At 68.2% G+C, this 57,544-nt stretch carries 52 protein-coding genes and 1 tRNA gene (2 of these 53 only partly in view); 18 read left to right on the top strand and 35 right to left on the bottom strand.

What is annotated here, in order from left to right:
• The 5 genes from hisG to ACFW3F_RS03455 all read right to left on the bottom strand — a co-directional run.
• Nucleotides 1-824 carry the 5' portion of an ATP phosphoribosyltransferase gene (hisG, locus tag ACFW3F_RS03475; protein ID WP_388054344.1) on the bottom strand. 22 nt of this gene lie to the left of the window's left edge, so only the first 824 of its 846 coding nucleotides appear in the window; its start codon is at nt 822-824; its stop codon lies beyond the left edge, outside the window.
• Between the two features lie 92 nt (nt 825-916).
• Nucleotides 917-1,180 (bottom strand): phosphoribosyl-ATP diphosphatase, encoded by a 264-nt coding sequence (locus ACFW3F_RS03470; RefSeq protein ID WP_388054342.1) that lies wholly within the window; start codon nt 1,178-1,180, stop codon nt 917-919.
• A complete protein-coding gene (locus ACFW3F_RS03465; RefSeq protein ID WP_388054554.1) occupies nt 1,177-1,848 on the bottom strand; it encodes an HAD family hydrolase in 672 nt (223 codons plus the stop codon). The genes ACFW3F_RS03470 and ACFW3F_RS03465 overlap by 4 nt, the downstream gene beginning before the upstream one ends.
• Before the next feature lie 107 nt (nt 1,849-1,955).
• A complete protein-coding gene (locus ACFW3F_RS03460) occupies nt 1,956-2,756 on the bottom strand; it encodes a helix-turn-helix domain-containing protein (protein WP_388054340.1) in 801 nt (266 codons plus the stop codon).
• Nucleotides 2,757-2,820: 64 nt separating this feature from the next.
• Nucleotides 2,821-3,291, bottom strand: coding sequence for a CinA family protein (locus tag ACFW3F_RS03455; RefSeq protein ID WP_388054338.1), 471 nt, complete (start codon nt 3,289-3,291; stop codon nt 2,821-2,823).
• 118 nt (nt 3,292-3,409) lie between these two features.
• Between ACFW3F_RS03455 and ACFW3F_RS03450 the strand changes: the two genes are divergently transcribed.
• Nucleotides 3,410-4,264: an alpha/beta fold hydrolase gene (locus ACFW3F_RS03450; protein ID WP_388054336.1), complete on the top strand. Its 855-nt coding sequence runs from the start codon at nt 3,410-3,412 to the stop codon at nt 4,262-4,264.
• Here ACFW3F_RS03450 and ACFW3F_RS03445 read toward each other — a convergent pair.
• Nucleotides 4,177-5,607 carry an MFS transporter gene (locus tag ACFW3F_RS03445; RefSeq protein ID WP_388054334.1) on the bottom strand — a complete coding sequence of 477 codons (1,431 nt, stop codon included), beginning with the start codon at nt 5,605-5,607 and terminating at the stop codon, nt 4,177-4,179. The two genes, ACFW3F_RS03450 and ACFW3F_RS03445, sit on opposite strands and share 88 nt — an antisense overlap.
• Nucleotides 5,608-5,750: 143 nt before the next feature.
• On the opposite strand from ACFW3F_RS03445, the gene ACFW3F_RS03440 reads away from it, so the two are divergent.
• Nucleotides 5,751-6,674, top strand: a complete 924-nt coding sequence (locus tag ACFW3F_RS03440; protein WP_388054332.1) for a manganese-dependent inorganic pyrophosphatase — start codon at nt 5,751-5,753, stop codon at nt 6,672-6,674.
• A gap of 39 nt (nt 6,675-6,713) precedes the next feature.
• On the opposite strand, the gene ACFW3F_RS03435 is transcribed toward ACFW3F_RS03440, so the two are convergent.
• Nucleotides 6,714-7,481, bottom strand: a complete 768-nt coding sequence (locus ACFW3F_RS03435; protein WP_388054330.1) for a crotonase/enoyl-CoA hydratase family protein — start codon at nt 7,479-7,481, stop codon at nt 6,714-6,716.
• A gap of 53 nt (nt 7,482-7,534) precedes the next feature.
• The gene (gene metH / locus ACFW3F_RS03430; RefSeq protein ID WP_388054328.1) at nt 7,535-11,125 is read right to left on the bottom strand and encodes a methionine synthase; all 3,591 of its coding nucleotides are present in this window, start codon (nt 11,123-11,125) and stop codon (nt 7,535-7,537) included.
• A gap of 51 nt (nt 11,126-11,176) precedes the next feature.
• Here metH and ACFW3F_RS03425 point away from each other — a divergent pair, with 51 nt between their 5' ends.
• Nucleotides 11,177-12,055, top strand: a complete 879-nt coding sequence (locus ACFW3F_RS03425; RefSeq protein WP_388054326.1) for a PAC2 family protein — start codon at nt 11,177-11,179, stop codon at nt 12,053-12,055.
• Nucleotides 12,056-12,067: 12 nt separating this feature from the next.
• On the opposite strand, the gene ACFW3F_RS03420 is transcribed toward ACFW3F_RS03425, so the two are convergent.
• From ACFW3F_RS03420 to ACFW3F_RS03395, 6 genes are all read right to left on the bottom strand, one after another.
• Nucleotides 12,068-12,376 (bottom strand): hypothetical protein, encoded by a 309-nt coding sequence (locus ACFW3F_RS03420; RefSeq protein ID WP_388054324.1) that lies wholly within the window; start codon nt 12,374-12,376, stop codon nt 12,068-12,070.
• 57 nt (nt 12,377-12,433) lie between these two features.
• Complete coding sequence (gene mshC / locus ACFW3F_RS03415) at nt 12,434-13,684, bottom strand: cysteine--1-D-myo-inosityl 2-amino-2-deoxy-alpha-D-glucopyranoside ligase (protein WP_388054322.1); 1,251 nt, start codon at nt 13,682-13,684, stop codon at nt 12,434-12,436.
• A gap of 83 nt (nt 13,685-13,767) precedes the next feature.
• Nucleotides 13,768-14,622 (bottom strand): SCO1664 family protein, encoded by an 855-nt coding sequence (locus ACFW3F_RS03410; protein ID WP_388054320.1) that lies wholly within the window; start codon nt 14,620-14,622, stop codon nt 13,768-13,770.
• Nucleotides 14,594-15,319: a DUF3090 domain-containing protein gene (locus tag ACFW3F_RS03405; protein WP_388054319.1), complete on the bottom strand. Its 726-nt coding sequence runs from the start codon at nt 15,317-15,319 to the stop codon at nt 14,594-14,596. Before ACFW3F_RS03405 ends, ACFW3F_RS03410 begins: the two co-directional genes overlap by 29 nt.
• A 25-nt stretch (nt 15,320-15,344) precedes the next feature.
• Nucleotides 15,345-16,106 carry an MSMEG_4193 family putative phosphomutase gene (locus ACFW3F_RS03400; RefSeq protein WP_388054317.1) on the bottom strand — a complete coding sequence of 254 codons (762 nt, stop codon included), beginning with the start codon at nt 16,104-16,106 and terminating at the stop codon, nt 15,345-15,347.
• A 67-nt stretch (nt 16,107-16,173) separates the two neighbouring features.
• Nucleotides 16,174-17,016: an undecaprenyl-diphosphate phosphatase gene (locus ACFW3F_RS03395; RefSeq protein WP_388054315.1), complete on the bottom strand. Its 843-nt coding sequence runs from the start codon at nt 17,014-17,016 to the stop codon at nt 16,174-16,176.
• Between the two features lie 146 nt (nt 17,017-17,162).
• On the opposite strand from ACFW3F_RS03395, the gene ACFW3F_RS03390 reads away from it, so the two are divergent.
• The 3 genes from ACFW3F_RS03390 to ACFW3F_RS03380 are packed head-to-tail and all read left to right on the top strand — an operon-like array spanning nt 17,163 to nt 19,662.
• A complete protein-coding gene (locus tag ACFW3F_RS03390) occupies nt 17,163-18,191 on the top strand; it encodes a YncE family protein (RefSeq protein ID WP_388054313.1) in 1,029 nt (342 codons plus the stop codon).
• Nucleotides 18,188-18,532 (top strand): DUF5703 family protein, encoded by a 345-nt coding sequence (locus tag ACFW3F_RS03385; RefSeq protein WP_388054311.1) that lies wholly within the window; start codon nt 18,188-18,190, stop codon nt 18,530-18,532. The genes ACFW3F_RS03390 and ACFW3F_RS03385 overlap by 4 nt, the downstream gene beginning before the upstream one ends.
• Entirely contained in the window at nt 18,526-19,662 is a 1,137-nt protein-coding gene (locus ACFW3F_RS03380) for a quinone-dependent dihydroorotate dehydrogenase (RefSeq protein ID WP_388054309.1), read from the top strand. The genes ACFW3F_RS03385 and ACFW3F_RS03380 overlap by 7 nt, the downstream gene beginning before the upstream one ends.
• Nucleotides 19,663-19,783: 121 nt before the next feature.
• Here the strand turns inward: ACFW3F_RS03380 and ACFW3F_RS03375 are convergent, their stop codons facing one another.
• Both ACFW3F_RS03375 and ACFW3F_RS03370 read right to left on the bottom strand, forming a co-directional pair.
• The gene (locus ACFW3F_RS03375; protein ID WP_388054307.1) at nt 19,784-20,329 is read right to left on the bottom strand and encodes a YbhB/YbcL family Raf kinase inhibitor-like protein; all 546 of its coding nucleotides are present in this window, start codon (nt 20,327-20,329) and stop codon (nt 19,784-19,786) included.
• Between the two features lie 105 nt (nt 20,330-20,434).
• Nucleotides 20,435-21,769, bottom strand: coding sequence for a M20/M25/M40 family metallo-hydrolase (locus ACFW3F_RS03370; protein WP_388054306.1), 1,335 nt, complete (start codon nt 21,767-21,769; stop codon nt 20,435-20,437).
• 108 nt (nt 21,770-21,877) lie between these two features.
• Here ACFW3F_RS03370 and ACFW3F_RS03365 point away from each other — a divergent pair.
• Nucleotides 21,878-21,966 (top strand) — tRNA-Leu (locus ACFW3F_RS03365).
• Between the two features lie 86 nt (nt 21,967-22,052).
• Here the strand turns inward: ACFW3F_RS03365 and ACFW3F_RS03360 are convergent.
• Complete coding sequence (locus ACFW3F_RS03360) at nt 22,053-22,982, bottom strand: mechanosensitive ion channel family protein (protein ID WP_388054304.1); 930 nt, start codon at nt 22,980-22,982, stop codon at nt 22,053-22,055.
• A gap of 93 nt (nt 22,983-23,075) precedes the next feature.
• The gene (locus ACFW3F_RS03355) at nt 23,076-24,341 is read right to left on the bottom strand and encodes a M23 family metallopeptidase (RefSeq protein WP_388054303.1); all 1,266 of its coding nucleotides are present in this window, start codon (nt 24,339-24,341) and stop codon (nt 23,076-23,078) included.
• Nucleotides 24,342-24,452: 111 nt separating this feature from the next.
• On the opposite strand from ACFW3F_RS03355, the gene ACFW3F_RS03350 reads away from it, so the two are divergent.
• Together ACFW3F_RS03350 and ACFW3F_RS03345 are read left to right on the top strand one after the other, a co-directional pair.
• The gene (locus ACFW3F_RS03350) at nt 24,453-25,523 is read left to right on the top strand and encodes a nucleoside hydrolase (RefSeq protein WP_388054301.1); all 1,071 of its coding nucleotides are present in this window, start codon (nt 24,453-24,455) and stop codon (nt 25,521-25,523) included.
• Nucleotides 25,524-25,527: 4 nt separating this feature from the next.
• Complete coding sequence (locus ACFW3F_RS03345; protein WP_388054299.1) at nt 25,528-26,478, top strand: LLM class F420-dependent oxidoreductase; 951 nt, start codon at nt 25,528-25,530, stop codon at nt 26,476-26,478.
• 140 nt (nt 26,479-26,618) lie between these two features.
• On the opposite strand, the gene meaB is transcribed toward ACFW3F_RS03345, so the two are convergent.
• Genes meaB through ACFW3F_RS03330 form a run of 3 tightly spaced genes read right to left on the bottom strand, consistent with a single transcriptional unit; the run spans nt 26,619 to nt 31,848 of the window.
• Nucleotides 26,619-27,617, bottom strand: a complete 999-nt coding sequence (gene meaB, locus ACFW3F_RS03340) for a methylmalonyl Co-A mutase-associated GTPase MeaB (RefSeq protein WP_388054297.1) — start codon at nt 27,615-27,617, stop codon at nt 26,619-26,621.
• Nucleotides 27,617-29,905 (bottom strand): methylmalonyl-CoA mutase, encoded by a 2,289-nt coding sequence (gene scpA / locus ACFW3F_RS03335; protein WP_388054295.1) that lies wholly within the window; start codon nt 29,903-29,905, stop codon nt 27,617-27,619. The genes meaB and scpA overlap by 1 nt, the downstream gene beginning before the upstream one ends.
• Nucleotides 29,902-31,848, bottom strand: a complete 1,947-nt coding sequence (locus ACFW3F_RS03330) for a methylmalonyl-CoA mutase family protein (protein WP_388054293.1) — start codon at nt 31,846-31,848, stop codon at nt 29,902-29,904. The genes scpA and ACFW3F_RS03330 overlap by 4 nt, the downstream gene beginning before the upstream one ends.
• 145 nt (nt 31,849-31,993) lie before the next feature.
• On the opposite strand from ACFW3F_RS03330, the gene ACFW3F_RS03325 reads away from it, so the two are divergent.
• The 3 genes from ACFW3F_RS03325 to ACFW3F_RS03315 are packed head-to-tail and all read left to right on the top strand — an operon-like array spanning nt 31,994 to nt 34,101.
• On the top strand, nt 31,994-32,809 hold the full coding sequence (locus ACFW3F_RS03325; protein WP_388054291.1) for a TVP38/TMEM64 family protein: 816 nt from the start codon (nt 31,994-31,996) through the stop codon (nt 32,807-32,809).
• A gap of 54 nt (nt 32,810-32,863) precedes the next feature.
• Entirely contained in the window at nt 32,864-33,469 is a 606-nt protein-coding gene (locus tag ACFW3F_RS03320) for a hypothetical protein (RefSeq protein WP_388054289.1), read from the top strand.
• On the top strand, nt 33,466-34,101 hold the full coding sequence (locus tag ACFW3F_RS03315; protein ID WP_388054287.1) for a hypothetical protein: 636 nt from the start codon (nt 33,466-33,468) through the stop codon (nt 34,099-34,101). Before ACFW3F_RS03320 ends, ACFW3F_RS03315 begins: the two co-directional genes overlap by 4 nt.
• Nucleotides 34,102-34,116: 15 nt before the next feature.
• Here the strand turns inward: ACFW3F_RS03315 and ACFW3F_RS03310 are convergent, their stop codons facing one another.
• The 3 genes from ACFW3F_RS03310 to ACFW3F_RS03300 all read right to left on the bottom strand — a co-directional run bounded on the left by ACFW3F_RS03310 (nt 34,117) and on the right by ACFW3F_RS03300 (nt 36,773).
• Nucleotides 34,117-35,367, bottom strand: a complete 1,251-nt coding sequence (locus tag ACFW3F_RS03310) for an SPFH domain-containing protein (protein WP_388054285.1) — start codon at nt 35,365-35,367, stop codon at nt 34,117-34,119.
• 67 nt (nt 35,368-35,434) lie between these two features.
• The gene (locus ACFW3F_RS03305) at nt 35,435-35,863 is read right to left on the bottom strand and encodes an NfeD family protein (protein WP_388054284.1); all 429 of its coding nucleotides are present in this window, start codon (nt 35,861-35,863) and stop codon (nt 35,435-35,437) included.
• Between the two features lie 82 nt (nt 35,864-35,945).
• Nucleotides 35,946-36,773 (bottom strand): DUF3097 domain-containing protein, encoded by an 828-nt coding sequence (locus ACFW3F_RS03300; protein WP_388054282.1) that lies wholly within the window; start codon nt 36,771-36,773, stop codon nt 35,946-35,948.
• 141 nt (nt 36,774-36,914) lie between these two features.
• Between ACFW3F_RS03300 and ACFW3F_RS03295 the strand changes: the two genes are divergently transcribed.
• Complete coding sequence (locus ACFW3F_RS03295; RefSeq protein ID WP_388054552.1) at nt 36,915-37,778, top strand: serine/threonine protein kinase; 864 nt, start codon at nt 36,915-36,917, stop codon at nt 37,776-37,778.
• On the opposite strand, the gene ACFW3F_RS03290 is transcribed toward ACFW3F_RS03295, so the two are convergent.
• The 9 genes from ACFW3F_RS03290 to ACFW3F_RS03250 form a co-directional block, all read right to left on the bottom strand.
• Nucleotides 37,764-38,432: a hypothetical protein gene (locus ACFW3F_RS03290; protein WP_388054280.1), complete on the bottom strand. Its 669-nt coding sequence runs from the start codon at nt 38,430-38,432 to the stop codon at nt 37,764-37,766. The genes ACFW3F_RS03295 and ACFW3F_RS03290 overlap by 15 nt on opposite strands.
• 302 nt (nt 38,433-38,734) lie before the next feature.
• Entirely contained in the window at nt 38,735-39,835 is a 1,101-nt protein-coding gene (locus ACFW3F_RS03285) for a ferrochelatase (protein ID WP_388054278.1), read from the bottom strand.
• The gene (gene inhA, locus ACFW3F_RS03280) at nt 39,832-40,671 is read right to left on the bottom strand and encodes an NADH-dependent enoyl-ACP reductase InhA (RefSeq protein ID WP_388054276.1); all 840 of its coding nucleotides are present in this window, start codon (nt 40,669-40,671) and stop codon (nt 39,832-39,834) included. The genes ACFW3F_RS03285 and inhA overlap by 4 nt, the downstream gene beginning before the upstream one ends.
• A gap of 76 nt (nt 40,672-40,747) precedes the next feature.
• A complete protein-coding gene (fabG1, locus tag ACFW3F_RS03275) occupies nt 40,748-41,482 on the bottom strand; it encodes a 3-oxoacyl-ACP reductase FabG1 (protein ID WP_388054274.1) in 735 nt (244 codons plus the stop codon).
• Between the two features lie 73 nt (nt 41,483-41,555).
• Complete coding sequence (locus ACFW3F_RS03270; protein WP_388054272.1) at nt 41,556-42,524, bottom strand: VWA domain-containing protein; 969 nt, start codon at nt 42,522-42,524, stop codon at nt 41,556-41,558.
• A gap of 4 nt (nt 42,525-42,528) precedes the next feature.
• Nucleotides 42,529-43,467, bottom strand: a complete 939-nt coding sequence (locus ACFW3F_RS03265; protein WP_388054271.1) for a DUF58 domain-containing protein — start codon at nt 43,465-43,467, stop codon at nt 42,529-42,531.
• The gene (locus ACFW3F_RS03260; RefSeq protein ID WP_388054269.1) at nt 43,457-44,656 is read right to left on the bottom strand and encodes an AAA family ATPase; all 1,200 of its coding nucleotides are present in this window, start codon (nt 44,654-44,656) and stop codon (nt 43,457-43,459) included. The genes ACFW3F_RS03265 and ACFW3F_RS03260 overlap by 11 nt, the downstream gene beginning before the upstream one ends.
• Nucleotides 44,657-44,850: 194 nt before the next feature.
• The gene (locus ACFW3F_RS03255; RefSeq protein WP_388054267.1) at nt 44,851-46,362 is read right to left on the bottom strand and encodes an NlpC/P60 family protein; all 1,512 of its coding nucleotides are present in this window, start codon (nt 46,360-46,362) and stop codon (nt 44,851-44,853) included.
• 375 nt (nt 46,363-46,737) lie between these two features.
• Nucleotides 46,738-47,349 (bottom strand): DUF6676 family protein, encoded by a 612-nt coding sequence (locus ACFW3F_RS03250; protein ID WP_388054265.1) that lies wholly within the window; start codon nt 47,347-47,349, stop codon nt 46,738-46,740.
• A 408-nt stretch (nt 47,350-47,757) separates the two neighbouring features.
• Here ACFW3F_RS03250 and ACFW3F_RS03245 point away from each other — a divergent pair, with 408 nt between their 5' ends.
• Nucleotides 47,758-50,559, top strand: coding sequence for an aconitate hydratase (locus tag ACFW3F_RS03245; protein WP_388054263.1), 2,802 nt, complete (start codon nt 47,758-47,760; stop codon nt 50,557-50,559).
• A 15-nt stretch (nt 50,560-50,574) separates the two neighbouring features.
• A complete protein-coding gene (locus ACFW3F_RS03240) occupies nt 50,575-51,141 on the top strand; it encodes a TetR/AcrR family transcriptional regulator (RefSeq protein ID WP_388054261.1) in 567 nt (188 codons plus the stop codon).
• A 5-nt stretch (nt 51,142-51,146) separates the two neighbouring features.
• Here ACFW3F_RS03240 and ACFW3F_RS03235 read toward each other — a convergent pair whose 3' ends face one another.
• Nucleotides 51,147-52,025: a hypothetical protein gene (locus ACFW3F_RS03235; protein WP_388054259.1), complete on the bottom strand. Its 879-nt coding sequence runs from the start codon at nt 52,023-52,025 to the stop codon at nt 51,147-51,149.
• Between the two features lie 111 nt (nt 52,026-52,136).
• On the opposite strand from ACFW3F_RS03235, the gene ACFW3F_RS03230 reads away from it, so the two are divergent.
• A complete protein-coding gene (locus ACFW3F_RS03230) occupies nt 52,137-53,753 on the top strand; it encodes a GMC oxidoreductase (protein ID WP_388054257.1) in 1,617 nt (538 codons plus the stop codon).
• Nucleotides 53,754-53,868: 115 nt separating this feature from the next.
• On the top strand, nt 53,869-55,413 hold the full coding sequence (locus tag ACFW3F_RS03225) for an acyl-CoA synthetase (protein ID WP_388054256.1): 1,545 nt from the start codon (nt 53,869-53,871) through the stop codon (nt 55,411-55,413).
• A gap of 288 nt (nt 55,414-55,701) precedes the next feature.
• Here ACFW3F_RS03225 and ACFW3F_RS03220 read toward each other — a convergent pair whose 3' ends face one another.
• Nucleotides 55,702-57,330, bottom strand: a complete 1,629-nt coding sequence (locus ACFW3F_RS03220; RefSeq protein WP_388054254.1) for an ABC-F family ATP-binding cassette domain-containing protein — start codon at nt 57,328-57,330, stop codon at nt 55,702-55,704.
• Nucleotides 57,331-57,429: 99 nt separating this feature from the next.
• Here ACFW3F_RS03220 and ACFW3F_RS03215 point away from each other — a divergent pair, with 99 nt between their 5' ends.
• On the top strand, nt 57,430-57,544 hold the 5' end (the start) of the coding sequence (locus ACFW3F_RS03215) for an SDR family oxidoreductase (RefSeq protein WP_388054550.1). 698 nt of this gene lie beyond the right edge of the window; 115 of the gene's 813 nt are visible here — the first part of the coding sequence; it begins with the start codon at nt 57,430-57,432; its stop codon lies off the right edge, out of view.

Here is a 57,544-nt window from a genome sequence, read left to right as displayed (position 1 = left end):
TCGGTCGCCAAGATCGCCTTCGCGCCGAGCTCGGACAGCTCGTCCATGAGGTTCTGGTGGTCCTTGCGGGGCACCATGGCGCGGACGGCGACCCAGTCCGGGTCGGCCATGGGTGCAACGGTCGGCGACTCGAGACCCGGCGTGAGCACCGACGCCCGGTCGAGAAGCGAACGGGGGCAGTCGTAGTCGATCATCACGTACTGCTGCCCGAACACCACACCCTGGACCCGGGCGACGAACTGGCGCTCGGCCTTGGTGAGGTCGGCGTCGCGACGGGAGATGAGGACCGCCTCGGAATCGCACAGCGATTCGCCGAAGGCCACCAGGTCGTGCTGACGCAGCGTGCGGCCGGACCCGACCACGTCGGCGATCGCGTCGGCGACCCCGAGCTGGATCGAGATCTCGACCGCACCGTCGAGCCGGATGATGTCGGCGGTGATGCCGTGCCCGGCCAGATCCTCACGCACGAGGTTCGGGTAGGACGTGGCGATGCGCTTGCCCGCGAGATCGGCCACGCTCCACTGCTGGTCGGCGGGCGCCGCGTATCGGAAGGTCGAGGAGCCGAAGCCCATCGCGAGCTGCTCGCCGACCTCGGCACCGGAGTCCCGGGCGAGGTCGCGGCCGGTGATGCCCAGGTCGAGGCGGCCCGAGGCGACGTAGATCGCGATGTCCTTGGGGCGCAGGAAGAAGAATTCGACGTCGTTGTTGTTGTCGAGGACCGTGAGGTCCTTGGAGTCGGTCCGGCGTCGGTAGCCGGCCTCGGAGAGGATGGCCGACGCGGATTCGGAGAGCGCACCCTTGTTGGGTACGGCCACTCGCAGCATCTCGATGTCCTTTTCGTGGGGTTGCGCCCGCGGGCGCGGTGATGGAGCTGAACTGTGTCGTGCGGGAGGTGGGTCCGGACCGGGTCAGCCGGTCACAGATGTCGGTACACGTCCTGCAGCGTCAGTCCCCGCTTGATCATCATCACCTGCAGCCAATAGACGAGCTGCGAGATCTCTTCGCCGAGCGACTCGTCGGACTCGTGCTCGGCGGCGAGCCAGACCTCACCCGCCTCTTCGATGATCTTCTTGCCCAGGGTGTGCACACCGGAGTCGAGGGCGGCGACGGTACCCGAACCCTCGGGCCGGCTCTGCGCCTTGTCGCTGAGTTCGACGAACAGCTCCTCGAAAGTCTTCACGATTCCTCATTTTTGCATGTCGCGATGCGCGCGAGACCGCCGGTCCATGCGTCGGCGACATCGTCGAGATCCAATCCGACCAGTGAGGTCCGGAACACCCGCAACCGGCCGGGTTCGACCGGCGCCGCGGACTCGACGACGAGCGTCGGACATCCCGCGGCCGACGCCGCCTGAGCACCGGTCGGCGAGTCCTCGACGGCCAGGCAGTCGGCCGTCGGAACCCCGAGGAGTTGCGCGGCGCGCAGGTAGGGGTCGGGCGCGGGTTTGCCCACCGCGACCTCGTCCCCGCAGACGGTGGCGGTGAAGCGTCCCCGCCCGATCGTCCCCAGCGCCACCTCGGTGAGCTCGCGGACCGTGTTGGTGACCAGGACCATCGGGATGCCCGCCCCGGCCACCAGGTCCAGCGCTTCCGGTGCGCCGGGACGCCATGGCAGATCCTCGGCGAACAGTTCGGCGACCCGGTCGAGGGTCCAGCGGCCGTCGGCGTCGGGGTTGCGCTCCGTGGCGGATAGACCGGCGGCGTCGTGGACCTTCGCGAGCGCATCGGGCAGCGAGTTGCCGAGGGTGGATTCGCGGAGTTGCGGCGACATGACGATGCCGTGCCGCTCGGCCAGGTCCGCCATCGCGACGTCCCAGATCGGTTCGGAGTCGAGCAGCGTGCCGTCCATGTCCCACAGCACGGCGGCGGGCAGCCGTGCACCCGACGGCGAGGTGGCAAACGTACTCGGCGACGAGGACGAGCTCAGGGCGGACGGGCTCGGGCGGGCGGTGTCTGTCACCCCTGCATCATCGCAACCCACTGCTCGGTGAGCTCGTCGGCGGGGTAGAACAGCTCGATCGTCAGTTCGTCGAGGGTGACGTCGCGCGGTGACCCGAAGGTGGTGAGCGTGCTGAAGAACGACAGCACCTGATCGCCGAGCTCGAGCTGGAACGGCACCAGCAACTCCGCCCGATCCCCGGGGGCGCCACGCCCGCGCGCGAGGCGCCCGTCCAGTGCCGCGACGGAGGGATACGACGACACCTCCCGCTCGAGGTCGGCGAGACGTCGGTCCCCGGTGATCCGGGTCATCCGGCGGAGCAGGTCGAGCAGGTAGGTCGCCCATTCGTCGAAGTTGTGCGTCATCCGCGCGAACCCCTCTGGATGCAGGGACACCCGGAACAGATTGACCGGAGCCGCCTGCAGCTCCCGCGGGAGCAGTTCGAGGAGCGCGACCGCGGTGTCGTTGGCCAGGACGACGTTCCACGTTCCGTCGAGCGCCATCCCCATGTTCGGGTTGTGGGCGTCGAGCAACCGCTGGACCGACGACCGGACGCGCGCCATGGCGTCGGCGTCGAGCGGCTCTTCGGTGTAGCGAGGCGCGTGCCCCGCCGCGAGGAGCAGCGAGTTGCGTTCTCGCAGAGGCACATCGAGGCGCTCGGAGAGTGCTTCGAGGAGTGCCGGACTCGGCCGCGACCGGCCGGTTTCGACGAAGCTGAGGTGGCGCGGTGAGACACCGACCTCGTAGGCGAGGTCCAGCTGGCTCAGCGAGCGACGAGACCGCCACTGCCGCAGCATGCTTCCCACCTCGACGGTCATGGGGTCATCGTAGGTCCCGACCGGCGCCGGGACGACTACCTCCGGGGTAACGGTCGGCCGGCGGTCAGGACCGCAGGCAGGACTCCATCAACTCCAGCGAGTGTCCGATGGTCCGGGCCAGGACCTCCTCGGGTTCGCCGTCGAACACCTCACGGGAGGCGCTGACCCGGCCGCGGTGATCCAACCCGAACCACACCGTTCCCGGTGCCGCCTCGTCCGGTTCGGGTCCGGCCTCGCCGGTCACCGCGACGACGAGGTCGGCGTCGAAGAGTCGGGCGGTCGTCGCGACCATCGCCCGCGCCGCCGTCTCGCTCACCACCGGTCCCTCGGGGACTTCGAGAAGACTGAACTTGACGTCCTTGTGGTAGGCGACGACGCCGCCGCGGAACCAGGTACCCGCGTTCGGCGCCTTGCTCAGTTCCGTCGCCAGGTTTCCACCGGTCAGCGATTCCGCGACCGCAATCCGTACTCCGGCCTCCATCGCGGCGTCCGCCACGCGCCGGCAGGTCTCCGAGAAATCACTCACGTCCGACATCTGTTGCTCCCTTCGCGTTCGCATCGACCATCGCTGTTCCTTAACCATTCAGGCGCTGCCTGAAACGACTACCTGGTGGGTAGTGGTGCCGGCGGCATCGGGCTGAGAGGTTGGGGACATGATCCGCATCGAGAACGACCCGGTTCGCGCACTGCACACGACGGTGCTGGTCTCGCCGGCGATGGGAGTGCCGGCGCGTGTGTACCGGCGCCTCACGGAGGTGCTGACGACCCGCGGCTTCGACGTCAGGGTCGTTCCGCGTCGAGGATTCGACGAGGGTGGCGTGGCGCCGTCGCGACGCACGGACTGGTCCTACGCAGACGAGGCGGCCGATCTGGCCGACGGCGTCGCCGCGGCCAGGGCCGCCACACCGGGGACCGGGGTCCTGGTCATCGGTCACAGTCTGGGCGCGCAACTGGCCGCGATGGTGGCGACGCGGGGTGAGCACGCCCCCGACGGGATCGTCGCCATCGGCGCGTCGATTCCGCACTTCCGTCACTATGGCGTGCGCGGTGTCCCGTTGGCCGTACTGGCCGCGGCGGTCTTCCCGGTCTCGGCGGTTGCCGGGCGCTGGCCCCGACGCGGCTTCGGCGGCCCGACACCGCGCACGCTGATGCGGGAGTGGGCACGGATGGTTCTGACCGGGCGGGCACCGTTCCCCCTCGACGGCCGGATCTCGGTGCCGACGTTGTCGATCCGGTTGCACGACGACGAGATCGTGTCCGGCCGCGCCGCGAACGCGTACGACGCCGCGTTCGATGGGGAGACGATGTCGCGATGGTGTCACCGGGCCGCCGACGGTCCTACCGGGGGCGTTGCCACGCATATCGGGTGGACACGAACCCCGGACGGGATCGCCGAGTGCGTCGCCGGATGGTGGGGATCTCAGTCCGTCCAGGTGCCAGACGGGGACTCGAAACCATCGTGCGTGCGCGCTGCGGTTCGTTCTGCCCACGCGCCGGTCGCCGAGTAGGCGAGAACCGCGACGGTCACCCCGCAGAACGTCACCACCACCCAGAACGGACGCGCGGTGGCGGCCAGATCGTCGGCCACGGCTCCAGCCATTCCGGAGAACGCGATGGCCCCCGACACCGCCACCCCCAGCGCGGTACCGACCTGACGACCGGTGGAGGCCATCGCGGCGGCGAGCCCGGCCTGGGTGCGCGGGATGCCCGAGACCGCGGAATTGGTGATGGGCGCATTGACCAGTCCGAAACCGATACCGAACACCAGATAGGCCGCGCCGAGGTAGGCGAGAGCGGTGCCGGGGCCGACGGCGAGCAACAGCAGCCCACCGGCCGCCAGCCCGAGTCCACCCGCGAGCAGCGGCATCCTCGTCCCGCGCGTGGCCACGAGGCGACCCGAGATCGGTGCGCAACATGCGGAGGCGGCCGCCATCGGCAACAACATCAGACCTGCCCCGAGCGGAGTCAACCCGCGTACTTCCTGAAGGTAGAGGGTGTTGAGAAAGAGGAAGCCGCCGGTGGCCGCGAATGCGATCACCGCGCAGACAACCGCGACGGTGAACGGCGCACTGGCGAAGAATCGCGGATCCACCAGCGGCTCGTCGCGTCGGGACTCGTACCAGACGACGATCAGCGACGACGACGCGGCGATCGCGAAACAACCGACGATGACGGGCGATGCCCAGCCCAGGACGTGCCCTTCGATGATCCCGAACGTCAGGGTGGCCAGCAGCAAGAAGATCAGCAATTGACCCACCACGTCGGTCCGTCGACCGTGCGGCGCCCTCGATTCGGGGACGTAGCGCACGCTCAGGACGACGGCGAGAATGCAGATCGGGACGTTGAGCACGAAGATCGACTGCCACCCCAGGCCGGACACCAACGCACCGCCGACGACCGGGCCGAACGCCAGGCTCGCCCCGAAGGCGCTCCCCCACAACCCGATCGCGCGGGCCCGCGCCTGCGGATCGGTGAACACGGTGGTGACGATCGACAAGGCCACCGGGTTCAGCATCGATCCGCCGACCGCCTGGACGGCCCGAGCCCCGATGAGCACCTCCGGCGTCGGCGACAACGCGCAGAGCACGGATCCGGTTCCGAAGACCACGACGCCGACGTGGAAGATGCGTCTGCGTCCCAGTCGGTCGCCGGTGGTGCCGCCGAGAATCAGCAGGCTCGCGACGACCAGCGTGTAGGAGTCGACCACCCACTGCAGCTGCGACGGGGCGGCGCCGAGATCGGCGCCGATCGACGGCAACGCCACGTTCACCGCGGAGATGTCGAGACCGACGAGAAACATGCTCAGACAGCAGACGACCAGGATGACGCGTCGCCGCCCGGTCGTGGACATGGGGTCAATCTAGAACGATCCCCACGGCGCAGGCGGCACCTCGTCGAGGATCATCCGTACTCGCCGGGAACGACACCCGCGACCCGTACGGATCGTCGTAGTCTGAGCACGCGCGCCACCGTCGAGAAGGAAGCCGAGGCCCCATGTCGAAGATCCTGGTGTTCGGACACCGCAACCCCGACACCGATGCCATCGGGGCCGCGATCGGCCTCGCCCATCTCGAAGCCGCGTTGGGCAGCGACGTCGAGGCGGTGGCCCTGGGTCACCCGAGTCTCGAAACAGCCTTCGCGCTCGATCATTTCGGCCTCGACGCGCCACGGGTGATCGAGACCGCCGCGCCGTCGGACGTGATGCTCGTCGACCACAACGAACGCCAGCAGAGCGTCGCCGACGTCACCGACGTCACCGTGCTGAAGGTCATCGACCACCATCGGGTCGCCAACTTCGAGACCGCGGCACCGCTGTATGTCCGTATCGAGCCGGTCGGCTGCACGTGCACGATCCTCACCCGGATGTACGCCGAGAACGGAGTCGAGATCCCCCGACCGGAGGCCGGCATCATGCTGTCGGCGATCATCTCCGACACCCTGCTGTTCAACTCCCCCACCTGCACCGACGCCGACCGGGCGGCCGCCGCGGAACTCGCCGCGATCGCCGGCGTCGACGTCGACGAGTACGGCGACGCACTGCTCCGCGCGGGCACCGCGCTCGGTGACGAACCGGCGTCGGCGATCATCCGCCGGGATTCCAAGAGCTTCGCGATGGGACCCAAGACGGTCCGGGTCTCGCAGCTCACGACGGTCGACTCCGCCGAGGTCCTCGACCGCCGCGACGAGTTCTTCGCCGCGATGACCGCCGAGAAGGATGCCGCCGGTTACGACCTCTACCTACTCCTGATCACCGACGTCATCGCCTGCGACTCCGACCTGCTCGTGGTCGGTGAACCCGCCGCGGCCGTCGAGCAGGCGCTGGGTGTCACCGTCGTCGACGGTCATGCCTTCGGGAAGGGCGTCGTGTCGCGCAAGAAGCAGATCGTGCCGCAACTGACCGAGGTGCTGGACGGCTAGTCCCGGTCGGCTCACGCTGCGGCATCCGCGGGCCACCGCCTAGCTGCCGACGCCCCGGCCATGCCGGCCCGCGCCCCCGGCGAATCTGGTTGCGCCGGCGATGGTGTCGGTCGCCAGCGAGACCATGCCGTGCTGCAATTCGTTGGCGATCGCCGCATCGGCGTCCAAGCCGCCCTGCTCGAGAACGGACAACCGGTCCTCGCGCAGGCACGTCTGGGGAAACGCCGCGATCTCGGTGGCCAGCGCGATCGCCGCGTCCAGCGCCGTCCCGGACGGTACGACGCGATTGACGAGGCCGATCGACAGCGCCTCGGCGGCCGGTACCGCCCGGCCGGTCAGTACGAGATCCATCGCCCGACTCTCACCGATCAGGCGCGGGAGACGAACGGTACCGCCGTCGATCAGCGGAACTCCCCACCGACGGCAGAAGACGCCGAAGACGGCGTCGTCGTCGGCCACGCGCAGATCTGCCCACAGGGCCAGTTCGAGACCGCCCGCCACGGCGTGCCCGGAGATCGCCGCGATCACCGGTTTGGACAATGTCATCCGCGTCGGACCCATCGGTCCGTCGCCGTCGGGCGCCACGCGGTTCGGCTCGCCGTCCGAGATCGCCTTGAGATCGGCTCCGGCACAGAACGTCCCACCCTCGCCGTAGAGCACCGCGACCGACAGCGAATCGTCGGCATCGAACCGGCGGAACGCATCCGCCAGCGCGTCGGCCGTCGCCCGGTCGACGGCGTTACGCCGATCGGGCCGGTCGATCCCGATGATCCGCACCGGCCCTTCGGTCCGCTCGAGAACCGTCATCAGCGTCCCCCGCCCCCTGGATCAGGTGTTGACGTACTCAGGTGTTGAAGTACTCAGGTGTTGAAGTACTTGGCCTCGGGGTGGTGCAGCACGAACGCGTCGGTCGACTGCTCGGGATGCAGCTGCAACTCCTCGGACAGTACGACGCCGATCCGCCCGGGCTCGAGCAACTCGATCATCTTGGCCCGGTCCTCGAGGTCGGGGCAGGCTCCGTAGCCGAACGAGAAACGCGCACCGCGGTATTCGAGGTCGAAGAAGCCCTGGGCATTCTCCGGGTCCTCGCTGTCCATCGTCCGGTCGCCGAACGCCAGCTCGCTGCGCACCCGCTGATGCCAGTACTCGGCAAGGGCCTCCGTGAGCTGGACGCCGATGCCGTGCACCTCGAGGTAGTCGCGGTAGGCGTCCTCGGCGAACAGCTTGTTGGCGAAGTCGGCGATCGGCTGCCCCATCGTGACGAGCTGGAACGGCAGCACGTCGACCTTGCCCGCCGCCCTCGCGTCTTCGCGGGACCGGATGAAGTCCGCGATGCAGAGGAACCGCGACCGCTGCTGACGCGGGAAGGTGAAACTGAACCGCACCGGCGCATCCGGGTCGGGTTCGGTCAGCACATGGACGGTGTCGCCGTCGCTGACCGCCGGGTAGTAGCCGTAGACGACCGCGGCGTGCTGCAGGATGTTCTCGGTCGAGAGGCGATCGATCCAGTACCGCAGGCGCGGACGCCCCTCGGTGTCCACGAGCTCCTCGTACGACGGCCCGTCGCCCCCGCGGGCGCCGCGAAGACCCCACTGGCCCAGGAACAACGCGCGCTCGTCGAGAAGCTGCATGTAGTCCGCGATCGGGATGCCCTTGACGATTCGCGAACCCCAGAACGGTGGCGTCGGGATCTCGTTGTCGGCGGCCACATCCGAGCGTGCCGGCACCTCGATGGGTTCCTCGGCGGCCTTGCGCTTCGCGGCGATGCGCTTCGACCGGTCGTGCCGGGCCTTGCGTTCGGCTGTCTTCTCCGCCGCGGCCTTCGCCTCGGCGCTGTCCGGGTCGGGTCCCCCGCCGCGCTTGGTCGCCATGATGTCGTCCATCAGGCGCAGACCCTCGAAAGCGTCACGCGCATAGTGCACGTCACCCTCGTAGGTCTCCGAGAGATCGTTCTCGACGTACGAGCGGGTGAGCGCCGCGCCGCCGAGGAGAACCGGATACTGGTCGGCGAGACCGCGGGAGTTGATCTCCTGGAGGTTCTCCTTCATCACCACGGTCGACTTCACCAGCAGCCCGGACATGCCGATGACATCGGCCCGCTTGTCCGCGGCGACGTCGAGGATGGTCGCGATCGGTTGCTTGATGCCGATGTTGACGACCTCGTAGCCGTTGTTGGACAGGATGATGTCGACCAGGTTCTTGCCGATGTCGTGCACATCGCCCTTGACGGTGGCGAGCACGATGCGGCCCTTGCCGTCCTCCCCGGTGGCCTCCATGTGCGGTTCGAGATGTGCCACCGCGGTTTTCATGACCTCGGCGGACTGCAGCACGAACGGCAGCTGCATCTGACCCGAGCCGAAGAGCTCGCCGACGGTCTTCATCCCCGACAGCAAGGTGTCGTTGATGATCGACAGCGGCGGCACCTGGGTCATCGCCTCGTCGAGATCGTCGGTGAGCCCGTTGCGCTCGCCGTCGACGATGCGGCGCTCCAGCCGCTCGAACAGCGGGAGCTTCGCGAGTTCCTGCGCACGCGACTCGCGGGCCGACGCGGCCGACACACCCTCGAACAGCTGCATCAGCTTCTGCAGGGGGTCATACCCCTCGCGGCGCCGGTCGTAGACCAGGTCGAGTGCGACCTCGCGATGCTCCTCGGGGATCCGGGCCATCGGCAGGATCTTCGACGCGTGGACGATCGCGGTGTCGAGACCCGCCTGCACGCACTCGTGCAGGAACACCGAGTTGAGCACCTGTCGCGCAGCGGGATTGAGGCCGAACGAGATGTTCGAGATGCCCAACGTGAAGTGCACGTCGGGATGGGCCTCGTGCAGCCTGCGGATGGCCTCGATGGTCTCGATGCCGTCGCGCCGGACCTCTTCCTGACCGGTCGAGATCGGGAAGGTCAGGGTGTCGAGGATGATGTCCTCCTCGGCCAGGCCCCAGTTGCCGGTGATGTCGGCGATCAGACGCTCGGCGACCCGGACCTTCCAGTCCGCGGTGCGCGCCTGTCCCTCCTCGTCGATGGTGAGGGCGACCACCGCAGCCCCGTGCTCGACGACCAGTTGCATCATCTTGGTGAACCGCGAGTCGGGTCCGTCGCCGTCCTCGTAGTTCACCGAGTTCACCGCACAACGCCCGCCCAACGATTCCAGGCCGGCGCGGATGACCTCCGGCTCGGTGGAGTCGAGCATGATCGGCAGCGTCGACGACGTCGCGAACCGGGTGGCGAGGGCCGTCATGTCGGTGGCGCCGTCGCGGCCGACGTAGTCGACGTTGAGGTCGAGCATGTGGGCGCCGTCGCGGGTCTGGTCCTTCGCGATGTCGAGGCACTTCTGGTAGTCCTCGGCGATCATGGCCTCGCGGAACGCCTTGGAGCCGTTGGTGTTCGTCCGCTCACCGATGACCAGGAAGCTGGCGTCCTGATCGAAGGGCACCGCCGAGTAGAGCGACGACGTCTCCGACTCGTGCTCGGGGGCACGGGTCGCCGGGGTCACCTCGGCGACCGCGGCAGCGACCTGCCGGATGTGTTCGGGGGTCGTGCCGCAGCAGCCGCCGACGAACTCCAGTCCGAATTCGCCGACGAACTGCGCCATGGCCTGCGCGAGCTCCTCAGGCGTCAGCGGGTACTCGGCACCGTTGGCGCCCAGCACCGGCAGACCGGCGTTCGGCATCACCGACACCGGAATACGGGCGTGCTTGGACAGATACCGCAGATGCTCGCTCATCTCCGCGGGACCGGTGGCGCAGTTCAGGCCGATGAGGTCGATGCCGAGCGGTTCCAGCGCGGTCAGTGCGGCACCGATCTCCGACCCGAGGAGCATCGTGCCGGTCGTCTCGACCGTGACATGGGAGATGATCGGGATCTTCCGACCCACCCGCTCCATCGCACGATGAGCGGCCACCACAGCCGATTTGACCTGCAACAGATCCTGGGAGGTCTCGATCAGGACCGCGTCGGCACCGCCCTCGAGCATGCCGATGACACATTCGAGGTAGGCGTCGCGGATAGCCGCATAGGTGGTGTGGCCCAGGCTGGGCAGCTTGGTCCCCGGTCCGATCGACCCGAGCACGAACCGGGCGGTGCCGTCAGCCGAGGGACCCATCTCGTCGGCGACGCCGCGCGCGATCGCCGTGCCCTTGTACGACAGCTCCCGAATCCGGTCCGCGATGTCGTAATCGCCCAGATTCGAGAGGTTGCAGCCGAATGTATTGGTCTCCACGGCATCGGCGCCGGCCTCGAAGTAGGCACGATGGATGCCCTCGAGGACGTCGGGCCGCGTGTCGTTGAGGATCTCGTTGCAACCCTCGAGGCCACGGAAGTCGTCGAGTGTCAGATCCGCGGCCTGCAGCATCGTGCCCATCGCCCCGTCGCCGATCAGCACCCGACGCGACATCGACGACATGAAAGTCGTGTCGAAATCGCGACGATCGGTTCCGGAGAAATCAGGGGACATGGTTGACAGCGTAGTTCGCCCTCTCTGCGTGTTCGGTCGTAGGCTGGATCGGTGAACGCTGAGCAGACGTCGAACCTTCCCCAGCTGCGCAGACCCATTCTGCTCGCGGCCTTCGAGGGGTGGAACGACGCCGGGGACGCCGCCAGCAGCGCGGTCGAGCACCTGGCACTCGAATGGGACGCCCGACCCCTCGTCGACATCGACTCCGATGAATACTACGACTTCCAGGTCAATCGCCCCACCGTGAATCAGATCGACGGTGTCACCCGTCGGATCGACTGGCCGACGACGTCCATCTCGTACTGCAGTCCGCGCGGCGCCGACCGCGACATCGTGCTGGTCCGCGGGATCGAACCGAACATGCGGTGGCGCTCGTTCTGCGCCGAGATCGTCGACCTCGCGCAGGAGCTCGGGGTCGAGACCACGGTGATGCTGGGCGCATTGCTCGCCGACACCCCGCACACCCGCCCGGTGCCGGTGACCGGCGCGGCCTACAGCAGCGAGTCCGCGGCCCGGTACAACCTCGCGGAGAGCCGCTACGAGGGGCCGACCGGCATCACCGGCGTCCTCCAGGACCTCTTCGTCCAGGCGGGCCTGCCGGCGGTGTCCTTCTGGGCGGCGGTCCCCCACTATGTGTCCACGCCGCCGAACCCGAAGGCGACGGTGGCACTGCTGACCCGGGTCGAGGAGGTCCTCGACATCGAGGTGCCGCTCGGCACCCTCCCCGAACAGGCGGAGGAATGGGAACGTGCGGTCACCGAGATGACCGAGGACGACGAGGAGATCGCCGACTACGTACGCGGGCTCGAGGAACGCGGCGACGCCGAGGTCGATCCCGACGAGGTGATGGCGAAGATCGACGGCGACGCGCTCGCCGCCGAGTTCGAGCGCTACCTCAAGCGCCGCGGGCAGGGTCCGTTCGGGTCCTGATCCGCCGGTAGCTCAGCCGATCTGCTCGATCGACACCACCGGAGTCGTGATCCGCCAGGTGCGGACGTCGGGATCATCGGCGGCGCGTACCCAGAACTGCGCGGACTCACCCAGGCGACACGACTTCACCCCGAGCAGCGGGATGTCCTCGGAATCACGCCGGAGTCTGCTGACCGTCCAGTCCTCGGTGTCGGTTCCTCCGACCCCCGGGGCCCGGAGGAGAGTCATCTCGCCGAAGTCCAGCAGGTACGTCGACGTCCGGGTGACGACGGTGTACACCCCGGCGTCGGTCTCGGGTCGGATCTCTTGCACGCGCGCCACGACAGCACTCTACCCAGACGCCCGCGAACCGACATCTCGGTGTCGGGACACCACTTCTCAGGCGTCGGGGACCAGCGCGATCCCGAGCAGGGCGTCGACCGCGGCCGCGAGCTCGGCGGGCGCCGTCATCGACGAGCCGATGCCGTTACGCACGCCGGAACACCAACTGTCCACTGCTGCAAGTGCTTTCGGTGTGTCGAGGTCGTCGGCCAGGTGCTGGCGGATTCGTGCGATGACCGGTTCGGCATCGGGGCCGGCGCTCGCGCCGAGCGCCGAACGCCAGCGGGAAAGTCGTTCGACGGCGGTGTCGAGGACCTCCGGGGTCCACATCCGGTCACCGCGGTAATGGTCGGCGAGCAGCGCGAGGCGGATCGCCGACGGGTCCACGCCGTCGCGACGCAGGACCGAGACGAACACGAGGTTGCCGCGGCTCTTGGACATCTTCTCGCCGTCGAGGCCGACCATTCCGGTGTGCACGTAGTGCCGGGCGAACCGGCGCGAACCGGTGAGCGCCTCGCCGTGTGCCGCCGAGTACTCGTGGTGCGGATAGATGAGATCGTTGCCGCCGCCCTGGATGTCGAACTCGATCCCGAGCCGGTTCAACGCGATCGCCGAACACTCGATGTGCCAACCGGGCCGGCCCGGACCGAACGGCGATTCCCACGACGGTTCGCCGGAACGTTCGGCACGCCACAGGAGCGCGTCGAGCGGATCGCGTTTGCCGGGCCGATCGGGGTCACCGCCACGCTCGGCGAAGAACCGCGCCATGGTCTCGCGGTCGTAGCCCGACTCGTAACCGAACTGCTCGGTGGCGTCGGTGCGGAAGTACACATCCGGGAACTCGGCGTCGTCGACGGTGTAGGCGGCACCGGAGGCGAGCAGCTTGTCGACGACCTCGACGACCTCGTCGACCGACTCGACCGCACCGATGTAGTCGCGCGGCGGCAGGACGCGCAGGGCGGTCATGTCGTCACGGAACAGCTGCGTCTCCCGCGCCCCGAGGTCTCGCCAGTCCACGCCGTCGCGGTCGGCTCGCTCGAACAGCGGGTCGTCGACGTCGGTCACGTTCTGGACGTAGTGGACCTCGTGGCCCTGGTCCCGCAGCACCCGGTTGACCTGATCGAAGGTCACGTAGGTGGCGGCATGCCCCAGGTGCGTGGCGTCGTAGGGCGTGATGCCGCAGACGTACATGGTCGCGGTGGCGCCGGGGGCGACGGGACGGACCGCACGGTCGGCGGTGTCGTACAGACGGAGGGCGGGTCCGCTACCCGGTACGACGGGGAGTTCGAGGTCGGGCCAGGACTGCATGCGTCCACTGTATTGCCCACGGGGGGTGTACCGATCTGGGGGGCGAACTGTTCACTCCCCTCGTGCCGAGCGGCACACGCCACTCAGAACGGCGGCCACGGAATCGGCCGATGCCCCGGCGGATGCGGCATGGTCGCGCTCTCGGCGACCACGATCGCCCGGATCGCGAGCGATTCGATCTCGTCGGGCGTGATGTGCTCGGCGAGCTGCGCTCGCAGCGCCGAACCGTCTGTCTCCAGGCGGTCGGCGAGCTCGGCGACGTCGGCCACGAGGTGGCCGGGCACCGGCTCCCCCGCCCAGCCCCACAGCACCGTGCGCAGCTTGTCTTCGTCGTGCAGGCAGATGCCGTGATCGATTCCGTACACGACTCCGTCGAGACCCTCGAGCACATGCCCGCCCTTGCGGTCGGCGTTGTTGAGGATGACGTCGAGCACCGACATCCGCTGGAGACGCGGGTCGTCGGCGTGGACCAGGACGACCGGGTCGCCGTACGGGTCGTAGGCCTGCAGGACCGCGAGATACCCGGCGGGTACGGCACGCACCGGGCACAGGTCGACGAGGTCGACCCGCGGTTCGGTCTCCGGGATCGGGTGATCGGTGTTGTCGGGTGTCTCGACCCAGCGCTGCACCATTCCGGGCCCGAGCGGTCCGTCGCGGTGCACCGTCGTCGGGATCGTGTCCCACCCGAGCGCCTCGGAGATCAGGTAGGACGCCACCTCTCGTCCGGCGAGAGTGCCGTCGGGAAAGTCCCACAGCGGGACCTCGCCGCGCACGGGCTTGTAGACACACCGCACCGAGGTCTCCGCGTCGAGGATCGCATCGCACACCAGCGTCGCGTTGCTCGCCGACGGGATCCGGCCGAGGATCGTGAGTTCGCCTTCGCGGAGGACGTGGTCGGCCGCGGGCTCGTCAGTCACGCGCGGAGGGGCCGGGCTCACCGGGCTCGTCGGGGTCGTCCGGCTCGCCCGCGTCCCCTGCCTGCCCGAAGGTGTCCTCGTCGGCCGACAGGCCCGGGTCGTTCTGTGCGGCAAGGCTGTTGAAGACATCGGGGTCGATGAAGTCGAGGGACTTGCTCAGCTCGGCATCCCGTTTGTAGCCGTTGGTCCGGATGCACAGGTGACCTTCGGGATCGAGCGGTTCGCTGCACAGCGGGCACGGCTGCCGCCCCGCGGAGATCACCTTCGACGACCGCGCGGCGAACTCGCGGGCGGCCGCGGTCGTCAGGAAGACGCGCACCGCGTCCGGGCCCTCGTCGGTGTCGTCGAGGACGACGGATTCGTCGAACTCCCCCTCGGTGATGGCGAGCAACTCGACCACCACCGCCTCGGACTCCGCGTCCCAGCCCAGACCCATCGTGCCGACCCGGAACTCGGCGTCCACCGGCATCACCAGCGGACTCAGATCGCCGACCCGGTCGGTCTCCGGCGGGATCGGGGTGCCGAAGCGTCGGTGGATCTCGTCGAGCAGCGCACCGATCCGGTCCGCGAGGATCTGCACCTGCTGCTTTTCCAGCATCACGCTGATGATGCGGGCCTCGTGGACCGCCTGGAGGTAGAACGTACGGTCACCGGGCTGCCCGATCGTGCCCGCCACGAAGCGGTCCGGGCTCCGGAACACATGGATGGCTCGAGACATCACACCTCCTTCGTCGTCTGGTTCATTATCCCGATGTCGCCGGGATCGTCGCGGCCCCGTGGGCAGTCGGGGTGACATCCGCCCCGGTGTCGCCGCCGACGACCGCGTCGTCGGACGGATGGTGCCCGTCCCCGGCCGGCGGCGGGGGCTTCGGTATGGACAGCGTCTCGGTGGTGTTCACCGTGTGCACGTACGGGCGAGACGGGGAGTACCGGATCACGCTGATCGACGCCGGTTCGACGACGATGCGCTGGAAGGCGTCCAGGTGCGTGCCCATCGCGTCGGCGATGACCGACTTGATCACGTCCCCGTGGGAGCACGCGATCCACACCCCGGAACCGTCGGGACCGCCGTGGACGCGGTCCAGTTCACGGATCGCACGCACGGCTCGTGCCTGAACATCGGCCAGACCCTCGCCGTCGGGGAAGACTGCGGCCGACGGCTGCTGCTGCACGACCTTCCACAACGGTTCGGTCAACAGTTCCGAGATCGGACGTCCGGTCCACCCGCCGTAGTCGACCTCGACGAGATCGTCGACGACTATCTCGGGCGGGGCCTGCCCGTCGGTGCCCAGCGCGGCCAAAAGCGGCGCAACGGTCTCGGCGCACCGGTCGAGCGGCGATCGCGCCACCGCGCGAATGGACCCGAGATGGTCGCCGAGACGGCGAACCAGATCGTCGGCCTGGGCGCGCCCGCGGTCGTCGAGGTGGACGCCGGCGCTGCGACCGGCGAGCACCCCCGAGGTGTTCGCCGTCGAACGGCCGTGCCGGAGAAGGATCACGGTCATCCCACAACCATAGGCACCGGCCGCGCGGCGCCGCACGGCACGACCACCCGGCACACCGGGTGACGCGTCAGGTCGCCGAGATCACGCCGGTCGACAGCAGCCCTATCAGCGTGACGCCCAGCACGACGCGGTAGGCGCCGAACCAGTTCATCGAATGCGCGCTGACGAACTTCAGCAGCCACGCGATCGCGGCATAACCGACGACGAACGCCACCAGCGTCGCCGCGAGCAGCTGTGGCCCGCTCGCCTGCATGCCCTCACCGCTGGGGTTGAAGGCGTCGGGGAGGCTGAACAGGCCGGACGCGGTGACGGCCGGGATGGCCAGCAGGAACGAGAAGCGGAACGCGGCTTCACGTTCGAGGCCGAGGAACAGGCCCGCACTCGCGGTGGCGCCGGAGCGCGACACCCCCGGGATCAGTGCGAGACACTGGGCACCGCCCATCACGAGACCGTCGCGCAATGTCAGTTGGTCGAGGGAGCGCTGCTTCTGTCCGTACCGTTCGGCGAGCCAGAACACCCCGGCGAACAGGATCAGCATGATCGCGACGAGCCACAGGTTGCGGCCGGTGGTGCGGATCTCGTCCTTGAACAGGTAACCGATCAGGCCGATCGGGATGGTCGCGAAGATCACATACCAGCCGATCCGGTAGTCGAGGTTGCGTTCGTCGGCATGGCGCAGCCCGCGGAACCACGCGGTGATGATGCGGACGATGTCGCGGGCGAAGAACACGAGTACCGCGGCCTCGGTACCGAGCTGGGTGACCGCGGTGAAGGACGCGCCGGCGTCCTCGCCGAACATGAGCTCGGAGGCGATCCGGAGATGTCCCGAGGACGAGATCGGCAGGAACTCGGTGAGGCCCTGCAACGCCCCGAGGACGATCGACTGGGTCCACGTCATGGTGTCGGTCACGGCGCCCGATGCTACTTGGGACCGCGGCACTCGACCGACCGGCGACACGCGCCGACCCACCTGGGTGTCTCACGGAAGCGGTCACGCAAGATGGGGACATGTCCTCCCCGCGACCATCACATCCCTCTCACCGGTCCCGTACGGGCATGTCGCAGTTGCGGGGTCCGGTCGGCGCCGCGGCTGCACTGGTGATCGGTGTGGGCATGATCACCGCCTGCGGATCCGACGACGGCACGCCCGACGTGCCGACCGTGACACCGGCGACCGCGCCCGAGGCGCCGGCGACTCCGCCGTCGACTCCCGCGGGCACGGTCGTTCCCGCGCCCGTCGATGCACGCGGGCTCGCGACGTCCGGTGACAGCGTCGGAGTCCTCTCCGCCGACGGCAACCAGATCCTTCGATACGACGCCGAGACGGTGACCGCGCCGCCGCAGACGATCGCCGTACCCGGACTCACCGCCCTGGCTGCGGGCGCCGACGGCGGGTATGTCGGCGCGGGCCCGGGCGTGCTCGTCGACGTCGATGCCGAAGGCCGGGTCCGGACCGGTGAACTCGATTCCGACCAGCCGACCGCGGTGACCCGGACCACGACCGGGTTCACGGTCGTCGGCACGGAGGACGGCCGAGTACTCGTGTACGACAACGATTTCACGAAGAAGCACGACCTCGATCGCTTCGTGCGGGTCGACTCGCTCACGGCCGCACCCGAATCCGCCGAGGGACTCGGCGGTCAGGTCGTCGTGCTGGATCGCGCGCAGTCCTCGGTGACCCCCGTCGACCCCGAGTCCGGCGACCTGGGTCCGGCGCTGCGTGCGGGCAACGGGGCGACCAACTCGACCGTGGACGAGTTCGGGCGCGTTCTGGTGGCCAACACCAGGGACGGCGAGATCCTCGGATTCTTCGGATCACCGCTGGTGATGCGGTTTCGCTACCCGGTGGCGGATGGACCGTACGCCGTAGACTACGACGACACCAGGGACCGGCTCTGGGTGTCGACGACCGGCAACAACGAGGTGGTGGCGTATGACCTGGCAGACGGTGAACCCACGGAGATCCAGCGGTTCGCCTCGGTCGTGCAGCCCGACCGGATCGCCGTCGACGCGTCGGGCACCGTCTACGTGCTCTCCGCACGCGATGGCGGACTCCAGGTGGTCCCCGACGGGCGGGCCGGATGAACTCTGACCGTTCGGCAGGCCGTCCGGCACCAACCTCTTCCCGGAACGGCTCCCGCTATCCGGACGGGTGGGAGGTCACCTCCGAGGACGTCGAGTGCGTTCTGCTGCGCCTGCCGCCCGACGTGACCCGCGTGACCGCCTCGATGCGGTTGGCCCTCGAGGCCGAGTTCGGCGGCTGGGAACTGTCCCGGGTGCGGCTCTACTCCGACGGCACCCGAAAAGTGCTGTTGAAGCGGCGCCGACCCCCGCGTGGATCCCGCGGGCCCCGCACCCACGACTCGACCGCCGATCAGTCCCCTGACCACAACGGCCACGATCCCCGGAGCGCGCGCGCATGCTGATGTCCCGCCGAACCACCCGAGTACTCCCCGTGCTCAACCGGTGGTGCTATCCCCCGCTGCGCTCGATCATGTTCCGCGTCGACCCAGAGCGGATCCACCACATCGTGTTCTCGGTGCTGCGTGTGGTCGGCAGCTTCCCGCCGCTGGCGTTTCTGACGGCCAAGCTGCTGGCCCAGCACGACCCGGTGCTGCGTACCCGGGTCTTCGGTGTCGACTTCCCCGCCCCGGTCGGTCTGGCGGCCGGATTCGACAAGACCGCAGGCGCGGTCAACACCTGGGGCCAGATCGGGTTCGGTTTCGCCGAAGTCGGCACCATCACCGGTCAGGGGCAGCCCGGCAACCCGACCCCTCGGCTGTTCCGGCTGCCCGCCGACCGCGCGCTCATCAATCGGATGGGGTTCAACAATCCGGGCGCGGAGGTGGCCGCGCAGCACCTGACCGGGGTCCGCCGCGGACCGGTGTCGATACCGATCGGCGCCAACATCGGCAAGACCAAGGTCGTTCCCGTCGACGACGCGATCGAGGACTACCGGCGCTCGGCGGAGCTGCTGGGACCTCTCTCGGATTTCGTCGTCGTCAACGTCAGCTCGCCGAACACCCCGGGGCTGCGTGATCTGCAGGCCGTGGACTCACTGCGGCCCATCCTGACCGCGGTGCTCGCCGCGGTGCACGTCCCGGTGCTGGTCAAGATCGCGCCCGATCTCGTCGACGACGACGTCGACGCCGTGGCGGACCTGGCCGTGGAACTCGGTCTCGCCGGGATCGTCGCGACCAACACCACGATCGGCCGGGAGGGTCTCCGGACCCCGCCTGCGGAGATTCAGGAGATCGGTGCGGGTGGACTGTCCGGACCTCCGGTCGCGGCTCGTTCACTGACCGTGCTGCGTCGCCTCCACAACCGCGTCGGCGGGCAGATCGCACTCGTGAGCGTGGGCGGCATCGAGACCGTCGACCAGGCGTGGGACCGGATCTGCGCCGGCGCCGACCTGCTACAGGTCTACACCGGCTTCATCTACGGAGGCCCGGTGTGGCTCAACGAGATCCATGCCGGCCTCGCGCAGCGGGCCCGGGCCGGTGGCTTCGCCTCTATCTCCGACGCCGTCGGTTGCTCGGCCCGCACCCAGCCCTGATCCGGAAGATCAGCAAACCCGCGGGCCCGCTCTGCTCCCAAATCCGAAAGAAGCGACCCACTCTTGCTCCCTGAGGAGCGCCCGGAGCCTGCGGAGGGCGCGTCACGAAGGGGCCGACAGCTCACACGTTCTCGGCTGCCTGTTCGTGGGTGCCGATGAGGATCGCGCGTGCGATCGCGTGGGAGAACAGGTTGAAGCCGAGGTAGGCCGGGGTCGCGTTCTCCGGTAGCCCGAGGGACTCGGTGTCGACGGCGTGCACGACGACGAAGTAGCGGTGGGGGCCGTGTCCAGGCGGCGGCGCGGCGCCGATGTAGCGGCGCAGGGAGGCGTCGTTGGTGAGGGTGACCGCGCCCTCGGGCAGTCCGGACCCGTCCTCGTCACCGGCCCCTTCGGGCAGGCTCGTGACCGAGACGGGAATGTCGGCGACGGCCCAGTGCCAGAACCCGGCAGCGGTGGGGGCGTCGGGGTCATACACCGTGACGGCGAAACTCTTCGTCTCGGCGGGGAACCCGGACCAGCTCAACTGCGGGGAGAGGTCTTCACCACCCGCGCCCATGATCCCGCTGACCTGCCCGTTGGCCAGCGCGGCCCCGTCGGTGAGACTCTCCGAGGTCAGCGTGAAGCCGGGCAGACTCGGTAGCGGGGAGTACGGGTCGAATGACGACATGTGTTCCTCTTTCTCACGTTTCGCGCGTCGGATGCGTTCGGTGCCCTTCACCGACCGGTTCCACCGAGTCGGCCGAAGGCCGTGCCGCCCACTCTAGGTGAGGGTTCAGCTGTGCCGCAGAAAGTGCTCGAACACCTTGGTGCCGAACAGAACCGAGTCGACGGGTACTCGCTCGTCGACGCCGTGGAACAGCGCGGCGAAGTCCAGTTCGGGCGGTAGCTGCAGCGGCGCGAACCCGAAGCACCGGATGCCCAGCTTGGCGAACGCCTTGGCGTCCGTACCACCGGAGAGCATGTAGGGCACGGTCTTTCCCTGCGGATCGTGCTCGAGGATCGCCGCGTTCATCGCCTCGACCAGGTCACCGTCGAAGGTCGTCTCGTAGGAGTCGAGGTGAGTGATCCATTCGCGCCGAACGTTGGGCCCGATCAGTTCGTCGATCTCCTTCTCGAAGGCGGCCTGCCGGCCGGGCAGGACGCGGCAGTCGATGACGGCCTCGGCCTTCTGCGGGATGACATTGGCCTTGTACCCGGCTTTGAGCATCGTCGGGTTGGCGGTGTCGCGGAGGGTCGCGCCGATGATCCGGGCGAGGTTGCCCAGCTTGAACAGCGACGTCTCGAGGTCGGGTGCCTCGGGACTCAGATCCAGACCTGTTTCCGCACTCACCTCGGCCAGGAACTGGCTCACCGATTCCGTCATCACCAGAGGGAATGTGTGCCGTCCGATGCGCGCGACGGCCTCGGCGACCTCGGTGACGGCGTTCTCGTCGTGCAGGAACGATCCGTGCCCGGCCCGGGCCTCGGCGGTGAGACGCATCCACGCCAGGCCCTTCTCGGCGGTCTCCACCAGGTAGAGGCGCCTCTGGGTGCCGTCGGGGCGGTCGACGGTGAGCGAGAAACCGCCGACCTCGCCGACCGCCTCGGTGACACCCTCGAACAGGTCGGGCCGGTTCTCGACGAGCCAGTGCGAACCGAACGACCCGCCCGCCTCCTCGTCGGCGAGGAACGCGAACACGAGCTCCCGGGGCGGGACGGTGCCGTCGCGCTTGAACTGACGCGCGAGGGCCAGGGCCATCCCGGCCATGTCCTTCATGTCGACCGCGCCGCGGCCCCAGATGTAGCCGTCCTTGATGGCCCCGGAGAACGGATGCACGCTCCAGTCGGCCGGTTCGGCCGGCACGACGTCGAGGTGGGCGTGGATCAGCAGTGCACCGCGATCGGAGTCCGGCGGCCCGGCGAGCCGCGCGAACACGTTGCCTCGGCCCGGACGCCCGGATTCGACGTACTGGGTCGTGTAGCCCACTTCCTCTAGCTGCTGGGCCACCCAGCGGGCACACTCCTCCTCGCCCTTCGTGGTCTCGGGCTCGCCCGTGTTGGAGGTGTCGAAACGGATCAATTGGCTGACCAGATCGACGACTTCGTCGGTCGCAGAGTGTGATGACACCCCTCACTCCTACGGGATTTGGGATACACGGGCAACCTCGGTTAGGGTTATCCCGCTGCAGCGAGATGAGGGCGGGACACCGCCGGAAACGCTCACCGCGGCATGCAGGTCCGAGTGGCGGAATGGCAGACGCGCTAGCTTGAGGTGCTAGTGTCCTATTAACGGACGTGGGGGTTCAAGTCCCCCCTCGGACACCACCAGAACCACGAGAAGAACCCCGGCTCCGGCCGGGGTTCTTCTCGTTGTGGCAGCGGCGATCTCGGTGAACGGGTCGCCGTCCACGTCAGGGCGCGACGGAATCGGCCAGCGTCGCCCACGCCCGCGAGTACGGCAGGTCGATCGAGTTCGCGACGAACGCGCGCAGGATCACTCGACGCAGACGCCGCTGCACCGCCCACTGGCCGTTCGGCTTGGTCTTCACCGTCAGCCGCAGGACGACCTGATCCGACGACACCTCCTGGACGCCGAGCATCTCGATCTGGCCCAGGATGTCGGTCGAGTCCTCCTCGACCGCGGCACGGGCGGCCTCGTCGGCGACGCGCTGCGCCTTGTCGATGTCGGCGCCGGGCGCCACCGGGACATCGACGCGTGCGACCGCGAATTCCTGGCTCATGTTGCCCACGCGGGCGATCTCGCCGTTGCGGACGTACCAGAGGGTGCCGTCGATGTCGCGCAGCGTGGTGACGCGCAGCCCCACCGACTCGACCTCGCCGACCGCTTCGCCGAGGTCGACGATGTCGCCGACGCCGTACTGGTCCTCGAGCAGCATGAAGACACCGGTCACGAAGTCGCGCACCAGATTCTGCGCGCCGAAACCGATCGCGAGGCCGACGATGCCGGCCGAGGCGATGAACGGTGCGATGTTGACTCCGAGCACGCTGAGGACCGACAACACAACCCAGACGAGCAGGACGATCGACACCGTCGACTTGAGCACCGAGCCGATCGTCGCGGCGCGCTGGGCCCGCCGTGCGGCGATCTGGGCGTTGCGTTCGGTGGAGACCGACTTGGACCGCAGCCCGCGCATGAGGGCCGTCCCGCGGCCCGGCTCACCGCCGGCGGCCCGTGGCCGGGTGGCACGGTTGATGGCACGGTGGATCACGAAACGGACGATCAACGCGACGAACACATAAGCGACGATGCGAGTGGGGTTCTCGATCAGCCATTCGCGATTCGTTTCCGTCCATTCAAAGGCAGAGTCCTGAATCGACATGGGTCCGACCGTACGGACGATGCCATCGTTGTCCAGTCGCGACGGACCTCGTGTCCGCGGCCGGGCCGGGTGTCAGGTGCCCGTAAACCGTTGTCAGCCTGCGGTGAACGTGACGATGTTCTGATCGAGGATCATCTGGTCCTCGTGTGTGCTCTCGGTCACGCCGGGGGCGAGCCGCAGCGCCACCCCGGTCCCCTCCGCGGCGTCGAAGGCTGCGGTGTCGGCCACCCGGCCGGTGATGGTGAATTTCTCGTTCACGCTGGGAACACCCTGGGAGACGAGGAACGACGGCCCGTTCATCACGTGAACGTGCAGATGCGGCGCCACCGAGTTCCCGGTGTTGCCGACCTTGCCGATGACGTCGCCGCGCCGAACACGGTCGCCGGGAGCGAACCGGACGGAGCCGGGTTGCATGTGCGCGTAGTTGACATAGAAACCGTCGGCGATGTCGAGGACGAGGTTGTTGCCGTCGGCATCGTCGATCGGCAAACCTTCCGGATACTCTCCCGGGGTCTGCTCGGGCAAGTCGTTGCGGCTGGCGACGACAGTCCCGTCGGCGACGGCGAGCACCTCGTCGCCGAAGATCCGGTAGCTCGCCGGGTTCTTGGCGTCCCCGACGAAGATCTTCCCGTCGGGTCCGGCCTGCTCCCAGTCCACCGCGTACCGCTGGGCGAGGACCGGTGATCCGTCCAGCGGCAGGATCGCGCGGGTGTGCCGGACCGCATCGCAGCAGGCGTCGGCGGCGATGTAGTGCTCGCCGAGCAGCGGCGGTCCCAGGACGGGGACGGTCGAGTCGGTCACCGTGACGGGGGCGATGCGTTCGTCGACCTCCCGCATGCCCGGTGGTGCCGCGTCGGCGCGCACCGAGATCTCGTGGATCAACTCTCTGGGTGCGTTCCCCGAGAAGATCACGTGCAGGAAGAGAACGCCGTTCTGTCCCGACGCCAGTACCTCGGAGTACCCCTCGGGTATGCCCGGGGCCGGCGGCACCGACGGTGCGCCGGTGGGCTTGAGCCGGCTGCGGACCCCGTTCTCGTCGAGTACGAGGAGCGGTTCGCCGTCGGCGGTGGCGTCGAGCACCTCCACCCCTGCGATCGTCACCGGTGTGCGCATGTAGTTGGTCAGCGAGATCTCGTAGACGAGGTGGTTGTCTCCGTCGGAGCCGGCGAACGGCGTCGGGGCGAACATGACCGAACCGACCACCGGTGTGACAACGGGATCCGCCGGCACACCGCTCGTGACGCCCGAACCACTCGACGAGGCGGCGTCCACCTCCGACCCGTCCGTGCCGCCGCATGCGCTCACGAACAGGACGGCCCCGGCACCCACGGCCGCCAGCGAAAGTCGGGTCGAGGTCATCGGATCCTCCGGGGCTGTTCGGGCCGACGACGTTCGTCCCGGCTGCGGCGAGCCTAGGGGCCCGTCGGGGTGGTGGAACGACGTTCGTGCCGGACCCGGCACAATTGTGTGGTGACCCAGCGCCTGTTCTTCGACTGCGACACCGGCATCGACGATTCACTCGCGTTGATCTATCTGCTCGCACGCGCCGACGTCGACCTCGTCGGCGTGGCCTCGACCGCGGGCAACGTGCCCGTCGATGTCGTCACCGCCAACAACCTCTCCTGGCTGGAACTGTGCGGACGCCCGGAGATCCCCGTCCACACCGGCTCGACCACTCCCCTCGTCGCCGCGCTGATGACCACCGAGGACACGCACGGGCCGCTGGGGGTCGGACACGCCGAGCTGCCCGCTCCGACCACGACGCCGAGTCACCTCGACGCCGCCGACGCCTGGATCGAGGCATCGCAGGCACATGACGGTGAGCTGGTCGGCCTGGTGACCGGCCCGCTCACCTCCCTGGCGACCGCGATCCGTCGGGACCCGGACCTGCCGGCCCGCCTGCGGCGGCTGGTCATCATGGGCGGCGCTTTTCACACGCACGGAAACACGACGCCCACCTCCGAGTGGAATGTGGCCGTCGACCCGGAGGCGGCCGCCGAGGTGTTCGCCGCCTTCGGCACCGCGGGCGCCCCCGAACCCATCGTCTGCGCACTCGACCTCACCGAGTCGGTGATCCTGACCCCTGACCACGTGGTCCGGCTCGCCGCGGCGGCCGGCAGCACACCCGTCGAGTGCCCGGACCCGACCGATGACCGCGGCCTCCGTTCGGTCGCCGACAACGAGATCATCCGGCATCTCGTCGACGCCCTGCGGTTCTACTTCGAGTTCCACGACGATCATGACGAGGGCTATATCGCCCACCTCCACGACCCGTTCGCCGCGCTGGTCGCGCTGGCCCCCGACACGGTGGAGACCCGCGCGGCGCGCGTCGACGTCGAACTCGCCGGGACCCTCACCAGGGGCATGACCGTCGCCGACGAACGCTGGATGACCTCCCCCGGGCCGAACGCGCGCATCGCGACCGCCGTCGACGTCGAGGCCGTCTTCGACGAACTCATCGACACGATCGGCTCGTTCGTTCGCAGCCGCGCAACGGACTCCGTCGGCGCCGCGCCGGCGGAGTCCACCGGACTAATCTGAACGAGTGACTCGACTCGGTTACCAGATCCCGAACTTCACCTACCCCGGCGTCGCCGCCGACCAATTGTTCCCCACCGTGGTCGCGCAGGCGCGAGAAGCCGAGAACTCCGGTTTCGACACCGTCTTCGTGATGGACCACTTCTTTCAGCTGCCGATGCTCGGTGAACCCGACGATCCGATGATCGAGTGTTACACCCTTCTCGCGGCACTCGCCCAGCACACCTCGACGGTGCGATTGTCGTCGCTGGTCACCGGCAACACCTACCGCAACCCGACCCTGCTCGCGAAGACGGTCACGGCACTCGACGTGGTGTCCGGCGGTCGGGCGCAGCTCGGCATCGGCGCGGGGTGGTATGAGCTGGAACATGATTCACTCGGCTACGAGTTCGGGACGTTCACCGACCGGTTCGAGCGCCTCGAGGAGGCGCTGCAGATCATCCTCGGCATGCTCGCGGGCGAGGCACCGAGCCTCGACGGTGACCGCTATCGGGTCTCCGGTGCGCTCAATGTGCCTGCACCGCTGTCGAAGATCCCGGTGATGATCGGTGGCGGCGGCGAACGCAAGACGTTGCGGATGGTCGCGCAATACGCCGATGAATCGAACCTGTTGTGCACACCCGCCGACATCCCCCGCAAACTCGACGCCCTCGCCGAACACTGCGAACGACTCGGCCGGGACCGCTCGGAGATCACCGTGACCGTGCAGACGTCCGCATGCGTGGCGCCCACCCACGACGAGGCGACCGCCGAGCTGGAGGCATACCTGGAGCGCACACCAGCGGCGGAGGCGCGTCGCGGATCGACGATCGTCGGCGACCCCGACGAGGTGGCCGCCCGGTACGCCGATCTGCTCGCGACCGGTATCGACGGCGTCACGGTGAACGCACCCGCCAACGGCCATGTGCCGGGGCGGGTTTCGCTGCTCGGCGAGACACTCGCGCCGCTGCTGGCCTGACCCCCTCGGAGGCGCCGGGCCGCACCAGATGTCCACGCAGCCGCCGGGATTGACGTCGCATGCGACCTCAGTCCGTTGACGCGACCTCGATCGAGGTCGCACGGACGGATCGAGATCGCATGCGACCTCGATTGGTGCACTCAGCGCTCGTCGAACGCGTCGACGATCCGCTGGGCGGCCAGCGCCGGCGTCAGCGACCCGTCGCGCAACTGCTGCTCGACCTCGCCGCGGATGCCCCGCACCGCGGGCGAGTCACCGAGCCGGGACAGCACGATGTCGTTGACCATCGCCCACGTCCAGTCGATCTGCTGCTGATTGCGTCGGGCGGTGAACTCGCCTGCCTCGGTGAGCGTCTCGTTGTGACGCACGACGGTCTTCCAGAACTCGTCCACCCCGGTGTTCTCGATCGCGCTCATGGTGAGCACCGGCGGCATCCACAAGGCGTCGTGCGGGTAGATGAGCTTCAGCGCGTTCGTGAGCTCACGCGCCGCGCCCTTCGCCTCGTTGAGGTGTTTGCCGTCGGCCTTGTTCACCACGACGACGTCGGCGAGTTCGAGCACACCTTTCTTGATGCCCTGCAACGAATCACCGGTGCGGGCGAGGGTGAGGAACGTGAACGTGTCGACCATGTTGGCGACCGTCACCTCGGACTGGCCGACCCCCACCGTCTCCACCAGGACCACGTCGAAGCCGGCCGCCTCGACCAGCACGATGCTCTCGCGGGTGGCCTTGGCCACGCCGCCGAGCGTGCCCGACGTCGGCGACGGCCGGATGTAGGCGTTCTCCGCCATCGACAGGCGGCCCATACGCGTCTTGTCGCCGAGGATCGAGCCGCGGGTACGCGTCGAACTCGGGTCGACGGCGAGCACCGCGACCTTGTGGCCGAGCTCCAGCAGGTGCATGCCGAGCGCCTCGATCGTCGTCGACTTGCCGACACCCGGCACACCGGTGATGCCGACGCGGAATGACTTGCCCGCGTGCGGCGTCAGCTTCAGCAACAGGTCCTGGGCGGCCGCCCGATGGTCGGCGCGCTTGGACTCGACGAGCGTGATCGCGCGCGCCAGATCGGCGCGGCGATCGGCCAGCACGGCGTCGGCCAGCGCGTCGACGTCGACGGGACGTCGAGGTTGGACCGCCATCAGTTCGCGGTCGCCCCGGGCAGTTCCAGGCCGAGGGTGTCGGCGAGCTTGCCGATGAGCTCCACGGCCGAGTCGGCGATGACCGATCCGGGCGGGAAGATGGCGGCAGCTCCGGCCTCGTACAGTTCGGCGAAATCACCGGGCGGGATCACACCGCCGACGACCACCATGATGTCCTCGCGGCCGACCTCCTTCAGCGCCTCCCGCAGGGCGGGAACAAGCGTCAGGTGTCCGGCGGCCAGCGACGACACACCCACCACGTGCACGTCGTTGTCGGCGGCCTGCGCGGCCACCTCCTCGGGCGTGGCGAACAGCGGGCCCACGTCGACATCGAAACCGAGGTCGGCGAACGCGGTCGCGATCACCTTCTGGCCGCGGTCGTGACCGTCCTGGCCCATCTTCGCGACCAGGACACGCGGCTGGCGGCCCTCGGCCTCGGCGAACTGCCGCACGGCCTCGATCGCCGCATCGATGTTGCTCACCTCGCCCGCCTCATGCCGATACACCCCGCTGATCGTCTTGATCTCCGCCTGATGCCGACCGTAGACCTTCTCGAGTGCCTCGGAGATCTCGCCGACCGTCGCCTGATGGCGCGCCGCCTCGATGGCCAGGGCCATCAGGTTGTTCTCCAGGCCACCCTCGGACGATGCGGCGGCACGGGTGAGATCGGCCAGGGCCGCCTCGACCGCGGCCGTATCGCGCTGGGTACGAAGCCGATCCAGCTTCTCGAGCTGCTCGGCGCGCACCTTGGAGTTCTCGACCTTGAGGACCTCGATCTCCTCGTCGTCGGCGACCTGGTACTTGTTCACGCCGACCAGCGGCTGCTGACCCGAGTCGATGCGCGCCTGGGTGCGGGCCGCGGCCTCCTCGATACGCAGCTTCGGCAGGCCCTCGTTGATCGCCTGCGTCATGCCGCCGGCCTCTTCGACCTCGCGGATGTGCTGGCGCGCCTTCTGCGCGAGCTGATGCGTCAGCCACTCGACGTAGTTCGATCCGGCCCACGGGTCGATGGGGCGGGTGGTGCCCGACTCCTGCTGGAGGAGCAGCTGGGTGTTGCGTGCGATCCGCGCGGAGAAGTCCGTCGGCAGTGCGATCGCCTCGTCGAGGGCGTTGGTGTGCAGCGACTGGGTGTGACCCTGGGTCGCCGCCATTGCCTCGACACAGGTGCGGGCGACGTTGTTGAACACGTCCTGAGCGGTCAGCGACCATCCCGACGTCTGCGAATGTGTCCGCAGTGACAGCGATTTCGCGTTCTTCGGGTCGAAGTCGGCGACCAGCTCACTCCAGAGGAGACGTGCCGCCCGCAGCTTGGCCACCTCCATGAAGAAGTTCATGCCGATGCCCCAGAAGAACGACAGGCGCGGCGCGAACTTGTCGATGTCCAGACCGGCCTCGAGCCCGGCACGGATGTACTCGACGCCGTCGGCGAGGGTGTATGCCAGTTCCAGATCGGCCGTCGCTCCGGCCTCCTGGATGTGGTAGCCGGAGATGGAGATCGAGTTGAACTTCGGCATCTTCTGGCTGGTGTACTCGAAGATGTTCGAGATGATCCGCATCGACGGCTTCGGCGGATAGATGTAGGTGTTGCGGACCATGAACTCTTTGAGGATGTCGTTCTGGATGGTCCCGGCGAGCCTCTCCGGCGGCACACCCTGTTCCTCGGCGGCCACGACGTAGAGGGCGAGGATCGGTAGCACCGCACCGTTCATTGTCATCGACACCGAGACGCTGCCCAGGTCGATGCCGTCGAAGAGCTGACGCATGTCGAGGATGGAGTCGATGGCCACACCGGCCATGCCGACGTCACCGGCGACGCGCGGGTGATCGGAGTCGTACCCGCGGTGGGTGGCGAGGTCGAAGGCGACCGACAGGCCCTTCTGTCCGGCGGCGAGATTGCGTCGGTAGAAGGCGTTGGACTCCGCGGCCGTGGAGAAGCCGGCGTACTGCCGGATGGTCCACGGCTGATTGACGTACATCGTCGGATATGGGCCCCGGACGAACGGCGCCGCACCGGGAACCGAGTCGAGCGGGTACGGATGCTCGGCGTCGGCGAGGACGGCGTTGCGCTCCGCACGGGTGTAGACCGGCGTGACGTCGATCTGCTCCGGGGTGGTCCAGGTGACCTGGTCCACCGAGTAGCCGTGCGCCGAGGCGAGCTCCTCGGTGACCGCGGCCGCGGAACCGGCAGGTCCCCCGTCGGCGGCCGGGACGCCGGTGTCGTCCGATGTCAGTCCGATCCCGGCGAAACTCGGGATCGACTGTGTGAGATCGGGTTCAGTCTGGGTCATGCCGTTGCTCCCGCCGTCTTCGGGGATGTCGAGACCAGCTGATCGAGCAGGTCGCCGAGGGTGCTCACCGCGTCGATCCCGACACGCAGTGAACCGTCGGGACGATCGTCGCCCTCGGGCCACTCCCGGTCCGGGCCGGCGAGCAGGACCGTGGACAATCCGGCCGCCCGAGCTGCCGCGAGTGCGGCGGGACCATCGTCGGCGTACCGCCCCTTGGTGCCGCAGAGGACGGCGATCGGGGTGTTCGCCCCGGCCACCGCGTCACCGATCTGGTCGGCGGTCAGCGGACCGGGGTTGACGACGGTGATACCGCCGGCGCCGAGAAAGTTCGCGACGAAGGTGGTGCGCCCGTTGTGTTCGGCGACGCTGCCGAGCGGGATGAGCAGGATCGACGGCCGCGCACCGTGCTCGGCGAGCACGACGTCGGAACGGTCTCGCAGTTCCTCGAAGGCGCGACCGATCCGCGCGAGGCGCGGCGTCCCGGTGACGACGTCGGTGACCGCGGAGGCCGGTGCCCCCGTCGTCTCCGACAGTGCGCGCTCGTCGATGTTGGGGAACTCGTTGACGCCGGTGACCGAGATCCGACGATGTGCGACCTCGGTGTCACGCCGCGCCAGTGAGTCGTCGACCTTGTCGGCGATCCAGCCGGTGTCGAGCGCAACGCGGTATCCGCCGGCGGCCTCGACCTCGGCGAACACGGTCCAGGCGTTCGTCGCGAGGTCGTCGGTGAGGGATTCGACGAACCACGAACCACCGGCCGGATCGAGGACGCGTCCGATGTTGGACTCCTCGAGCAGCAGCAGCTGGGTGTTGCGGGCGATGCGGCGCGAGAACGACGCGCTCGAGGTGCGCTTGTCCGCGGGGATGGTCGCGTCGTAGCCCAGGACGGTGAGCTGGTCGGCGCCGCCGACACCGGCTCCGAACGCCGCGATGGTGCTGCGGAGCATGTTCACCCACGGGTCGCGCTGGGAGTACATCGACAGATCGGTCACCCCGTGGGTCAATGCTCCGCCCGCCTCGGGCGCACCGACCACCTCGGCCACCCGGGCCCAGATCTTACGCAGCGCACGGAATTTCGCGATCGTGGCGAACTGGTCGTCGTCGGCCGAGACGCCGAAGGTGATCTGCTGCAGGGCCGCTTCCGCAGACAGCCCGGCCGCGGTGAGGTCACGAAGATGGGCAACGGCGGCCGCCACCGTGAGGGCGAGTTCGAGGCCGTTGTCAGCACCCGCGGTGGCGAAGTCGCTTCCGTCGACGCGGAACGTGCGCACCCCGTCGGGCAGTCCGGAGGCCGCGAGCGCGGTCGCCTCGTCCGGATCGACGGTGGGTCGTCCCGAGAACGCGGCCGTCAGCGGCGACAGACCGAAGGAATGGACGGTGGCCGCGGTGGGAGCGGCAGCGACCGGCGCGGACTGCGCCTGCTCCTTGAGGGACAGGAGTTCGCGGGCTGCCGCGATGCCCTCGGTGCCCGCGTCGAGGGTCACCGGCACCAGATCGAGGTAGACGCCGCGCAACGCGGTCGCGAGGTCGGCGACCCCGAGTCGGTCACCCGGCCTGCTCACCGAGAGCCAGAGGCCGCTCGTCCCGTTGGCCATCGCCTCGAGGATGAGCTCGTTGAGGTCCTCGGCCGGCGTCGCGTCGTCGCCGAACCGCTCGGTGACGCGCCAACCGGTGGTGACGTCGCGAGCGGGGTCGGCACCACGCACGAACGGGAAGCGTCCGGGAACGCCGGGTTCGGCGAGCTCGTCGCGACGCGTGTACAGCGGGCGGATGGTCAGCCCGTCGGCGGTGTCGGTCGAGAGCAGCGCCTCGGGCGTATCGGGCAGCTGGTCGACGTCGACACGTCGCGACTTCGCCAGAACGGCCGCGGCGGCCGTCGACCACGCCTGGTAGGCGTCGTCGAGTTCTGGGTCGGGTTTGGGCTGGTCAGTTTGCTGTGGCATGTGGGGAAGCACACCTCCGTGAATGCACTGTGATGAGCGCGTAGACGACACTAGCCGATCGCTCGCTCGGCCCGGCGCCGAGGTGGTCGTGACGTGGCCCACTCGAGCATCCTGACTGCCGTGCGGTCCAGAGTAGAGTGTCCGGGTGCCCGATCCATCCACTGTCAGCGAGGACGTCGCCGACCCGATCGGGACCGACGCCGCCGATGTCGCGGGCGCGGACACAATCGGAGATGACCCGGCGTCGACGTCGGGGCGCCGGGGGTTCGACCGCCGGATCATCCGCCGGGCCCTCGTCGCGGCCGGGTTCCTCGCGGCCGTCCTGGCCGGCTCCTACTTCGTCCCGCTGCCCTCCATCGCGAGCGTGCGCGACTGGGGCGCCGACCTGGGACCTGCTTTCGTGTGGTTGTTCTTCCTCGCCTACGCGGTCGTCACCATCGCGCCGATCCCGCGCTCGACATTCACCGTCATGTCCGGGATCTTCTTCGGGCCGCTCGTGGGGTTCGCGGGGGCGATGATCGCCTCCTCGATCGCAGCGGTCGCCGCCTTCGCCCTGGTCCGCAGTGTCGGACGCGACCGCGTGCAGCCGTACCTGAAGACCCCCGTGGTCCGGGCCGTCGAATACCGGCTCGAGCGACGCGGCTGGTTGGCGGTCGGGTCGCTGCGCTTCATCGCGGCCTGCCCGTTCTCGGTCGCGAACTACTGCTCGGCACTGTCGTCGGTGCGCCCCGTGCCGTACGCGGTGGCCAGCATCGTCGGCATGGCACCCGGCACCGCGGCGGTGGTGATGCTGGGCGATTCGCTGACCGGGGACACTCATCCACTTCAACTGGCGGTCACCGGCGGCCTCTTCGCGATCGGTATAGCAGGCCTCGTCCTCGACTCCCGCCTACCGGTGTCGAACACTCCGGCAACACAAGTACCAAGCCTTGATAGTCAACGATCAAGTCATCGGAGTTGATTCAATCTAGTCATAGGGCTTGATTCTCATGGATCAAGTACATAACCTTGAGCAATGTTCGTTCTGACCGTCGACCAGCGCGGGAGCCGACGCGACATCGACCGGGTGGACGCCGTCCTCGCCGCGCTCGAGCCACTCGACACCGTGCGGGCATTCGAACGCACCGCAGGTGACGAGATCCAGGGCATCCTGGACGACCCGGTGACCACGGCCCGGTTGGCCGTCGAACTCACCGCCGACGGTCACTGGAGTGTCGGTATCGGCGCCGGGGCAGTCGACGAGCCTCTCCCCCGATCCACCCGCGCCGGACGCGGAGCCGCCTTCGTTCACGCTCGCGATGCCGTCGAAGCCGCCAAACGGCAGCGCATCCCGCTCTGTGTCCGCGGCCCGGAGACACGCTGGTGCCGTCATGCCCAGACGGCCGGCCGCCTCATCGCCGACGTCGTCACCGCTCGCAGTTCCGCGGGACGGGAGGCAGTGGAGCTGATGCGTCGCGGCCTCACCCAGGTCGAGGCCGCCGCCGAACTCGACATCACCCCGCAGGCCATGAGCCAACGCCTGCGCGCCGCGGGATGGGATCTCGAGTCCGATTCCCTCGACCTCGTCGCGGACGCGCTCGCCGAGGCGGACCGGCACACCACCACCGGAGGACCGGAATGACCACCGCCGCGATCGTCCTCCTGTCCCTGACAGCTCTGGCGACGCCGGTCTGGGCGTCGGTCACCAGGACACGGCGCAGTCAGGCGCCGGTGTCCGTCGTGCGCCGACTCGACGTCATCGGGGCCGTCGTCCTCCTCGTGCTGGCGGCGGTCGCCGCCGTACTCGCCGCCACAGCCGGGCCCGCGACCGGCTTCCTCGCCTCGGCGGTCCCGGTCGTCGCCGCCCTCGCGGCCGTCACCGGCGGTGGGCCCGTGGTCCGGACGGTTCTCGTCGCCGGCGGGGTCGGCGCGCGCCCGGATCCCGGACCCGACGCCGGGGACCCGGGGGACGACAGCAACGCACCCGACACCCCGGAGAACCCGGCGCCCGATCCGAATCGTCCGACCGGGACCACGGAGACCGGGCCGCTGCGTGGCGGCCGGGTCATCGGCTATCTCGAACGTCTCGCGGTGGTCAGCACACTCATGGCCGGGTGGCCGGAGGGTCTCGCGATCATCCTCGCCGTGAAGAGCCTCGCCCGCTATCCCGAACTCCGCGCCCCGCACGCGGCCGAGCAATTCATCATGGGCACGTTCGCCTCGGTGATGTGGGCGGTCGGGATGGCCGGCATCGAACAGCTCGTCATCCGCTGATCCCGAAGCGGCCGGCTACGTCGACGACCCGGTCTGGGCCGGAGGATCGGTGGGGCCCGGGTCCGCGGGCTGTGCCGGCTGGGGCCACACGCCATCGGTGAGCTCGGCCGGCTCGGACCCCACCGACGGCACCTGGCGGGACGTCCGCGCCACGCGAGCGGTGATCTCGGGAGCGACCGGGGTACGGGCGACCGCCTCGGCCTCGGCGACTGCCTGCGCGACCTTGGGATCGGAGGCCATCGAGAACCAGTCCTCGGTCTCCGAGTCGTCGATCGGTGAGGGCGGCGAGTCCGTCGGCTCGTACCGGAACACGCCGTCGTCGCCCTGCACGCCGAAGGACTTGGCGAAACCCTGTAGGGCCGAACCGAAGTCGGACGGCACGACCCACACCTTGCTGCCCTCGCCCTTGGCCATCTCCGGCAACTGTTGCAGGTACTGGTAGGCCAGGAGTTCCGGCGTCGGTTTGGCGGCCTTGATGGCGGCGAAGGTCTTCTCGATCGCCTTCGCCTCGCCCTGTGCGTTGAGGTACGACGCGGCGCGTTCACCTTGTGCGCGCAGGATGCGAGACTGGCGCTCGGCCTCGGCACTGAGGATCGCGGCCTGCTTCGCACCCTCGGCGGCGAGGATCTGCGACTGCTTGTTTCCCTCGGCGGTCTTGATCGCCGATTCACGCTGGCCTTCGGCCGAGAGGATCGTCGCGCGCTTCTCCCGGTCGGCCTTCATCTGCTTCTCCATCGACTCCTGGATCGACGGCGGCGGCATGATCGACTTGAGCTCGACGCGGGCGACCCGGAGCCCCCAGCGGCCGGTCGCCTCGTCCAGCACGCCACGCAGCTGGCCGTTGATGGAATCGCGCGAGGTCAGGGTCTCCTCGAGCGTCATCCCGCCGACCACATTGCGCAGCGTCGTGATCGTGAGCTGCTCGACACCGGCGATGTAGTCGTCGATCTCGTACACGGCGGCGCGCGGGTTGGTGACCTGGAAGTAGACGACGGTGTCGATCGACAGGGTCAGGTTGTCCTCGGTGATGACCGGCTGCGGCGGGAACGACACCACCCGCTCACGAACGTCGACGCGGGCTCGGATGCGATCGATGAACGGCAACAGCAGGGTGAGCTGACCCGAGACCGTGCGGGTGTAGCGGCCCAGCCGCTCGACGACCGCCGCCTCCGCCTGTGGGATGAGCGCCACGGACTTGACCACCATCACCACCACGAGCAACACGAACAAGACCAGGACGGCCAGGCCGAAAATCTCCAACTCCATGGTCACCTCTCTGCTTTGTCGTCCCCTGCTTTGTCATTCGCGTGCTGCTGTGCCACCGCGATAGCGATCAGGCGCGGAACACCACCGCGGTCGCGCCGTCGATCTCCACGACGGTGACGTGCGTTCCCGGTTCGAGCACCTGGGTGGGGTCCATCGCGCGGGCCGACCAGACGTCGCCGTCGATCTTGACCCGTCCGTCGTTGACGTCGACCTGCTCGGTCACCACCGCGTGACGACCTGCGAGCGCCTCGGTGTTCATCAGTACCGCGGGACGGTTCAGCATGTGGCGTCGGGCGATGGGACGGACCGCCACCAGCAACAGCACCGACACGAGTGCGAAGACCAGGCCATCGACCCAGAGCGGAGGCTCGAAGGCGAAATCGACGCCGGCGGCCGCGAATGCACCACCGGCGAGCATGAGCAGGACGAGCTCACCCCCGAACATCTCCGCGACCGTCAGGACGATCGCGGCTGCCAACCACAGCAGGGCGCTCATGGGTCCAGTCTGCCAGAGATGTCCGAAACCGAGCCCGGGCCGCGCAACGGACCGGGCCGCGCATCGGTTCAGAAAGCCGGTGTCACCTGGGCTCCTCGGCCGCGGTCACGAAATCGATGAGTTCCTCGACCGACCGCAGGAGATCGACTTCGAGGTCACGGAAGCTGCTCACCCCGTTGAGCACCCGGCGCCAGCCGGCGCGGGGATCTCCCCAGCCGAGCTCGGCACACACCCCGGTCTTCCAGTCCGTGCCCCGTGGAATCCGGGGCCACGACGGGATGTCGACGGACGCGGGCTTCACCGCCTCCCAGACGTCGATGTAGGGGTGGCCGCACACGAGGACGTGCTCCCCGACCTCGGCGGTGAGGTGTGCCTCTTTGGAGCCGGCCACCAGATGGTCGACCAGGACACCCGCACGACGATGGGGTGCGGGTTGGAATTCGTCGAGCGCAGCGTCGAGGTTGTCGAGACCGTCGAGGCTGACGACGACCACACCTTCCGCGCGGAGGTCGTCACCCCAGACGCGTTCGAGGAGCGTCGCGTCGTGCACGCCTTCCACGAATATCCGGCTCGCGCGCGCCGTGCGCGCGCGCGAACGCGGGGCGGCTCGCGACCCCGACGCCGTCACCGCGGCCTTCTGCGGACCCCGGGTGCGCGGCCGCACGAGCGTCACCGGGCGTCCGTCGATGAGGAACGCACCGGGGTGCATCAGGAACACCCGCGTCTGGCCACGGCGGTCCTCCAGACGCACGAGGTCGCCGGCATAGCTCTTCTCGAGCCCGACCACCGCGCCACAGAAACCGCTGGCGGCGTCCTCGACGACCAGGTCCCGATCCGCCGCGACCTCCGCGGGACGCGGCTTCGCCCGGCGGGGCTGGGAGAGCACATCGCGCCCATAGCGGTCATCCATCGCACACCACCTTCTCGATCCGTCATCTCGCCGCCGCGATGGACAGGTCGGGGCGGCGCACACACCGTATGCCCCGCGGCTCCGTCCCTCGGGTTGCCACGCCCGACCCAGCCCTCGGCCCGGCGGTATCCTGGCATCTTGATGAATCGCAGCCGCCTACTCTCCACTTCCACCGTCGCGTGGCCGACCTGTGCCCTCGGCGCGTGGGCGGCCGCCTGGCTCACCGGCCGTTGCTCCCCCGACGACGTGATCGAAGCCCTGGCAGAGTCCGCCGACCGCCACGTGATGCACTGGGCCGACTCCCCCACCCCGATGGTCGAACAGGGTTCTCCCACAAGGCCTTCGACAAATGGGATACTCGATCTGCTCGCCCTGCTGCGACCGGCGCACCGCCTCGTGGTCCGTCTTCCGTCCACGGGTGATCCGCAGGGACTCCCCCCACATCCGGCCACCTCGGCCGCACTCGGCGCGGGCGAGGTCCTGCTCGTCGATGCGACCGGAGCGGGCACCCTCGCGCTCGTGCCCGCATTCACCGCCACGGCGCGCTCCGCGGACGATCCATCGTTCGTCACGTGTACCTGGTCGGCGTACCGCTACGACGCCGCACTCGACCTCGGACATCTGGTGTCCGCAGGACCCAGCGCGGGTGACCTCGAATACGAACTGCGACAAGCAGTTCGGGAGGCAACATCGATCATCGGCGGACTCGGCGGCCGGCGGTCGGCCGACGCGAGCGATCTTCGTACGCAACTGGCCGCGCTCACCACGCGGCACCGGGTCGCCTTGCCCCCACATCTGCTCGACGCACGCTCGACCCGCCTCATCGACACGGCGGCACAGGTCGAGGCCATCGTCGACCTCGCGGGCGCGCACAACGTGGAGATGGGCGACAGCGCCGGGCAATGGGATTCCGGCGATGCGACACTCCGCGGTCTGCAGATCCTGACCCGGACCGCGCGCGCAGCCGCGGTCAATCAGACGATCCTCGAACTACTGCGCCACTGAGTCGCCGCGCAGTTGATGCGCACGACCTGTCCGAAGCCTCGGCGGGCGTTCGGACACGACGCCGTACATGTCGAGTCCGTTCCGACTCTCCGTCGCGAACAGCGTGGCCCCCCATTCGTGGACAAACCAGTCGCGCAACCGCTCGGAGCCGGTCCAGGCGTAATAGGGCCGGGCCGCCGCGACACAGAACCGTTCCACTTCGCGCATCATGCGGACGAGAGCGTCGCCACCACGCGCTTCGGGAAGGACCGCCGCGATACGCACGTCGACGGCATCTGCCGCCGGCGAGGGCAATTGCGCGCTGGTCAAGAATTGGATCAGCCGCTCTCGGAGTCCGGGAATCGCCGCGACCCGGACGAAATCATCCGGGACGAGAGGCGGTTCACCGTCGGACGACAATTCGACATCGTGGGGATGCCAGATCAGCACTCCGACGAGATGCTCGTTCTGGAAGGAACCGATCACATATCCCGCTTTGAGATAAGGCCGAACCAATATCTCGGCAAGCCATTCACGCAACGCGGGATCGGTGAGGTAATCACCCAGGACCCATCGATACAGCGGAATGTCCTCGATTGCACGGGCGAGAAGCTGCGTCGCGGGACGGAGATCAGCTGTGGTGAGGGTTCGTTCTGCGGTGAACACCGTGGTCACACACCAAGAGGGGTTGTCACACCGTCGTGGGTTGCGTCGACGACGCAGCCCACGACGGGTGAACTGTCTAGGTTGCAGATTCGCTGCTGCCCTCAGCGGAGCCGGACATGAGTGTTTCGAGAATCGGTCCGAGGACGTCGATTTCGAGCCTGATCGGTCCTTCTGCCATGGGGATTCCTCTCTCACTTTCGCACCCTGAGTAAGGTGCGCGTCAAAAGAGAGTTTCATTTTGGTTGAGGCGCAGATCACATTTCAGTGCATTCCTATACCGAATCGTTATAGTCGCGAAGGATCTGTGCCACTCAGTGACTGGTCGTCGCCGACGATCTCGGGCGCGCCGGCACACAACACCTGTCTCGACAGGTACGGCCATTATCGCCGCACCCCATCGCGGACAGATCGCCGACTCCTCCGGCGTAGGCCTCCACGAACTCGCCGATCATCTCGATGAAACGGGGATCGGGACCCACGGTGCCGGCGCGCGCGTAGTCCATGCCCAACCGGTCGGCGACCTCGGCAGCCTCGTTGTCGAGGTCCCAGATCACCTCGAGATGATCGGAGATGAACCCGATCGGGTACACAACAACTCGTCGAACTCCTTGCGCGGCAAGGTCTTCCAGATGATCGCAGATGTCCGGCGCCAGCCACGGGATCTGCGGGGGACCCGACCGTGACTGCCAGACCTGGTCGAAGTCGGCGACGCCGAGCTCGTCGGCGACCGCCTGTGACGCGGCCATCACCTGGCGCGAGTACAGGTTCCCGCCGTCCGCCGCGGGACCCGATGCGTCGTCGGCGGAGGTCGGCACCGAGTGGGCGGTGAACACCAACCGCGGGGCCTCGTCACCGGGTCCGAGAGTCTCCACGGCCCGGCGCACCGCGTCGGCCCCGGCCGCGACGAACGCCGGGTGCGACCAGTACTGCGGAAGTTTGCGCAGCACCACCGCACCACCGGGTGCGACGCTCGCCGGCTCCCGTTCGGCAAGCGCTGTCACCGCCCGGTCGATGTCCTCGTGATACTGCCTGCACCCCGAGTAGCCGCCCCAGGCCGACGTCGGGAACACCAGGATTCGACGATGGCCGGCCCGGTACATCTCCGCCAGCGTGTCCTCGACCATCGGGTGCCAGTTGCGGTTGCCGAAGTACACCGGGAGGTCGACACCGCGTCTGCCGAGCTCGCTCCGGAGAGCATCCATCATCTCCAGGTTCAGCCGGTTGATCGGCGATACACCACCGAAGTGCAGGTAGTGCTCGGCCACCGACTCGAGCCGCTCCCGCGGGATCCCCCGGCCCCGAGTGACGTTCTCCAGGAACGGCATCACGTCATCGGGCCCGTCCGGCCCCCCGAACGACAGGAACAGGACGGCATCGAAGGGCGCGGTGTCGCCCGGTGTTGACGCGCTCATGAGCCGGAGGTCATGCCCTCCGGGAACCAGGTGTTGTGGCTGGCGCCGCCGTCGACGTACACGATGGACCCGGTGGTGGCCGGCAGCCAGTCGCTGAGCAGTGCGCACACGGACTTCGCGACGACGGTGGGGTCGTCGACATCCCAGCCGATCGGGGACGCACCGTCCCAGTACTCGTTGAGCATGTTGAGCTGCTTGGCATCGTCGGTCGCGGTGCCCGCGATCGCCTTGGCGGCCAGGGTCTTGATGGGTCCGGCGGCCACGAGGTTCGACCGGACGTTCTTGGCGTTACCCACCTCACGTGCCACGTACCGGTTCACCGATTCGAGGGCGGCTTTCGCCACGCCCATCCAGTTGTAGTACGGCATCGCGGTGCGGGGATCAAAGTCCATGCCGACGATGGACCCGCCCTCGTTCATGGCGGGGAGCACGGCGCGGGCGAGCGAGGCGTAACTCCACGCGGAGATCTCGAAGGCCTTCGCGGCGTCGGGACCCGGCCCCTCCAGGAACGGCTTGGCCTCGGGACCCATCAACGTCCGGGGCGCGAACGCGATCGAGTGCATCACGCCGTCGATGCCCTGTGGCGCCAGCTCGGTGATCTTCCCGGCGAGTGCGTTGAGATCGTCCTCGTTGGTGACGTCGAGACCGATGGCCGGCGGCACCTCCTTCGGCAACCGCCGCGCGATCCGGTCGATCAGCCGAAGCCGCTCTGGGATGCCGGTGATGATGACGGTCGCGCCCTGCTCCTGCGCCATGGCTGCGGCGTGGAAGGCGATCGACGCATCGGTGATGATGCCCGTGATGAGGACGGTCTTCCCGTCCAGGATTCCGCTCACTTGGATGTGCTCCTGAGATCGACGTTGATTGACGTGCCGTGGGGTCGCGCGTGGTGGCTCGACGCCCGGGTGAGGGTCAGTGCCCCATGCCCATACCGCCGTCGACGGGAAGCACGGCGCCGGAGATGTAACCGCCCTCGTCGGAAGCGAGGAAGCTGATGGCCGCGGCGACGTCCTCTGGCTTCCCGGTACGGCCGAGCGGGATGGCCTGCTTGGCCATCTCGATGTAACGATCCTCCATCGACGCGGTCATGTCCGTCTCGATGAACCCGGGCGCCACGACGTTGGCGGTGATGTTGCGCGAACCGATCTCCCGCGCGATGGAACGCGCCATGCCGATGAGCCCCGCCTTGGAGGCCGCGTAGTTCACCTGTCCGGGGATACCGGACATCGCGACCACCGAGCCGAGGAAGATCATCCGGCCCCACTTGGCGCGCTGCATTCCCTTCGTGGCGCGCTTGGCGCACCGGAATGCGCCGGTGAGGTTCGCGTCGAGGACCTTCTCGAAGGATTCCTCGGAGAGGCGCATGAGGAGCATGTTCTCGGTGATGCCCGCGTTGGCGACCAGGATCTCCACGGGACCCTGGTGCGCCTCGACCTCGGCGAAGGCGCGGTCGACCGACTCGGAGTCCGTGACATCGCATTTGACGCCGAAGAGCCCGTCCGGGGCCCCGGATCCGCGGTGGGTCACGGCGACCCGGTGGCCGTCGGCGGCCAGGCGCTGGGCCACGGCCAGACCGATTCCGCGGTTGCCGCCGGTGACCAGGACCGAGCGGGAGGGACTGTGCGCTTCGTTGCTAGCTGCCGTCATGGGTGTTCAACCTATCCGTTCTCGTTGCGGGGGTGACGCGGCGGTGGCCCGGCGGCACCGCAGACGGGCCGCCTCAGGGCAGCCGGCGATTGATGGCCAGGGCGGCGAACGCCGACACCAGCGCAAACAACGTACCCGCGATCAGCCACGGCTTCGAATTGTCTCCTCGGCGGGTTTCGTAACCGATCTCGTCCTGCAGCTGCTCGTACACCTTGTTCAGCTCGTCGAGGCTGGCCGCGGTGAAGAAGTCACCGCCGGACAGGTTGGCGATCTTGCGCAGCGAATCGTCGTCGACGGGGACCGGGACCCGGTCACCCTCGAGCTCGACGGTGCCCGTCCGGGTGCCGAACGAGATGGTGGAGACCGGGATCTTCTCTTCCTTGGCCTTGCGGGCCGCGGTGAAGGCACCGCGCGGGTCGTCGGGATCGTCCGGCACGGTCTCCTTGCCGTCGGAGAGCAGCACGATCCGCGCGGGTGGCGCGCCCTCGGTGCCGCCGAGGACCGCGTTCAGCGTGCTGATCTGCTGCAGGGCCGCGAAGATGCCCTCGCCCGTCGCCGTCTTGTCGTCGAGCCGCAGCTTGTCCACCGCGACCTTGGTCGCGTTGTGGTCCGGGGTCGGCGACACCAGACTGGCCGCGGTCCCGGCGAAGGAGATGAGTCCGAGGTTGATTCCCTCGGTCAGTTCGTCGGCGAACTTCTTGGCCGCCTCCTGTGCCGCACGGATACGCGAGGGCGACACGTCGGTGGCATTCATCGACCGCGACACATCCATCACCAGGACCACGGTCGCCTTGTTACGCGGCACCTTGCGATCGGCCTGCGGACCGGAGAGCGCGACCGTCAGCAGGATCAGCGCGATGATCAGCAACGCGATCGGCAGATGGCGCAACCGGCTCCGATCGGCCGGCGCGACCGACTTCAGCAGATCGAGGTTGGCGAAGGTCAGTGCTCGCTGCTTGCGGCGGCGCAGCATGTAGACGTAGGCGACGCCGAGCAGCACCACGACCAGGAGCAGCAGCAACCACCAGGGACTGGACAGCATCGGTCTACCCCACCCCCGCCGCGAGGCCGCGACGGCGTTGCGCGACGAACTTGACGGTGTCGGCGATCCACTCCCGATCGGTGCGCAACGTGAGGACCGCGCCTCCACAACTGCGCAGGGTGCGGTGCACACGCTGCTGGTGTGCCCGGGCCGCGGCCGCGAAGTCGCGTCGGAGGTCCTCGGTGATCGTCACGTCGTGGATCTCACCGGACTCGGCGTCGGCCAGGGTGACCTCCCCGATCGCCGGCAGGTCGAGGTCGCGTGGGTCGAGGACCTCGACCGCGAGGAGTTCGTGGTGCGCGCCGATGGCCCGGAGCGAGCGTTCCCAGTCGATCGGTCCGAGGAAATCACTGATGACGACCGCGAGACCGCGCCGGCGCTGCGGACGGCGGAGCGCCTCGATACCGGCTTTCAGGTCGCCACGAACCCCCGGGGAACTGCGCCGGGTGGTCGCGATGGCCTTCAGGAGGTTCTGCGCGTGCGCGCGCCCGGCACGGGCCGGCACCCGCACGACGTCGTCTCCGGTCACCACCAGCGCGCCGTGCCGGTTGCCGCCGCCGGTCGTCAGGTGGACCAGTGCCGCGGCCGCCGCGACGGCCAGGTCGCGTTTGGTGCAGTCGACGGTGCCGAAGTCGAGACTGGCCGAGGCGTCGACGACGAGCCAGGTCTCGAGTTCGCGGTCGGCGATCATCTGTCGCACGTGTGGCTGGGTGGTGCGCGCGGTGACCGACCACTCCATCCGCCGGACGTCGTCGCCCGGCTGGTACGCCCGTGCCTCCCCCGGTTCCGAACCCGGTCCCGGGATCAGTCCGAGGTGCTCGCCCTGCAGCACGCCGTCGAGTTTGCGTCGCACGGTGAGCTCGAGCATCTTCAGCGCCGCGGTCAGCTGCGCCTCGTCGAGCAGACCGGCGCCGAGGCGCGGTAGGTCCCGATTAGCCGCCATACTGAGGCGAATTCCGGTTCACCGGGGCCGAATTCGGGTCCGTCGGACCGGCTGACTGCGGAACCTGTTGCGCGGCATAGCCGTTCGGGCCGAGTCCGCCATTGGGTGCCTGCTGCTGCCCACCGGGATACTGACCCTGCGGGATCGGCTGCGCACCGACCTGCGGCAGTCCGACGGTCTGGAGGACGCGGGCGATGACCTGATCGGCATCGATCTCGTCGGCCAGCGCGTCGTAGGACAGCACGAGCCGGTGCCGGAGCACGTCGGGCATGATCTCGACGACGTCCTGCGGGATCACGTAGTCGCGACCGCGGACCAGTGCCAGCGCACGGGCAGCGGCGACGATGCCCAGCGTCGCGCGCGGCGACGCCCCGTAGGACAGCCACGACGCGACGTCGGTCAGGCCGAGCTCGGCGGGGCGGCGGGTGGCGTTGATGACACGGACGACGTAGTCGACCAGCGCATGGTGGACGAAGACGTTCGCCGCGGTCCGCTGCAGGCGGAGCATCGCGGTGGGGTCGAGAACCTGGGACGCGGTCGGCGGGACGTTGCCCATCCGGTAGACGATCTCCCGCTCCTCCTCCACCGACGGATAGTCGACGAGAACCTTGAAGAGGAAGCGGTCGCGCTGAGCTTCGGGGAGCGGGTAGACGCCCTCGTTCTCGATCGGGTTCTGAGTCGCCATCACCAGGAAGGGATCCGGCATCGAGTACGTCTTGCCGCCGATCGACACGTGTCGTTCGGCCATCACCTCGAGGAGAGCCGACTGCACTTTCGCAGGTGCGCGGTTGATCTCGTCGGCGAGCAGGAAGTTCGCGACGACCGGACCGAGTTCGGTGTCGAACTCCTCGCGGCCCTGGCGGTAGATCCGCGTACCGATGAGGTCGGTGGGCACCAGGTCCGGGGTGAACTGCACGCGGGAGAACGATCCGCCGACGACGCGGGCGAACGTCTCGACCGCGAGCGTCTTCGCAACGCCGGGCACGCCTTCGAGGAGGATGTGGCCACGCGCGAGGAGACCGACGAGAATGCGCTCGACGAGCTGATCCTGGCCGACGATGACGCGCTTGACCTCGTAGATGGCCCGCTCCAGCAGGGCGACGTCGGCGTCGCTCAGCACCGAGGAGTCCGCTCCTGCCGCCGCGGGATCCCCCGTGGCCGCCTTGCCGAGGGAGTGCGATTCGGTCAAACCCGTGCTCCTGTTCCTCTGAACTGCTGTCCGCCGGACTGCGATGCGTCAGCCCTGGACGCGGCCGCGTTCATGCAGCGCGCAGGCCGACGCCCCCATGTGTCTGTGCCAGCCTAGCCGTGCGAACTGAAAAGGTGCCAAGAAGACCTGGCGGGTGTCGGTCGTTCACGAGGCCCGCGCGAACTGCACGACCGTCAGAGCAGACGCACCACGTTGGGCATCGCGCCGTCGGTGCGCAGCGGCGACACCTTGACGACGTCACCCGACTGCGGCGCCTCGACCATCTTGTTGTCACCGAGGTAGAGCGCGACGTGAGCGCTCGCGTTGGGACCGTAGAAGATCATGTCGCCGCGTCGCATCTGCGACAGCGGGAACTGCGGGCCCGAGGTGTACTGGTACCCGGTGTAGTGCGGCAGCTCGATGCCCACGCCGGCGAACGCGTAGATCATCAGGCCGGAGCAGTCGAAACCGATCTTGTTGTAGTCGCCATAGCTGTCGGCGACACCGCCGTCGCGGATGCCCTGTGTCGGACCGTTGGCGTCACCGCCGCCCCAGGCGTACGGAACGTTGAGCTGAGACAACGCGCGGTTGACCGCGATCTCCACGGCTTGCGGTCCGCGGAGTCCGGGCCGGACCATCCCGCCTCCGCCACCGCCGCCGGAGGAACTGCCGAACAGGGTGCCGAGGCTCCCGGAACCGAGCCGCGCGCTGAGGGTGTCGCCACCACTGCTGCCGGTGAGATCCGCACCGCCGACGCCGAGTTCGTTGAGTAACTCGGACTGGGGCAACTGCTGCTGACCGACGAGACCCGCCAGAATCGACTGACCGACATCGATGGCCAGGCGCGCGGCGGCCTCGGCCGCGACAGCCAGTGCCTGATTGTCGGTGGCGGGTGTGGCCGGCAGTGCCTTCAGGGCTCCCTCGGCCGACGGGTCCGTCGGGAAGAGGTTGGTGAGCAGGTCGCTCGCCGACGGCCCCTCGACCGTCTTCTTCGGGACGTATCCGCGGATCGTGTTGAGACGCTTCTGGACCCGGTCGCGTTCACCGACCAGGGTGGCCTTGCGCTTCTGCTGATTCGCGATGGCGGTCTTCGCCTCGGTGACCGCCGCCATGGCATCGACCTTGCGCTGTTCGGCACTCTTGGCCGCGAACGACGCCTGTCGACGGGTGGCTTCCACGGCAGCGAGACGGTTGGCCTTCTGATTCCGCGCGACCTGCAGTCGCCGGATCATCTCCTGCTGCTTCTTGCCGACCTGGTCGATCAGTTTCATGCGGTCGAGCACCGACTGGGGGTCTTCAGAGGACACGTAGTTCGACATCGAGCCCTGCTCTGGCCCTTGCTGGTAGGCCAGACGCGCGAAGCGGTCGAACTCCTTCTGCGCGTCGACGACGGCCTTGCTCGAACGATCGAGTTCGGTCCGCGCTCCGCGCGCGGCCACCGTGGCGAGGCGTCGCTGGGCGAGGGAGTTCTGGAAATCGACGATCGATCGGTTCACGTTCTCCTGGCGGGCCGCGAGCGCCTGATCCAGGTCGGCGATGTCCTGGTTGACCGTCGCGATCCGGTTGATGAGGCCGGAGATGGGCGACTCGGGCGCCTTCTTCGGCGCTGCAGTGGCATGACCCGCGCCGACCGCGCAGATGAGTACGACAGCCAGGGCCGCCGAGACGCGCGCCGGCCACGACGCACCAGTTCTTCCTCGCCTCACCTGGAACTCCTCGCGATGTGTGCGGGGATCTCGCGATCCCCGTTTCGGCGATCGTCCGGGTTTCGAGAACCACGGCGATCACGCACTGCACTTGCGTCACATTGGGCCCTGCAGTGGACACAGCCATCACACGTGACATCAGAACCGTACGTCACATCAACCACACGAGAAAACCTCGTACGAGAATTACAAAGGCGTGATTACCTGCGAAAATGCCGTGAACTGGCGAAAGATCGGACGATCGTCAAGGTCTCGAATTGGCAACAGACCGTACGACACGCCGGCGGAACCATACGGGCGGCTGCAAGCAGGTGTCAGAGCGCCGAGATCGTTTCTCCCTCGGCCGCCGGCCGAACGGACCGAGAGCGGTCCGGACTAGTGATCGGAGGTGGATACCTCACGGCGTCGCGACGATGACTCGTCCGACGCTGCGGCGGTGGCCTGCACGGGCCCCAGGGGTCCCGCGGCCAGGTTCTTGCGGGCGCGGATCTGCCGCACCCTGGCGAGCACGGCACCGCCCGCGACGACGAGGACCAGGAGGATGCCCACGATCGTCCAGTCGACGTTCGGACCCGTCATCGTGTCGATCATCTGACGGGCGGCACCCGCCGGATCGGTGAGCGTCAGCCCGTCGGTGGCCTGCTCCTGCACCACCCGACTGAACTCCGGCGATGAACTGCCGACCGAATTGGGGCCCAGGACGATGACGGTGCCACCGACCTGCTCCTGCAATTGGTTCGCGATGTCGCGATACAAGGTGAAGCGCGGCTGGACCTGGTCGATGACAACGAAGCTCACATCGTGACCCTTGGACTGGGCGTACTCGACCACCTCGAGCATGCCGGGCACCTGCTCGGGGGTCGCGCCGGCCACGCCGTCGTCGGCGATGTCCTGCGACAACGCACCCATGTCGACCCCGACGAGTCCGGTGAGTTCGTTGTTCTCCGCCGGAGCTGCCAGCACCAGCGTCGTCGCCTGCGGACCCATCCGCCACCCCTGCCTCTCGAGATCACCCGGGTTGCGCGGACGTTGACGGCCGGTATCGCGCCGACGTCGAGTGCCCACTCGCCGAACCCCGCCCTGCACCGTACGACACAATGGAGTCGTCTGGGTATTCCGGTTCCGACAGGTCCCCGCCGGCGTGTCCCGGGCGCAAGCTTGGTAACAGTACGCTCGTACTGTTAGACTGGACGATGTTGTCGCGGGTGGCCCTCGCGGACATCCGATGGCGCCGGCGCAGCCCGCCGGTGCAGAACGTCAGACGGCGCGGACACCGACGGAACGGGAGCGACGACCGAGCCCCGGCTCGCCGACGCCCGTCCCGCCCGACCGCAAGTGGATCATCGAGTAATCGCCGGCGCAGCCCGCCGGCACACGAGGAGAGTGGATTTAGACGTGAGTATCAATTCCTTCGGCGCCCGCGGCACGCTGGACGTCGGTGACAACAGCTACGAGATCTACCGTCTGAACGCCGTCGAGGGCACCGGCAAGCTCCCCTACGCGCTCAAGGTCCTGGCCGAGAACCTGTTGCGCACCGAAGACGGCGCCAACATCACCAAAGAACACATCGAGGCGATCGCGAACTGGGATCCGAACGCCGAGCCGAGCGTCGAGATCCAGTTCACGCCCGCCCGCGTGATCATGCAGGACTTCACCGGCGTGCCCTGCATCGTCGACCTCACGACGATGCGTGACGCCGTGCAGGAACTCGGCGGCGACCCCGACAAGGTGAACCCGCTCGCACCCGCCGAGATGGTCATCGACCACTCGGTCATCATCGAGGCCTTCGGCAACGCGCAGGCGTTCGAGCGCAACGTCGAGATCGAGTACCAGCGCAACGAGGAGCGCTACAAGTTCCTCCGCTGGGGCCAGGGCGCCTTCGACGACTTCCGCGTCGTGCCGCCGGGCACCGGCATCGTCCACCAGGTCAACATCGAGCACCTCGCCCGCTCGGTCATGGTCCGTGACGGCGTCGCCTACCCCGACACCTGCATCGGCACCGACTCGCACACCACGATGGAGAACGGCCTCGGCGTCCTGGGCTGGGGCGTCGGCGGCATCGAGGCCGAGGCGGCGATGCTCGGACAGCCGGTCTCGATGCTCATCCCGCGCGTCGTCGGCTTCAAGCTCACCGGTTCGACCAAGCCGGGCGTCACCGCCACCGACGTGGTCCTCACCATCACCGAGATGCTGCGCAAGCACGGTGTGGTCGGCAAGTTCGTCGAGTTCTACGGCAACGGTGTCGGCGAGGTCCCGCTGGCCAACCGCGCCACGATCGGCAACATGAGCCCTGAGTTCGGTTCGACCTGCGCGATGTTCCCGATCGACAACGAGACCATCAAGTACCTCGAGCTCACCGGCCGCAGCGCCGAGACCCTCGCCCTCGTCGAGGCCTATGCCAAGGAACAGGGCATGTGGCTGGAGAAGGACGCCGAGGAGGCCGTCTACTCGGAGTACCTCGAGCTCGATCTCGCCGAGGTCGTGCCGTCGATCGCCGGCCCGAAGCGTCCGCAGGACCGCATCGAGCTGTGGGACGCCAAGAACGCGTTCCGCAAGGACATCCACAACTATGTCGAGAACGGCAACTCGGCCCCGCAGACCAAGCTCGACGAGGCCGTCGAGGAGAGCTTCCCCGCCTCCGATCCGGCCACCCTGTCCTTCGCCGACGACGACGCCGAGCCGCTGCACTCGGCCGCCAACGGCGCCGAGGGCCGCCCGTCCAAGCCGGTGCGTGTGGATTCCGAGGAGCGCGGGTCCATGATCCTCGACCACGGCATCGTGACCATCGCGTCGATCACCAGCTGCACCAACACCTCCAACCCGTCGGTCATGCTGGGCGCCGCCCTGCTGGCGAAGAAGGCCGTCGAGAAGGGCCTGACCTCCAAGCCGTGGGTCAAGACCTCCATGGCCCCGGGCTCGCAGGTCGTCACCGGGTACTACGACAAGTCCGGTCTGTGGCCGTACCTGGAGAAGCTGGGCTTCTACCTCGTCGGCTACGGCTGCACCACCTGCATCGGCAACTCCGGACCGCTGCCGGAGGAGATCTCGAAGGCGATCAACGAGCACGATCTGACCGCCACCGCGGTGCTCTCGGGCAACCGGAACTTCGAGGGTCGCATCAACCCCGACGTGAAGATGAACTACCTCGCGTCGCCGCCGCTGGTCATCGCCTACGCCCTGGCCGGCACAATGGACTTCGACTTCGAGAGCGACGCGCTGGGCAAGGACACCGACGGCAACGACGTCTTCCTCAAGGACATCTGGCCCTCCAACGAGGAGATCGAAGCGACCATCGCGTCGTCGATCTCGCCGGAGCAGTACGCCTCGGATTACGCCGACGTCTTCAAGGGCGACGAGCGTTGGCAGAACCTGCCGACCCCGTCGGGCAAGACCTTCGAATGGGACGACGAGTCCACCTACGTGCGCAAGCCTCCGTACTTCGAGGGCATGCAGCGTGAGCCGTCGCCCGTCACCGACATCAAGGGCGCACGCGTGCTCGCGAAGCTCGGCGACTCGGTGACCACCGACCACATCTCCCCCGCATCGACGATCAAGCCCGGCACCCCCGCCGCGCAGTACCTCGACGCCAACGGTGTGGCACGCAAGGACTACAACTCGCTGGGTGCCCGCCGCGGCAACCACGAGGTGATGATCCGGTCGACCTTCGGCAACATCCGTCTGCAGAACCAGCTGCTCGACGGCGTCTCCGGCGGCTACACCCGCGACTTCACCCAGGAGGGTGCGCCGCAGTCGTTCATCTACGACGCCGCGCAGAACTACGCCGCGCAGAACACGCCGCTCGTCGTGCTCGGTGGCAAGGAGTACGGCACCGGGTCGTCGCGCGACTGGGCGGCCAAGGGCACCAGCCTGCTCGGCGTCAAGGCCGTCATCACCGAGAGCTTCGAGCGCATCCACCGCTCGAACCTCATCGGTATGGGCGTCATCCCGCTCCAGTTCCCCGAAGGCGAGTCGCACAAGTCGCTGGGCCTCGACGGCACGGAGACCTTCGACATCACCGGCATCGAGGAACTGAACTCCGGCAGCACGCCCTCGACGGTGCACGTCACCGCCACCAAGGAGGACGGCTCGACGGTGGAGTTCGACGCCAAGGTGCGCATCGACACCCCGGGTGAGGCCGACTACTACCGCAACGGAGGCATCCTGCAGTACGTGCTGCGCAACATGATCAAGAGCTGACAGGAGGCACTCGACGTGCCCAAGGTCAGTGATGACCGCCTTGCCGCGCGTCGTCGGGAGATTCTCGACGGCGCGCGGCATTGCTTCGCGGAGTACGGATACGACGGCGCCACCGTCAAACGGATCGAAGAGTCCACCGGCTTGTCCCGGGGTGCGATCTTCCATCACTACCGGGACAAGGAAGCGTTGTTCCTCGCCCTGGCTCGCGAGGACGCCGAGCGCATGGCCGACGTCGCTGCCGAGCAGGGCCTGGTGCAGGTCATGCGCGACATGCTCACCCGGCCACAGGATTTCGACTGGCTCGGAACACGCCTGGAGATCGCGCGAAAACTACGGACGGACAACACTTTCCGCGCGGAGTGGGTGTCCTACGCCGCCGAGGTCGAGCAGGCGACGCTCCGCCGCCTCGAACGTGGCCGTCAGGCCGGACGCCTCCGCGAGGACGTCCCGACCGACGTGCTGCTCAACTACCTCGACCTCGTCCTCGACGGTCTGATCACCCGGTTGGCAACCGGCCAGCCCGCCGACGACCTGCACGCCGTGCTGGACCTGGTCGAGGAGTCGGTGCGCGCTCGCGACTGAAGGCCTCACCCACTCCCGGTCAGGATCGTCACGATCTCGCTGATCGAGCGGCCGGCCGACAACCGGTAGGCCCGGACCGCGTCGTCGCCGGTGAGCTGGACGACGGGCTCACCCCTCGTCGTCCAGCGCGCTGTCCCGGCGACCCCCGCCCCCATCGGCCGAAGATCCGGCGCGGGCAGCCGGGGCTCGTCCGGAACGGACAACCCGCGCGCCTGACGCATCCGCTGCCCCGCGGCGGCGATGAGCCACCGTTCGGCGACCGCTGCGGGCCGGATGGACGACATCACCCGGCCCGACCCGTCGAAGGTCATGGTCATGGTGTCGGCGCGCTGTACCCGCCAGGACGATCCGCACAGGTCGAACCGCGCCATCCGATCGTTGTGCAGATCGAACTCCGCACCGAACCCGAGCAACGCCTCGGTGCAGTCGACGGTCAGATATCGTGCCGCGGACTCCCGTTCGCGGCGGCGCTCCTCCTCCTCACGTCGCCGCTCGCCGATCGGTCGATAGTCGCGTTCGAGCGCGAGCCGGTTCGCTGCGGCGCCCTCGGCGAGGCGTCGATGCAACCAGGTGGGATCGATCTGCACGAAGTACCGGTAGTGGATCCGACGCGGCACGCCGTCTGCGGTCACCGGAGCGTCCTCGATCAGCATCTGCACCCCGTGAGCGACCGACCAGACCGCGGTGACCCGGCCGTCGACGTCGGCCACCCAGGACCATCCGCGGGATCGGATCTCCGGCGCGGCCACCGCGAGGACGGCACTCAATTCCGTGCCGGGACGCACGGAGATCCGACGGGCGTGAGACGAGACGTCATCGCCCATCGCCACACTGTCGCGGTCCACCTCGATCTCGAGCGAGTCACTCTCCGGCGACGACGTCACGGCCTGGAGCATATCGCTCGACGAGAGCCCTCCGTCGAGGTGATTCATCCCACAGTTCGCTGGTTGGTAAGGAGTTCCTAACCTTACTTAGCGCAGGTTAAGGTTTCCGTCGTGATCCTCGACAACCCAGGTCCTGCCGTCTCGCGCCGGACCCTCCTCCGCTCTGCCGCCGGCGCCGGAACCCTCGCCGCGCTCGCCGCCACCGGAACCCTCGCCCAGGCGGCACCCCGTCAGACCGCCATCGTCATCGGGACCGGCTTCGGCGGATCGGTCGCCGCGCTGCGCCTCGGCCAGGCGGGATTCGCCACCACCGTGTTCGAACGCGGACGACGCTGGCCGATCCGTCCCGACGGCAACACCTTCGCGGCATTCTCGAGGCCCGACAAGCGTGCCGCCTGGTTCGGCAACCGCGCGGGCGCCAACAGCGCCACCTCGATCCCGGTCGAGCCATACCCGGGAGTTCTCGACCACGTCGTCGGCAACGGTATCGAGGCGGTCTACGGCGCCGGGGTCGGCGGCGGTTCGCTGGTCTTCGGCTCGTTCGCACCCGTACCGCGCAGACAGGACTTCGAGCACGTCTTCCCGGCCGCAGCCGACTACGCCGAACTCGCGGCGACCTACTACCCGCGGGCCAAGCAGGGACTCGGGGTGTCGGCGATGCCCGCCGACATCCTGGCCCACCCCAACTACGTCGGCGCACGGAACTGGCTCAAGGTGATCGCCCGCTACGGTGCGACGCCCCACTTCTTCGACTTCGCGATCGACTGGGACATCGTCCGGGACGAGATCGCCGGGCGCAAGGATCCGTCGGTCATCGCAGGCGAACTGAGCTACGGCGTGAACAGCGGGGCCAAGAAGTCCACGGACCGTACGTATCTGGCCGCCGCCGAGCGCACCGGAAACGTCACGATCAAGCCGATGCACGAGGTCTTCGACATCCGCCCACGTTCGCGTCGCGCGGGATTCGTCGTGACCGCGCGCGTCCGCGACGAACAGGGCCGGACTGTCCGGACGGTGACCGCGGAGGCAGACCACCTGTTCATGGCGGCCGGCTCGTTCCACACCACCCGGATGCTCGTCGAGGCGCGCGCCAAGGGCACGCTCCCCCGGCTGTCGCCGCGTATCGGCGACGGCTTCGGCACCAACGGGGACTTCCTCACCATCCGCACCAACCCGTCCGACGACTTCGGGCTCGTCCAGGGCGGCCCGGGATATGCCCGGATCTACGAGGACGATCTCACCGACACCCCGCTGTCGATGGTCTACCAGGCGACGCCGCTGCCCGCGCCACTCGGCAAGGCGGGGACGACCCACCTCGTCCAGGCGCTCACCGACGAGCGCGGGACCATCGACTTCGATCACGCCACCCGCACAGCGACACTCAACTACCCACATGCGGAGGGCACGAACGACGTCGACCGCCAGGCCACCGCGTTCATCGGACGCTTCCACCAACGCACCGAGGCCCGGTACGGTCGTCCGGCGAACGGCGTTCCCGTCTACACCCGCGCCGTCGGGTTCGGTTCGGCGGGTACGTATCACGGACTCGGCGGTGTCGTGATGAACCACGCGGCCTCGCACGACGGCGCCGTTCGCGGTTACGACAACCTGTATGTCGTTGACGGTTCGTTCGCGCCCGGTGCGGTCGGACTGGTCAATCCCGCGCTGACGATCACCGCTCTGGCCGAGCGCACGATGGACAGGTTCCTCACCACGCAGCGCCCCTGAGAAATCGGACACGAGGCTAGGGTAATGTGACTCACGACACCCCGAACGATCGTTAGATAAAAGCCGTTCGGGGTGACCGTCCCTCCGTCTCAATCTCGTCTCGAGGAGTGCACCCTTGTTCCCAGGAGTCTTCGCGAAGTCCACCCCGGACAAGCCCGCGATCATCCGTGCCGCCACCGGTGAGCAGCTGACCTACCGGCAACTGGACGAGAATTCGACTCGGCTGGCCAACTATCTCGAGTCGCTCGGGCTCGAGCGCGGCGACAACATCGCGGTGGTGTCGGCCAACGACCTGCACGTCTTCGAGGTGTACTGGGCCGCCCTGCGCAGCGGACTGTATGTGACCGCCGTGAACCACCATCTCACCGCCGCGGAGACCAACTACATCCTCGGCGACTGCAACGCCCGGGTGCTCTTCGCCGGGGCGTCGGTCGTCGACGCGGTCTCGGCCAGCGGCGAGATCGAGGCCCTCACCGGACCCGGGCGGCGGCTGGCCTGGGGCGGCGACCTCGACGGCTTCGAGAACTACGACAAGATCCTGGCCGACGCCTCGCCCGAACCCCGCACCGACCAGCCGCGCGGAACCGACATGCTGTACTCGTCGGGCACCACCGGCCGCCCGAAGGGCATCAAGACGCCGATGCCCGAGGGGCAGGTGGACGAGGTGCCGGACATGTACACGGCGATCTTCGCGCCCATGTACGGCTACGACGAGACGGCCGTCTACCTCTCCCCCGCGCCGCTGTATCACGCTGCGCCACTGCGCTATTGCGGCATGACGAACTCCGTCGGCGGCACGGTCGTGATGATGGATCGCTTCGATCCGGAGGCGGCTCTCGCGGCCATCGAGAAGTACAAAGTGACCCACAGCCAGTGGGTGCCGACCATGTTCATCCGCATGCTCAAGCTGCCCGACGACGTCCGCACCAAGTACGACGTCAGCAGCCTGAAGATCGCCGTCCACGCGGCCGCGCCGTGTCCGGTCGAGGTCAAGCGGGCGATGATCGAGTGGTGGGGCCCGGTGATCCACGAGTACTACGCATCGACCGAGGCTGCGGGAGCCACCTTCATCGGACCGCAGGAGGCGCTCGACCACCCCGGCTCCGTGGGCAAGCCGCTGCTCGGCGTGGTCCACATCTGCGACGAGGACGGCAAGGAACTGCCCACCGGCGAGGTCGGCCAGGTGTACTTCGAGCGCGAGGACGTGGCCTTCCAGTACCACAACGACCCGGAGAAGACGCGCAGCGCCCAGCACCCCGAGCACGAGAACTGGTCGACGACAGGCGATGTGGGCTATGTCGACGAGGAGGGGTATCTGTACCTCACCGACCGCAAGGCCTTCATGATCATCTCCGGCGGCGTGAACATCTACCCGCAGGAGGCCGAGAACGTCCTCATCAACCATCCGGCCGTCTTCGACGTCGCAGTCATCGGGGTTCCCGACGCCGATCTCGGCGAAGTGGCCAAGGCCTGCGTCCAGCTCGCCGAGGGCCAGGAGCCCACGGACGAACTCGCCGAGGACCTGATCACCTTCACCAAGAACACCATCGCCGCGTACAAGGCCCCGCGGTCGGTCGACTTCGTCGACGATCTGCCACGGACACCCACCGGGAAACTCGTGAAGGGCGACCTGCGCAAGAAGTACTGGCCTGCGAGTTGACGCTGATGCCCACCGCTCCCTGATCCGAAAGAACCGCATAACCCCTGGTCCCTAATCCGAAAAAACCGCATACCCCTGGTCCCTAATCCGAAAGAACCGCATAACCCCTGGTCCCTGAGGTGCGAGGAGCGCTAGCGACGAGCCTCGAAGGGCCTGGTGAGACACGTTGCGAGACCCTTCGTGGCTCGCTTCGCTCGCACCTCAGGGAGCAGAGGGGGGTCTTTCGTGGTCCACGACGGCCGCCAGGCCGCAGATACTGAGGAGCGAGCTTGCGAGCGTCACCAAGGGTCAGGCCAGCTCGATGAGCTCCTGATACTCGTCGCTCCAGTGGTCCTCGGTGCCGTCCGGCAGCAGGATGACGCGTTGCGGGTCGAGAGCCGCGGCGGCGCCGGGGTCGTGGGTCACCAGAACGACCGCGCCGGTGTAGCTGCGGAGGGCGTCGAGGACCTGTTCTCGCGAGATCGGGTCGAGGTTGTTGGTGGGCTCGTCGAGAAGCAGCACGTTCGCCGCCGAGGACACCAGCCCCGCCAGTGTGAGGCGGGTCTTCTCGCCACCGGAGAGCGTGCCCGCCGGCTGATCGAGTTGCGCACCGCTGAACATGAAGGCGCCCAACAGACTTCGGAGGTCCTGCTCACCGGCATCGGGCGCCGCGTGCCGGATGTTCTCCCACACCGAAGCCCGGTCGTCGAGCGTGTCGTGTTCCTGCGCGAAGTAGCCGATCTTCAGGCCGAATCCAGGCTCGAGCTGTCCTGTGTCCGGTGTCTCCACTCCGGCGAGCATTCTCAGCAGCGTCGTCTTGCCCGCGCCGTTGAGCCCCAGCACCACGACCCGGCTGCCCTTGTCGATCGCCAGGTCGACGCCGGTGAAGATCTCCAGCGAGCCGTAGCTCTTCGACAATCCGGACGTCATCAGCGGCGTCTTGCCGCACGCTGCAGGTTCGGGGAACCGGATTCGGGCGGTGCGGTCGGCCACCCGCTCGTCGTCGAGCGCGTCGATCATCCGCTCGGCCCGCTTGAGCATGTTCTGCGCGGCAGTCGCCTTGGTGGCCTTGGCACCCAACTTCGCGGCCTGTGTGCGCAACGCGGAGGCCTTCTTCTCCGCGTTGGCCCGTTCGCGGCGGCGGCGCTGCTCGTCGGTCGCCCGGGCATCGAGGTAGCGCTTCCAGCTCATGTTGTAGATGTCGGCCTCACCGCGGACCGCGTCGAGGAACCAGACCCGGTTCACCACGTCGGCGAGCAGGTCGACATCGTGGCTGATCACCACGAGACCGCCCTCGTGGTTCTGCAGGAAGCTGCGGAGCCACGCGATCGAATCGGCGTCGAGGTGGTTGGTCGGCTCGTCGAGCAACAGAGTGGTGTCGGATTTTCCCGAGCCATCAGAGGCGGCGAAGAGAATCCGGGCGAGTTCGATACGACGGCGCTGACCACCGGACAGCGTGCGCAGCGGCTGCTCGAGAACCCGGTCGGGCAATCCGAGACTGCTGCAGATCCGTGCGGCCTCGGACTCGGCGATGTATCCACCCAGAGCCGCGAACCGCTCCTCGAGTCGCCCGTAGCGAGCCACTGCCTTGTCGCGCAGCTTGTCGTCGGCCGCCTCGGCCATCGCCGCCTGCTGCTTCTCCATGTCGCGCAGGATCTCGTCGAGCCCGCGCGCGGAGAGCACCCGATCCTTGGCCAAGACATCGAGGTCGCCCTCTTTCGGGTCCTGCGGGAGGTATCCGAGCTCACCGGACCGGCGGATCGACCCGGCATACGGCTCGGTCTCACCCGCCAGGATGCGCAACGTGGTGGTCTTGCCCGCACCATTGCGGCCGACGAGACCGATCCGGTCGCCGGGCTGGATACGTAGGGCGTCGCCGGGCGCCGACAACAGGGTCCGAGCGCCCGCTCGTACCTCAAGGTCGGTCGCGGTGATCACGACGGTCCAGTCTACCGGTGCCGGACCAGTGGTTTGTCCACCCGCGGTCGCTGACCCGCGCGACCGAGTCGACCCGCGGTGACACGGTGGACCGATACGGTGTGGGACGTGACGCAATCCACAACGATTCCGCAGAACTTCCCGCAGTCCTCCGACCTGACCGGCCGCTCGGCGCTCGTCACCGGTGCCAGTCGCGGCATCGGCGAGGCCATCG

It is taken from the genome of Gordonia sp. NPDC058843 (assembly GCF_042743165.1).
Taxonomy (GTDB): domain Bacteria; phylum Actinomycetota; class Actinomycetes; order Mycobacteriales; family Mycobacteriaceae; genus Gordonia.
The sequence above is the reverse complement of the archived record's forward strand: the minus strand, read 5'-3'. Positions and strand labels throughout refer to the sequence as shown.

What these genes read in the sequence shown, in the direction of transcription:
- ACFW3F_RS03465 (WP_388054554.1), bottom strand. Translation starts at nt 1,848, where the DNA reads ATGGACGGCACGCTGCTCGACTCCGAACCGATCTGGGACGTCGCGATG.
- ACFW3F_RS03460 (WP_388054340.1), bottom strand. Translation starts at nt 2,756, where the DNA reads ATGACCGTCGAGGTGGGAAGCATGCTGCGGCAGTGGCGGTCTCGTCGC.
- ACFW3F_RS03455 (WP_388054338.1), bottom strand. Translation starts at nt 3,291, where the DNA reads ATGTCGGACGTGAGTGATTTCTCGGAGACCTGCCGGCGCGTGGCGGAC.
- ACFW3F_RS03450 (WP_388054336.1), top strand. Translation starts at nt 3,410, where the DNA reads ATGATCCGCATCGAGAACGACCCGGTTCGCGCACTGCACACGACGGTG.
- ACFW3F_RS03445 (WP_388054334.1), bottom strand. Translation starts at nt 5,607, where the DNA reads ATGTCCACGACCGGGCGGCGACGCGTCATCCTGGTCGTCTGCTGTCTG.
- ACFW3F_RS03440 (WP_388054332.1), top strand. Translation starts at nt 5,751, where the DNA reads ATGTCGAAGATCCTGGTGTTCGGACACCGCAACCCCGACACCGATGCC.
- ACFW3F_RS03435 (WP_388054330.1), bottom strand. Translation starts at nt 7,481, where the DNA reads ATGACGGTTCTCGAGCGGACCGAAGGGCCGGTGCGGATCATCGGGATC.
- metH (WP_388054328.1), bottom strand. Translation starts at nt 11,125, where the DNA reads ATGTCCCCTGATTTCTCCGGAACCGATCGTCGCGATTTCGACACGACT.
- mshC (WP_388054322.1), bottom strand. Translation starts at nt 13,684, where the DNA reads ATGCAGTCCTGGCCCGACCTCGAACTCCCCGTCGTACCGGGTAGCGGA.
- ACFW3F_RS03405 (WP_388054319.1), bottom strand. Translation starts at nt 15,319, where the DNA reads ATGTCTCGAGCCATCCATGTGTTCCGGAGCCCGGACCGCTTCGTGGCG.
- ACFW3F_RS03400 (WP_388054317.1), bottom strand. Translation starts at nt 16,106, where the DNA reads ATGACCGTGATCCTTCTCCGGCACGGCCGTTCGACGGCGAACACCTCG.
- ACFW3F_RS03390 (WP_388054313.1), top strand. Translation starts at nt 17,163, where the DNA reads ATGTCGCAGTTGCGGGGTCCGGTCGGCGCCGCGGCTGCACTGGTGATC.
- ACFW3F_RS03385 (WP_388054311.1), top strand. Translation starts at nt 18,188, where the DNA reads ATGAACTCTGACCGTTCGGCAGGCCGTCCGGCACCAACCTCTTCCCGG.
- ACFW3F_RS03380 (WP_388054309.1), top strand. Translation starts at nt 18,526, where the DNA reads ATGCTGATGTCCCGCCGAACCACCCGAGTACTCCCCGTGCTCAACCGG.
- ACFW3F_RS03375 (WP_388054307.1), bottom strand. Translation starts at nt 20,329, where the DNA reads ATGTCGTCATTCGACCCGTACTCCCCGCTACCGAGTCTGCCCGGCTTC.
- ACFW3F_RS03360 (WP_388054304.1), bottom strand. Translation starts at nt 22,982, where the DNA reads ATGTCGATTCAGGACTCTGCCTTTGAATGGACGGAAACGAATCGCGAA.
- ACFW3F_RS03355 (WP_388054303.1), bottom strand. Translation starts at nt 24,341, where the DNA reads ATGACCTCGACCCGACTTTCGCTGGCGGCCGTGGGTGCCGGGGCCGTC.
- meaB (WP_388054297.1), bottom strand. Translation starts at nt 27,617, where the DNA reads ATGGCGGTCCAACCTCGACGTCCCGTCGACGTCGACGCGCTGGCCGAC.
- scpA (WP_388054295.1), bottom strand. Translation starts at nt 29,905, where the DNA reads ATGACCCAGACTGAACCCGATCTCACACAGTCGATCCCGAGTTTCGCC.
- ACFW3F_RS03330 (WP_388054293.1), bottom strand. Translation starts at nt 31,848, where the DNA reads ATGCCACAGCAAACTGACCAGCCCAAACCCGACCCAGAACTCGACGAC.
- ACFW3F_RS03320 (WP_388054289.1), top strand. Translation starts at nt 32,864, where the DNA reads ATGTTCGTTCTGACCGTCGACCAGCGCGGGAGCCGACGCGACATCGAC.
- ACFW3F_RS03315 (WP_388054287.1), top strand. Translation starts at nt 33,466, where the DNA reads ATGACCACCGCCGCGATCGTCCTCCTGTCCCTGACAGCTCTGGCGACG.
- ACFW3F_RS03310 (WP_388054285.1), bottom strand. Translation starts at nt 35,367, where the DNA reads ATGGAGTTGGAGATTTTCGGCCTGGCCGTCCTGGTCTTGTTCGTGTTG.
- ACFW3F_RS03305 (WP_388054284.1), bottom strand. Translation starts at nt 35,863, where the DNA reads ATGAGCGCCCTGCTGTGGTTGGCAGCCGCGATCGTCCTGACGGTCGCG.
- ACFW3F_RS03300 (WP_388054282.1), bottom strand. Translation starts at nt 36,773, where the DNA reads ATGGATGACCGCTATGGGCGCGATGTGCTCTCCCAGCCCCGCCGGGCG.
- ACFW3F_RS03295 (WP_388054552.1), top strand. Translation starts at nt 36,915, where the DNA reads ATGAATCGCAGCCGCCTACTCTCCACTTCCACCGTCGCGTGGCCGACC.
- ACFW3F_RS03285 (WP_388054278.1), bottom strand. Translation starts at nt 39,835, where the DNA reads ATGAGCGCGTCAACACCGGGCGACACCGCGCCCTTCGATGCCGTCCTG.
- fabG1 (WP_388054274.1), bottom strand. Translation starts at nt 41,482, where the DNA reads ATGACGGCAGCTAGCAACGAAGCGCACAGTCCCTCCCGCTCGGTCCTG.
- ACFW3F_RS03270 (WP_388054272.1), bottom strand. Translation starts at nt 42,524, where the DNA reads ATGCTGTCCAGTCCCTGGTGGTTGCTGCTGCTCCTGGTCGTGGTGCTG.
- ACFW3F_RS03265 (WP_388054271.1), bottom strand. Translation starts at nt 43,467, where the DNA reads ATGGCGGCTAATCGGGACCTACCGCGCCTCGGCGCCGGTCTGCTCGAC.
- ACFW3F_RS03250 (WP_388054265.1), bottom strand. Translation starts at nt 47,349, where the DNA reads ATGGGTCCGCAGGCGACGACGCTGGTGCTGGCAGCTCCGGCGGAGAAC.